At 53.4% G+C, this 57,671-nt stretch carries 49 protein-coding genes and 1 pseudogene (2 of these 50 cut by a window edge); 1 reads left to right on the top strand and 49 read right to left on the bottom strand.

The features are described from left to right. The 9 genes from ACFO1S_RS05345 to ACFO1S_RS05305 form a co-directional block, all read right to left on the bottom strand. A protein-coding gene (locus ACFO1S_RS05345; RefSeq protein ID WP_378126394.1) for a Fur family transcriptional regulator crosses the window boundary here: on the bottom strand, nt 1–101 show its 5' end (the start). Its footprint begins 307 nt before the window's first position; the window shows 101 of its 408 coding nt (coding positions 1–101); its start codon is at nt 99–101; its stop codon lies beyond the left edge, outside the window. 486 nt (nt 102–587) lie between these two features. Further along, nucleotides 588–1,559 carry a biotin--[acetyl-CoA-carboxylase] ligase gene (locus ACFO1S_RS05340; RefSeq protein ID WP_204603269.1) on the bottom strand — a complete coding sequence of 324 codons (972 nt, stop codon included), beginning with the start codon at nt 1,557–1,559 and terminating at the stop codon, nt 588–590. Further along, nucleotides 1,556–2,860: a CCA tRNA nucleotidyltransferase gene (locus tag ACFO1S_RS05335; protein WP_204603270.1), complete on the bottom strand. Its 1,305-nt coding sequence runs from the start codon at nt 2,858–2,860 to the stop codon at nt 1,556–1,558. The genes ACFO1S_RS05340 and ACFO1S_RS05335 overlap by 4 nt, the downstream gene beginning before the upstream one ends. A gap of 44 nt (nt 2,861–2,904) precedes the next feature. Continuing rightward, nucleotides 2,905–4,068, bottom strand: coding sequence for an N-acetyl-alpha-D-glucosaminyl L-malate synthase BshA (bshA, locus tag ACFO1S_RS05330; RefSeq protein WP_204603271.1), 1,164 nt, complete (start codon nt 4,066–4,068; stop codon nt 2,905–2,907). Between the two features lie 97 nt (nt 4,069–4,165). Then, nucleotides 4,166–4,876, bottom strand: coding sequence for a bacillithiol biosynthesis deacetylase BshB1 (gene bshB1, locus ACFO1S_RS05325; protein WP_204603272.1), 711 nt, complete (start codon nt 4,874–4,876; stop codon nt 4,166–4,168). Between the two features lie 7 nt (nt 4,877–4,883). Further along, complete coding sequence (locus ACFO1S_RS05320; RefSeq protein WP_204603273.1) at nt 4,884–5,306, bottom strand: methylglyoxal synthase; 423 nt, start codon at nt 5,304–5,306, stop codon at nt 4,884–4,886. Between the two features lie 70 nt (nt 5,307–5,376). Beyond that, nucleotides 5,377–6,180 (bottom strand): 4-hydroxy-tetrahydrodipicolinate reductase, encoded by an 804-nt coding sequence (gene dapB / locus ACFO1S_RS05315; protein ID WP_204603420.1) that lies wholly within the window; start codon nt 6,178–6,180, stop codon nt 5,377–5,379. A gap of 5 nt (nt 6,181–6,185) precedes the next feature. Beyond that, nucleotides 6,186–6,734, bottom strand: coding sequence for a tetratricopeptide repeat protein (locus ACFO1S_RS05310; protein ID WP_204603274.1), 549 nt, complete (start codon nt 6,732–6,734; stop codon nt 6,186–6,188). Nucleotides 6,735–6,780: 46 nt separating this feature from the next. Beyond that, nucleotides 6,781–7,149, bottom strand: a complete 369-nt coding sequence (locus ACFO1S_RS05305; RefSeq protein WP_204603275.1) for a nucleotide pyrophosphohydrolase — start codon at nt 7,147–7,149, stop codon at nt 6,781–6,783. A gap of 85 nt (nt 7,150–7,234) precedes the next feature. Between ACFO1S_RS05305 and ACFO1S_RS05300 the strand changes: the two genes are divergently transcribed. Beyond that, nucleotides 7,235–8,104, top strand: a complete 870-nt coding sequence (locus tag ACFO1S_RS05300; RefSeq protein ID WP_204603276.1) for a YitT family protein — start codon at nt 7,235–7,237, stop codon at nt 8,102–8,104. A gap of 15 nt (nt 8,105–8,119) precedes the next feature. On the opposite strand, the gene ACFO1S_RS05295 is transcribed toward ACFO1S_RS05300, so the two are convergent. From ACFO1S_RS05295 to ACFO1S_RS05100, 40 genes and pseudogenes are all read right to left on the bottom strand, one after another. Continuing rightward, nucleotides 8,120–9,061, bottom strand: a complete 942-nt coding sequence (locus ACFO1S_RS05295; RefSeq protein WP_204603277.1) for a sporulation protein YpjB — start codon at nt 9,059–9,061, stop codon at nt 8,120–8,122. 43 nt (nt 9,062–9,104) lie between these two features. Continuing rightward, nucleotides 9,105–9,758, bottom strand: a complete 654-nt coding sequence (locus tag ACFO1S_RS05290) for a DUF1405 domain-containing protein (RefSeq protein WP_204603421.1) — start codon at nt 9,756–9,758, stop codon at nt 9,105–9,107. 142 nt (nt 9,759–9,900) lie between these two features. Further along, on the bottom strand, nt 9,901–10,773 hold the full coding sequence (locus tag ACFO1S_RS05285; protein WP_204603278.1) for a c-type cytochrome: 873 nt from the start codon (nt 10,771–10,773) through the stop codon (nt 9,901–9,903). A gap of 19 nt (nt 10,774–10,792) precedes the next feature. Beyond that, nucleotides 10,793–11,464 carry a menaquinol-cytochrome c reductase cytochrome b subunit gene (gene qcrB, locus ACFO1S_RS05280; RefSeq protein WP_094042727.1) on the bottom strand — a complete coding sequence of 224 codons (672 nt, stop codon included), beginning with the start codon at nt 11,462–11,464 and terminating at the stop codon, nt 10,793–10,795. A 19-nt stretch (nt 11,465–11,483) separates the two neighbouring features. Then, nucleotides 11,484–12,017: a QcrA and Rieske domain-containing protein gene (locus tag ACFO1S_RS05275; protein ID WP_204603279.1), complete on the bottom strand. Its 534-nt coding sequence runs from the start codon at nt 12,015–12,017 to the stop codon at nt 11,484–11,486. Nucleotides 12,018–12,275: 258 nt separating this feature from the next. Then, nucleotides 12,276–12,695: a DUF2487 family protein gene (locus tag ACFO1S_RS05270; RefSeq protein WP_204603280.1), complete on the bottom strand. Its 420-nt coding sequence runs from the start codon at nt 12,693–12,695 to the stop codon at nt 12,276–12,278. A gap of 191 nt (nt 12,696–12,886) precedes the next feature. After that, entirely contained in the window at nt 12,887–13,069 is a 183-nt protein-coding gene (locus ACFO1S_RS05265; protein ID WP_204603281.1) for an IDEAL domain-containing protein, read from the bottom strand. Nucleotides 13,070–13,227: 158 nt separating this feature from the next. Further along, entirely contained in the window at nt 13,228–14,466 is a 1,239-nt protein-coding gene (locus tag ACFO1S_RS05260; protein WP_204603282.1) for a hypothetical protein, read from the bottom strand. A 127-nt stretch (nt 14,467–14,593) separates the two neighbouring features. After that, a complete protein-coding gene (locus ACFO1S_RS05255) occupies nt 14,594–15,199 on the bottom strand; it encodes a histidine phosphatase family protein (RefSeq protein ID WP_204603283.1) in 606 nt (201 codons plus the stop codon). After that, on the bottom strand, nt 15,199–15,795 hold the full coding sequence (locus tag ACFO1S_RS05250; RefSeq protein ID WP_204603284.1) for a hypothetical protein: 597 nt from the start codon (nt 15,793–15,795) through the stop codon (nt 15,199–15,201). The genes ACFO1S_RS05255 and ACFO1S_RS05250 overlap by 1 nt, the downstream gene beginning before the upstream one ends. Next, nucleotides 15,792–16,388, bottom strand: a complete 597-nt coding sequence (locus ACFO1S_RS05245; protein ID WP_204603422.1) for an RNA polymerase sigma factor — start codon at nt 16,386–16,388, stop codon at nt 15,792–15,794. The genes ACFO1S_RS05250 and ACFO1S_RS05245 overlap by 4 nt, the downstream gene beginning before the upstream one ends. A gap of 480 nt (nt 16,389–16,868) precedes the next feature. Beyond that, nucleotides 16,869–17,957 carry a prephenate dehydrogenase gene (locus ACFO1S_RS05240; protein ID WP_204603423.1) on the bottom strand — a complete coding sequence of 363 codons (1,089 nt, stop codon included), beginning with the start codon at nt 17,955–17,957 and terminating at the stop codon, nt 16,869–16,871. Nucleotides 17,958–18,018: 61 nt separating this feature from the next. Continuing rightward, nucleotides 18,019–19,116: a histidinol-phosphate transaminase gene (hisC, locus tag ACFO1S_RS05235; protein WP_204603285.1), complete on the bottom strand. Its 1,098-nt coding sequence runs from the start codon at nt 19,114–19,116 to the stop codon at nt 18,019–18,021. 149 nt (nt 19,117–19,265) lie between these two features. Beyond that, nucleotides 19,266–20,111, bottom strand: coding sequence for a tryptophan synthase subunit alpha (gene trpA / locus ACFO1S_RS05230; protein ID WP_204603286.1), 846 nt, complete (start codon nt 20,109–20,111; stop codon nt 19,266–19,268). Continuing rightward, nucleotides 20,108–21,319, bottom strand: coding sequence for a tryptophan synthase subunit beta (gene trpB, locus ACFO1S_RS05225; protein ID WP_204603287.1), 1,212 nt, complete (start codon nt 21,317–21,319; stop codon nt 20,108–20,110). Before trpB ends, trpA begins: the two co-directional genes overlap by 4 nt. Next, nucleotides 21,319–21,999 (bottom strand): phosphoribosylanthranilate isomerase, encoded by a 681-nt coding sequence (locus ACFO1S_RS05220; protein WP_204603288.1) that lies wholly within the window; start codon nt 21,997–21,999, stop codon nt 21,319–21,321. The genes trpB and ACFO1S_RS05220 overlap by 1 nt, the downstream gene beginning before the upstream one ends. Continuing rightward, entirely contained in the window at nt 21,996–22,802 is an 807-nt protein-coding gene (gene trpC, locus ACFO1S_RS05215; protein WP_204603289.1) for an indole-3-glycerol phosphate synthase TrpC, read from the bottom strand. Before trpC ends, ACFO1S_RS05220 begins: the two co-directional genes overlap by 4 nt. Beyond that, nucleotides 22,792–23,838, bottom strand: coding sequence for an anthranilate phosphoribosyltransferase (gene trpD, locus ACFO1S_RS05210; protein ID WP_378126366.1), 1,047 nt, complete (start codon nt 23,836–23,838; stop codon nt 22,792–22,794). The genes trpC and trpD overlap by 11 nt, the downstream gene beginning before the upstream one ends. Before the next feature lie 19 nt (nt 23,839–23,857). Then, entirely contained in the window at nt 23,858–25,438 is a 1,581-nt protein-coding gene (gene trpE / locus ACFO1S_RS05205; RefSeq protein WP_204603290.1) for an anthranilate synthase component I, read from the bottom strand. 341 nt (nt 25,439–25,779) lie between these two features. Then, nucleotides 25,780–26,868, bottom strand: a complete 1,089-nt coding sequence (locus ACFO1S_RS05200) for an S-layer homology domain-containing protein (RefSeq protein ID WP_204603291.1) — start codon at nt 26,866–26,868, stop codon at nt 25,780–25,782. Between the two features lie 12 nt (nt 26,869–26,880). Next, entirely contained in the window at nt 26,881–33,252 is a 6,372-nt protein-coding gene (locus ACFO1S_RS05195; RefSeq protein WP_204603292.1) for a glycine-rich protein, read from the bottom strand. Between the two features lie 26 nt (nt 33,253–33,278). Beyond that, nucleotides 33,279–34,349 (bottom strand): S-layer homology domain-containing protein, encoded by a 1,071-nt coding sequence (locus tag ACFO1S_RS05190; RefSeq protein WP_204603293.1) that lies wholly within the window; start codon nt 34,347–34,349, stop codon nt 33,279–33,281. Between the two features lie 609 nt (nt 34,350–34,958). Next, entirely contained in the window at nt 34,959–35,987 is a 1,029-nt protein-coding gene (locus ACFO1S_RS05185; protein WP_204603294.1) for an S-layer homology domain-containing protein, read from the bottom strand. Between the two features lie 122 nt (nt 35,988–36,109). Next, the gene (locus ACFO1S_RS05180; RefSeq protein ID WP_204603295.1) at nt 36,110–42,223 is read right to left on the bottom strand and encodes a glycine rich domain-containing protein; all 6,114 of its coding nucleotides are present in this window, start codon (nt 42,221–42,223) and stop codon (nt 36,110–36,112) included. Between the two features lie 98 nt (nt 42,224–42,321). Then, nucleotides 42,322–43,470: a copper amine oxidase N-terminal domain-containing protein gene (locus ACFO1S_RS05175; RefSeq protein ID WP_204603296.1), complete on the bottom strand. Its 1,149-nt coding sequence runs from the start codon at nt 43,468–43,470 to the stop codon at nt 42,322–42,324. A 41-nt stretch (nt 43,471–43,511) separates the two neighbouring features. Further along, nucleotides 43,512–43,988: a hypothetical protein gene (locus ACFO1S_RS05170; protein ID WP_378126362.1), complete on the bottom strand. Its 477-nt coding sequence runs from the start codon at nt 43,986–43,988 to the stop codon at nt 43,512–43,514. Nucleotides 43,989–44,140: 152 nt separating this feature from the next. Then, on the bottom strand, nt 44,141–45,292 hold the full coding sequence (locus ACFO1S_RS05165) for a copper amine oxidase N-terminal domain-containing protein (RefSeq protein ID WP_204603298.1): 1,152 nt from the start codon (nt 45,290–45,292) through the stop codon (nt 44,141–44,143). A gap of 41 nt (nt 45,293–45,333) precedes the next feature. Continuing rightward, the gene (locus ACFO1S_RS05160) at nt 45,334–46,788 is read right to left on the bottom strand and encodes a DUF2974 domain-containing protein (RefSeq protein WP_204603299.1); all 1,455 of its coding nucleotides are present in this window, start codon (nt 46,786–46,788) and stop codon (nt 45,334–45,336) included. Further along, nucleotides 46,757–47,566, bottom strand: coding sequence for a hypothetical protein (locus ACFO1S_RS05155; protein ID WP_204603300.1), 810 nt, complete (start codon nt 47,564–47,566; stop codon nt 46,757–46,759). Before ACFO1S_RS05155 ends, ACFO1S_RS05160 begins: the two co-directional genes overlap by 32 nt. A gap of 204 nt (nt 47,567–47,770) precedes the next feature. After that, nucleotides 47,771–49,696, bottom strand: coding sequence for a hypothetical protein (locus ACFO1S_RS05150; RefSeq protein ID WP_204603301.1), 1,926 nt, complete (start codon nt 49,694–49,696; stop codon nt 47,771–47,773). Nucleotide 49,697: 1 nt separating this feature from the next. After that, nucleotides 49,698–51,458 carry a serine/threonine-protein kinase gene (locus tag ACFO1S_RS05145; protein ID WP_204603302.1) on the bottom strand — a complete coding sequence of 587 codons (1,761 nt, stop codon included), beginning with the start codon at nt 51,456–51,458 and terminating at the stop codon, nt 49,698–49,700. Nucleotides 51,459–51,471: 13 nt separating this feature from the next. Beyond that, entirely contained in the window at nt 51,472–52,296 is an 825-nt protein-coding gene (locus ACFO1S_RS05140) for a hypothetical protein (RefSeq protein ID WP_204603303.1), read from the bottom strand. Between the two features lies 1 nt (nt 52,297). After that, entirely contained in the window at nt 52,298–52,978 is a 681-nt protein-coding gene (locus tag ACFO1S_RS05135; RefSeq protein WP_378126392.1) for a vWA domain-containing protein, read from the bottom strand. 372 nt (nt 52,979–53,350) lie between these two features. After that, a pseudogene (locus tag ACFO1S_RS05130) lies at nt 53,351–53,947 on the bottom strand (serine/threonine protein kinase); the annotation flags it as partial. Nucleotides 53,948–54,015: 68 nt separating this feature from the next. Continuing rightward, entirely contained in the window at nt 54,016–54,195 is a 180-nt protein-coding gene (locus ACFO1S_RS05125; RefSeq protein ID WP_204603305.1) for a hypothetical protein, read from the bottom strand. 90 nt (nt 54,196–54,285) lie between these two features. Beyond that, the gene (locus ACFO1S_RS05120) at nt 54,286–54,651 is read right to left on the bottom strand and encodes a hypothetical protein (RefSeq protein ID WP_204603306.1); all 366 of its coding nucleotides are present in this window, start codon (nt 54,649–54,651) and stop codon (nt 54,286–54,288) included. After that, nucleotides 54,635–55,120: a DUF5085 family protein gene (locus ACFO1S_RS05115; protein ID WP_204603307.1), complete on the bottom strand. Its 486-nt coding sequence runs from the start codon at nt 55,118–55,120 to the stop codon at nt 54,635–54,637. Before ACFO1S_RS05115 ends, ACFO1S_RS05120 begins: the two co-directional genes overlap by 17 nt. Continuing rightward, nucleotides 55,104–55,577 carry a GyrI-like domain-containing protein gene (locus ACFO1S_RS05110; RefSeq protein ID WP_204603308.1) on the bottom strand — a complete coding sequence of 158 codons (474 nt, stop codon included), beginning with the start codon at nt 55,575–55,577 and terminating at the stop codon, nt 55,104–55,106. The genes ACFO1S_RS05115 and ACFO1S_RS05110 overlap by 17 nt, the downstream gene beginning before the upstream one ends. Before the next feature lie 2 nt (nt 55,578–55,579). Further along, nucleotides 55,580–56,731, bottom strand: a complete 1,152-nt coding sequence (locus tag ACFO1S_RS05105) for a hypothetical protein (protein ID WP_204603309.1) — start codon at nt 56,729–56,731, stop codon at nt 55,580–55,582. An 11-nt stretch (nt 56,732–56,742) separates the two neighbouring features. Further along, nucleotides 56,743–57,671: the 3' portion of a hypothetical protein gene (locus ACFO1S_RS05100; RefSeq protein ID WP_204603310.1), read on the bottom strand. It continues 298 nt past the right edge of the window; the window shows 929 of its 1,227 coding nt (coding positions 299–1,227); its start codon lies beyond the right edge, outside the window; it ends in the stop codon at nt 56,743–56,745.

Here is a 57,671-nt window from a genome sequence, read left to right as displayed (position 1 = left end):
TCTTTGGGGGACAAGTATCCGTCATGTTCGACGAAAATCTGGGCCAGCTTCTTCCGCTGCTCGGTCACCCTCCAGCCGTTCCTGGACATCGTGTCAAGCATGTCTTTCACCTTGTTGTTTTCTGTCACGGTTGACCGTTCCCTTCCGCTTGATATGGACGGCATGCGGATCTGGGACGCAGATCCATCGCTCCATGAATGCTTTTCTCCGTATTTTATCAAGAAGATAAGGTTTTGTCATGGAACACGCTTTTCTTCTTGAATTCTCACTTGTCGCCGGACAAGCAAAAACGCTTTAGGCGTCCTCTGGCAGCCGAAGAAGTTTTGCGGAGACGATACAGAGATGAATAAGCGTGAAGCTTATAGAGTCTGTATCGCAAGTAAAAACGGCTTCGCCGTCCTTGGGCACGGCGGCAGACGTTTTGTATCGAGCTATCAGATGGGGATAAAGGAGGCCTAAATCTTAAACTCTCTGATAGTTTAAAAAAGCCCTGCGAAGAGGGCTTTCCCTGATGGAGCTGAGCTGCAAGCAACGGGGGCGTTAACGAGTGAAACGGTTCATTAGGAATACTTCAGCCGCCGCTACCGTTACCCTCCGATTTCGGCCGAGTAGACCGTGCGCCAGCTTCCATCCTCCAGTTCGACGCGCAGCCCGCCCATCTCGTCAAGCCCGCGAGGAATTCCTTGAATCGTCCCCTGCGCCGTTCGAAGCACCGTCAGCCGTCCCAGCGTAACCGATCGCGCCTCCCAAAGCGTACGGATCGGCTCGAAGCCCTGCTCCAGGTAGAGTCCGTACAGAAGCTCGAATTCCTCCAGAACGTCCGCGATGAGCTGAACGCGGTCCACAGGCGAGCCGGAAGCCATCTTCAGCGAGATCGCCTTGTCCAGCAGCTCCTCCGGGTAATCCTCCGGGTCCAGATTGACCGAGATGCCCATACCGACGACGATATATTTCACCCGTTCATCCTCGGCGGCGGATTCCAGCAAGATGCCGCTGATCTTTTTGCCTCCGACCAGCAGGTCATTGGGCCATTTAATGCCGATAGAAAGGCCGGGAACAACCTTCGAGACGGCGCGACTTAGCGCGACAGCGGTCAACAGCGTCAATTGCGGACTCAGCGGCAACGGCACGGGTGGACGCAGCAGCAGGCTCATCCAGACTCCCTTGCCTGGCGGCGACACCCAGGTTCGCCCCAATCGCCCGCGTCCCTGATTTTGCTGCTCCGCGATGACCAGCGTTCCCTCTGCCGCTCCTTGCTCGGCCAACCGACGCACTTCGTCTTGCGTGGAGGCGACAACCTCGCGCAGATGCAGCTGTCTGCCGAACGCGGTCGTGTGCAACCGCAGAAGCAGCTCCTGGACCGACAGACGAGATGGCTTGCCCGTCAGACGGTATCCGAGCCTTCGCACCGCCTCTACGGCATAGCCCTCCGCTTCCAGCTTGCGCACCTGCTTCCAGACGGCGGTGCGGCTGACGTTCAACGCCCGGCTGATCTCTTCCCCCGACACATATTCGCCCGCCCGCTCCTCCAGAAGACTTAGCAAGCTCGGTTTGCTCATCCGTGTCGCCCCCCTTCCGTCAATGCTTTGGCTGCGGATAACAGCGAGAATTTCTCATTTGGCAGCTCTCCCGATGCGACGCGCTCCAGCAACTCCCGCAGCGCCGCCGAGACCCAAGGCCCCGGAGGCTTCGCCAGATAGGCGGACAGCTCGTCCCCCTTCACATCCAGCTCCGCTACGGTGGCGATCTGCATGCTCTCGGACCACTGTGATTCCGCTTCGGTCTCGTATCCGCATGCTTCAAGTATCGTCAGCGCGTCGGAGGCGGCCGAACGGCCCAGCGCCAGCACCGCGCCGACCCATGCCGCTTGCCGTTCCTGCTCGGGTCTGGACGCCAGCCTCTCGAAAAATCCGGCGATGCCGGAAATTCGGGCCGTGCGCTGCCCGCTGATCCTTAAGGCGCGCATCAAGGTCGCCACATCTGCGGCGCCTATGTTCATCCCCCACAGGAGAGCACCCCAGCGCAGATCGGCGTCCGGAAGCCCCGGGAGATGCAGCAGGTTGCCAAGCGACGCTTCATCGGCGACAGGCGCACCCCACGGGTCCCATTCCCAAGCGGCGCCATTCAAGCGATATCGCTCGGCGGCTCTCATGAAAGCCTCCGGCAGCGGCTCCTTAACGAACTTGAGCAGGCCGCTCTTGAACAAGTAATGCATCGCTTGCTCCGGGCCTCTGCCGGATATCATTCGATCCCATTCGGAGCTGACTCGTTCGATTGCCACCCGTTCCAGCCTGCGGCGATGTTCCACGATCGCCTCCCACACGTCGGGAAGCAGCTCGAAGCCCAGCTCAGCCGCGAAGCGGATCGCTCTCAGCATGCGAAGCGCATCTTCCCCGAAGCGCTCGGAGGGCTCGCCTACGCATGCGACAACGCCGGCTCGCAGCGCGTCTTCTCCGCCGAAAGGATCGACGAGCCGCTCGTCGGAGCCAAGCGCCATCGCGTTAAACGTGAAGTCCCGCCGGGCGAGGTCTTCCTTGATGTCGGGCACGAAAACAACGTCGTCCGGTCTTCTTCCATCGGAGTAGGACGCTTCGCGTCGGAACGTCGTCACCTCGAACGCCTCGCCCTTCTCCATGACCGTTACAGTGCCGTGCTTCAGTCCGGTAGGAAGGGTGCGTTCAAATAGCGCCATCACTTCCTCGGGCCTGGCCGAGGTTGCGATATCGATATCGTGAAGCGGTCGGTCAAGCCGCCAGTCCCGGACGCAGCCGCCGACCAAATAAGCCTGATGCCCCGCCTTCTCCAGGGCGCGCACAATATCCAAGCCCTCCGTCCATAGCTTGCGCTCTTCCTCTTGCATCTCGAACCTTCCTTCTCCGCGCGCTCCCGCCTGCGGCGGTCCGCCTATATTTTGCAGGCGGGAACAGGCGATTCCAACGGTGTGCCGAGCACGCGGTAATAGATTTCCTCATATTGGGACGTAATCAGCTTATCGCAGAACACGTGGTGCGCCCGCTGCAAGCAAGCCTCCCTGAAGTCTGCGTACAGCTTCTCATCCAGAAGCAGCTTTAACGCGTTGGCCGCCATATCGTCCGTGTCGCCAATCGTGGACAAATATCCTGTGCGGCCATGTTGAACAAGCTCGGGGATGCCTCCGGCTATGGAGCCGATCGTCGGCACGCCGCAAGCCATCGCTTCCAGCGCGACGAGACCGAAGCTTTCCTTCTCGGAGGGCAGCAGCATCAGATCGGCAATGGAGATCACCTGCGCCACATCGTCCTGCTTGCCCAAGAAATGAACGCGGTCGGTCAAGCCCATCGCATGGATTTTCGTCTGAATTTTCGGCAGATCCGGGCCTTCTCCGACAAGCACCAATCTCGACGGCGTCTGCTCGTTGACCTTGGCGAATATATCCACCACATCCATCGTTCTCTTGACTGGACGGAAGTTGGAGATGTGCATCAGCACCTTCTCGTTCGGGGTCGCGTAATCCCTTCGCAAGTCCGAGCAATCTCGCGGGTAGTAGATACGTTTGTCTACGAAATTATAGGTGAGATCGATTGGCTCCTGAATGTCGAGGAGCTCTCTCGTTTCGCGAATAAGGTCCCGGCTCACCGCAGTGACCGCATCGCTCTTGCGAATTCCGAGACGAATAATATCCTTCAGCGTCTCGTCTTGCGCAAGTACGGTAATATCCGTGCCATGCAGCGTCGTGACGACCTTCAGATCGTCTCCGGCCATCTGCTTCGCCAGAATGGCGCAGATCGCATGCGGCACCGCATAGTGAACATGCAGCAGGTCCAGCTTCTGCAATCTTGCGACCTGGTTCATTTTACTTGCGAGCGACAGATCGTAAGGAGGGTAGCGGAAGACGTAATAGTCCGATACTTCGACCTCGTGATAGAAAATGTTGCGGTGAAATTTCCCCAGTCGGAAAGGCATGCTATGCGTGATAAAGTGAATTTCGTGCCCCTTCTCCGCCAGCAGCTTTCCAAGCTCCGTAGCAACGACTCCGGAGCCGCCCAGCGAAGGGTAGCATGTAATGCCTATTTTAAGCGGTCGATTCATGTCGCGTTCCCCCTGTCCGGTCGCCAAACGACCGATGGCTGACTCCGTCAAAGTCCATCGGTCGTCATTCCGTATTATATTCCCCCAAGTCTCGTCATTAGAAGCGATCAAGCCTGATCGGCCCTTTGGGGATGAAGCCTTCGGCAAAGCGCAGCTTGCGGGACTGCCCCAGCAGCCTGTCGCGAGCTTCTACGTTGTCGAGATACGCGCCCGTTAATGGCGTCTCCACCCAATCCGCCTCGCTTCCTTCCGGCATGAATTGCGAACGGTAAGCCTTCAAGGCGTTCATCTTGAGCGTCTGCTCCTCGCTGATGTCAATGAGAAGCTGGGGCGTATGCGCGTCGTTGATAAAGTAAAAATAAAGCTGCTCAACCGTCCATGCGGGCAGCTCCGGCAAATATTTTCTTAGCTTCGCATTAAATACCGCTTCCTCCGCCATACGACTGCAGGCGATATGATCGGGATGGCGATCCACGAAATATGGCGCGAAAACAAGACGCGGACGATACTTGCGGATGGCCGCCACCATCGCTTGAAGCTGCTCCGGCACAGCGGCGAGTCCGCGGTCCGGAAGCCCCAGATTTTCTCTTGCGGCAAGCCCGAGCAGCACGCTTGCTTCCTCGGACTCGCGCTGCCGGGTTTCCACATTGCCGTTGGAGGACATTTCCGCAAAAGTCAGATCGACAATGCCGACCGCTTGACCGGCTTTCGCATGCTTAACGATTGTCCCTCCCATCCCGATCTCGGCATCGTCGGGATGCGCGGCGAATACAAGGATATCCAATTGCTGATGATCGTTCTTGTTCATGGCGGACTCAACCTTCGATTCCCGGCTTATACTTATGTACGAGCTCGCGCCAAGCGAAATCTCCGCGCTCCAGCGCTTTGACCAGCAGCTCTCCAGTCGCCACGTTCGTGGCCACCGGTATGCCTTGCACGTCGCAAAGCCGCAGCAAAGCGATAATATCGGGCTCGTGCGGCTGCGCCATCAGCGGATCGCGGAAAAACAGAATGAGGTCCATCGTGTTCTCCGCGACCCGCGCGCCAATCTGCTGGTCCCCGCCAAGGGGGCCGGACATGAAGCGATGCACGGTTAGAGAGGTGCTATCCATAATGCGTTGCCCTGTCGTTCCCGTTCCGTACAAACGGTGATGCTTCAGTACATGCTCATAGGCAATGGCGAAGTTCACCATTTCATCTTTTTTGCGGTCGTGGGCAATTAGCGCGATATCGATCATCGACGTTACTCCTCTCCAGAGGGGGAATCTTTTCGGTCCTTATGCTGAGCCAGTTGCCGGTTCAGGCAGCTTAATCCAGAAAATGCTCGAAGCCGTATACCATTCCTGTTACGGTCATGATTTTTTTGATCGCGGTATTCACACCTGGCATATAGCCGGCCCGATCGTAAGAATCGTGACGAATTTTGAGCGTTTGCCCGAAGGCGCCGAAGATCACCTCTTGCTGCGCGAATACGCCCGGCAGCCTTACGCTATGTATGCGAAATCCGTTATAATAGCCGCCCCGCGCGCCTTCGATCACTTCCTCTTCGTTCGGGTTGCCCTGACGGATTTCCTCCCGCGACTCCGCGATCCATTCGGCCGTCTTGATCGAGGTGCCCGAAGGCGCATCCAGCTTCTGGTCGCCATGGGTTTCGATGATTTCCACGTGAGGAAAATATTTGGCCGCCATTGCGGAAAATTTCATCATCAGAATCGCGCCGATGGAGAAGTTCGGAGCGATCAATCCCCCGATGCCCTTCTCCTTGCATTGCTTGTCCAGTTCTGCGATCTGTTCAGGCGTAAAGCCCGTCGTCCCCATCACCGGACGAACCCCGTATGCAAGCGCCGTCTCGGCATTCGGCATCGCGGATTTCGGATTCGTAAAATCGACGAGAACGTCGGCTTTGCATCGGGACAGCGCCTCAGCCAGATTGGCGGACATAATGACGCCGGTGTCGGGCTTGCCGACAAGCGTACCGGCGTCAACAGGTCCTGCCGAAGTTGCCACGGCGGCGACAAGCTTTAATTCCGGATCTTCAAGCACCATTCGGACAACTTCGCGGCCCATGCGCCCGCTCGCTCCCGCAACGGCTACGTTAATGATGTGCGACAATCGAATCACCTGTTCCTTTTTGAGTAATATTGGGAATATTGTTGTTTAAGCAGACTTCTTCTTTCGGTCCGAATCTCGCTGAGCAGCCGTTTCGCTTCCTCCCAGCCGGGTTCGAGCTGAAGCGCGTCGCGCAGCGCCTCAAGCGCCTGTCGGTAGCTTCTCTCTGCGCGGTAGGCGATACCGAGCAGCAGCTTCGCCTCTGCGGCAAGCGGGTCGAGCTGGATCGCTTCCTTCAGGATCGCAACGACGGCCCCATTGTCCGGCTCGGGGAGGTGCAGCCACTGCTTCGCCAGGGCTATCCGTTCCCGAGACAGAAGCGCGCATAGGTGCAGGCGATAGGATGGCTCATCCGGGTTCAGCTCGGCCGCCTTCCGGGCATAGCTCATCGCGAGGCTCGTTTTCCCGCTTCTCGCGCAGGTGATGGACCCGCGATAATAGTAATCGGCGTTATCCGGCTCAAGGGAGATTGCCTGCCCGAACCAGCGGATCGCAGCTTCGAAGTCCCCTTGCAAGATGGCGTCGTAGGCTTGCTGAAGGCACGCATCCCCGTTCATGCCGACCATCCTCCCTTCCAGGCGGGGATAGTACAGCATATGAGGATCAGCCGTTATCTGTGTGCTTCTTGGTCCACCGATCGGCGTCGCGCGTGTTGAATTTGTGCATGACCTTGCGATGGGCTTCCGTCAGATCGATGCCCAAAGCATTCGCGAAGCAGGTGACGATAAATAAGATATCGCCAAGCTCCATCTCGATCGAATTGTCGGCTTCATCCCTTTTTTTAGGCTTCTCGCCGTAGCTGTGGTTCACTTCACGGGCCAGCTCCCCGACCTCTTCCGTCATTCTGGCCAGCATGGAAAGCGGAGAGAAGTAGCCTTCCTTGAACTGCGAAATATAGGCGTCCACCTCGCGCTGGATGTCGGCCAGCGTCTTCTCTTGCAACGTGATATCGGAAATACGGGACTCTCCCATCCTAAGCTTCCTCTCGTGAAGGTTTATACTCTATGTTAGCGCAAGACGAATTCGATGACAAATGCAAATTTGGAGGAATTCATCGATGAACCGATTCCTGTTCTGGAACTCCGTCAAAAGCTGGTCCCTGCTCCTGGCCGGCACGGCGCTGTACGCCTTCGGGCTGCAATACTTTATCATTCCCAACCTTCTTATGGAAGGAGGGGTGACAGGCATTGCCGTGCTGCTGAATTACGCGCTGGAGCTGCCCGTATCGCTGACCTCCCTGCTGATCAACCTTCCGCTGTTCCTGCTCGGATGGCGTCAGCTTGGCAGGGGAGCGATGCTGTACACGCTTGCGGGAACCGTGCTGCTGTCACTCTTTCTCTGGATTGCCGAGCAAGCGGTAGAGCGCGGATGGCTCGTTCCGTTCCGCTCCGAGCATGATTTCATTCTGGTTGTCCTCTACGCGGGCGTTACGCTGGGCGTCGGACTGGGCTTGGTATTCCGCGCGGGGGGAACGACCGGCGGCGTCGACATCATTGCGCGAATCCTGCATCGGATGCGCGGCTGGAGCATGGGCCAGATTATTCTGTCGCTGGACGTGCTCGTCCTCGGCGTATCCCTGCTATTTATCCCGAAGGAAAAGGTGCTCTATACCCTGGTCAGCGTATTTATCGCGTCTAAGATCATCGATTATATTCAGGAAGGCGCATATTCGGCGAAAGCCTTCACGATCCTGTGCACCGAGCCCGAGAAGCTGGCCGGGACGATTACGCGGGCGCTTGACCGCGGCGTTACGCTGATGCCCGCTGTAGGCGCCTACTCCGGAGAAAGCAAAACGATCGTCTACTGCGTCGTCAGCCGGTTCGAGATCGGCAAATTAAAAAGCCTCGTCCGTCAGCATGACCGGAGGGCTTTTATTGTCATAAGCGAGGTGCATGACGTGCTGGGCGAAGGCTTTCGGGATGAATGATGCCGCCCAGATCGATCAGTCTTTCTTGCGCCACCTTCGCAGCAGCCGCTGCGCCGCATCTTCCTTGGGAGGCGTCCTGTCCGCAGGGAGACTCCGTCCGGAAAACTCCTCGTATTTATAGCGCCGCCAGCCGACCCAGGTCAGAATGGTCACGATGAACGAGCCCATCATCGCCGACCAGCCCCACGAGGGAGGCGCAGCGCCAAGCGGAGGAACTACCGCGCCGGAGGCTGTCTTCTGCTCCGGAAACATCTCGTCCAGCGCTTCTCTCAGAGGAGCAAGCGTGCCGTGCAGCAGCTTCGCGGGAGGCGTATCCGCGCCATAGATGCGCCGCGCGTAACGCATGACCGAATCGGTTCTTTCGATCTTCCAGGGCTCCGAACGAAGCAGCATCGCTGTACGAACGATTCCGTAATGCTCCGACAGCTCCTCGAAGGCCTTTAAGACGGCCTTGGACGCCGGTCCTGCCGCCGAGGCAGGCTCGGGAAGCGCAGCAGCAAGCTTGGCAAAATCCTCCTGAAACACCTTTTGATAGCGATGCCAGATCGGTTTATCCGGATGGGCCAAAGCGTCCGCCGCCAATCTGAGAGAAGCGGAGAGGGTTTTCCATCTGCCGAGATCCGGCTGAACGGACGCGACAGCCCGTTTCAGCTCGGTCACATTGCGAGCCAGCGCTTGAATGCCCTCCGCCGTGGCGATCGTACTCATCGGCAAACCGCGCAGCTGATGCTCGACTTCCCCAAGCCGCTTCGCAACCGTCTCCGTATTGCTTCTATTCACGGCATCATACAGTCTTTCCGCCGAGGTCAAGAAATGTTCATACGGCTGATCTTGGGCCGGAGCCGCCACACCTGAGGTTGGCGAGCATGTCCAAACCCATAGCATGAGCAGCGCCAACGGAAATCCCGCGACGCGCCATCTTAAGCGAGCCCCCTGTTTCCTTCCCTGCGTCCACACGGACATCCCCTCCTACCCCATGGATATGAGGAGACGCGCGCGATTAGAACGACTTGTCCGTTGCAGCGGCGCGTTTGTCGAATGCGAATCTCGCAATCCCCGCCGCCAATACGCTAAGAGCGGTTAGGATCACCGTAAACAACGCGACAGCCGGTACATCATCGTTCAATGGGCCCGGCAAATACGGGTATACGCCATAGGTGTAATCCACCGTGTCGTTGAGAAACGTCCAGGCGGCAGCAGCAAGCAGAGCGATTCCCCCATACGTGAAAAAGCGGGCGTAGAGAAGTGCCATTACAGCCATGGCGGTGTGTCCGACGATCAGCATCCAATGATCCCAATAAAGGGTGTCTCCCTGCGCCTGACCCGCGAATATGACCGCTGTTGCCCAAATGCCGTACTTCACGGAGGTAACCACGCCAAGCGCTTCAATAACGCCCCGGATGCCATTGATCCACTTCCGAGGCGACGGCTTGGGAGCAAGCCACACCCAAAGCACCGCCAGTGCAAAAAACAGCGAAGCCGTAGGGCTGTCCGGCACGAACGGAATTTGCCAATGCGGGTGCTCGGCCCATGTCGCTTCCAGCTGCCCTTTGTACCAGTAGTAACCGTATATCGTTCCCGGAACATAAATGATCATCATCAGCCACAGAGTCGCGGGATGAAGCAGCACGCTGCGGGAAAGCAGCCATTTCATAATACCCCTCAATCGTTCTCCTCCCGAAATCAGCCTTTGTATCTCGCGACCAGACGAGGATCGCCTTGTCGGCAGATTGTCCTTTCTGAACGTCTTACAAAAAAACCTGACCGTTAAGGTCAGGTTCTGGACGGTGCCGGGTTTATTCAGCGCCCGCTTTTTGTTTGGAGAGCCAGGTTGCGATCTGGTCGATCTGCTCCTCCGAGAGATCTCCCTTGAACGGCGGCATCATATCGCCTTTGCCGTCCGTAATGATGGTTACCAGTTCTTCCTTGCTAAGGGTATCTCCGATTCCACGAAGGGCTGGGCCCGAAGCGCCTTCAAGCTCGGCGCCGTGGCACGCGATACATTGCGCTTGAGTCATCGTATCGGTGAATGCGGGATCGTCCGCTTCCACCATCGCTGCGATCTTTTCCTTGCCCGGAACCGGACGCGGCTTGCCGTTCTTGACGGCTTCCTCCGCCTTGATCTCGCGCTCGATATGCTCGGGAATTTGACCGTTCGCTTCCAGCTCGTGCTGGTAGTGACTCCAAGAAACATAAGTCAGGTAAGTTACGGCCGCCAGCGACACGATCATCAACGAAGATGCGATCGGACGACGATAGAAGCGGCGTTCCTTGCCTGTATCGAGGAACGGAGCAAGCAGAAGAGCGATAAACGGAATGCCGGACAATCCGAGAATGCCGAGTACGATATAATCGCCCGACGCGTATGGATATTTCAGCAATTGATACAGGAACAGGAAGTACCAGTCCGGCATCGGAATAAATGCGCTGTTCAACGGGTCAGCCGGGTAGCCCAGAGGAGCCGGCTCGGCAATGACCAAAGTCAGGAACCCGACCAGCACAACAACGCCGACCATCCATTCCTTAAGCAGGAAGTTCGGAATAAAGGCTTCGGACTTTCCCGGATACGAAGTATAGTCAGGAGGCGTTACGTTCGAGTAGTCCCGTTTGCGGATACGCGAATCTCCGACGAATACGACTTTTTCGTTTGGATCATGTTTATGTGCCATCGCTAGTCACTCCCCTCTCTTACAGCGGCCCGGAAATGCCCTGTTTTCGAATCATAAAGAAGTGTCCGGCAAGCAGTGCAAGCAGCGCGCCAGGCAAGAAGAATACGTGGATTGCGAAGAATCGGGTCAGCGTCTGCGCGCCGACGATCGTTCCGCCGTTCATAAGCTCCTTGATGTACTCCCCTAAAAAAGGCACCGATCCGGCGATTTCCAGACCAACCTTCGTCGCGTAATAAGCTTTGTTGTCCCACGGAAGCAAATAACCCGTGAAGCCAAGGCCCAGCATGACGAAGAAAATCAGCATTCCGACAACCCAGTTCATCTCGCGAGGCGCCTTGTAGGAACCCGTGAAGAATACGCGCAGAGTATGTAGGAACATCATTACGATAACAAGACTTGCGCCCCAGTGGTGCATCCCCCGCACGATCGCGCCGAACGCGACTTGGTGCTGCAGGTAATCGACGCTGTAATACGCGTTGATGATGTCCGGGACGTAATACATCGTCAGAAACATCCCCGAAAGGATCTGAATGACGGTGATGAAGAACGTCAATCCGCCGAAGCAATATACAAAAGCGGAGAAGTGATGCGCCGGGTTGACGTGCTCAGGCACCTCATGGTCGGCGATGTCTCTCCACATCGGCGTAATATCGAGACGTTCGTCGATCCAGTTGTACATGTTTTTGAACATGGGACGAAACGCCCTCCTTCTAAACGCGACTATTCGGTGCAATCGGTCCGAGATATACCCAGCCGTTTTCCGTCCTGACCTCGTACTCGTCAAGCGGCTTAGGCGCAACCTTCAGGTTTTTGCCGTCTTTCGTGTACAGCGCGCCATGACAAGGACAGTGATACTCGTTCGGCGCTTCGGAGCCGCCCCAGCTAACCATGCAGCCCAAGTGCTTGCAAACCGGTGAAAGCGCATAAATCTTGCCGTCTTCGCCTTTGGTAATCCATGCCGCCATTTTGGGATCGCTTTCGTACCAGCCGTCCACTTGATGAACTTTGAACTTGACTTCCGTAGGCTCGCCTGTCACTTTGCTCTCTTCGATGACTTTCACGAACCCGCCTTTTTCTTTCTTCTGCAATATAGGGTCGACGGCAAAGCGGATCATCGGCAAGATCGCCCCGCCAGCCATGAAAGCGCCCGCTCCGCCCAGCGTGTAAGACAAAAATTGCCGTCTTGACATCTCTTTGCGCTTGGCGGGTTTGTGCGCGTGTTCTTGCTGCTTATTGTGGTCCATTCGTTCTACCCCCTTTGCCACACCAATCTCTCGTCCAATACGGACTTTAACATTTTGTTCACAAGGACATAACTATAATAGCCCACGCGCTATATAGCGTCAAGAATAGGGGCGGGAGTTTCCCTGCGCCTGCGGGAGGTATAGAACTAAAATGTTCTCAAATTGTCACATTTCCCCGAAGGCCGCACGTGACTATTGTTTGCGCCGATGAAGCAACCTATGCGTCATGACTCGGCTTTTTGTGCGACATTCCCGCCCTTACGCCGGTCGGCTTCTCCACAAGTCGGCCAGCAATTTCGCAACCGAGCGGGCATCGGGCTCGTCCCCCTCCGCGTCGGGCCGGATCACCAGCTCCGCCTTGGCCCCCTCCAGGTCCAGCGGCTGCCCGCTTACGAGAACGACGTATCGGAACCCGTTTCTCTTCCACGACGAGATAAGAGCGTTAAGCCGCCCGATTCGATCGGGGCCTTCGGACTCGTAGTGAAAGGCCGGCATCGTTACCGTTCGTCCCCTGAAGGCTTCCTCCAACGGAGACAGCCACAATCCGGTCATCGCGATTTTATCCGCAGCTTCGCATGGCGACTCTTCCCCTGTCAAGCCCGAGAGCGGCAGCAGACAAGTGTCCAGGTAGGGCTGGAGCTCGGGCCAGGCCTCCGGATCGATCTCGCTGAATTTCATCTGCTTTCTCCTCTCCACATCGTTGTCCTGGCTGGACATTCGCTTGTCTATCGTACTCTACATTCCGTGAAAATTAAAGTCCATTTCTCATAGGCAAACGATTGCGAGGGCAAACGCAAATAACCCGGTCCTCATGACCGGGTCGTCAAATGTGCAGCGGAAACCTCGCCTTGGCCGAGCGGCGATCCGAACTAAGGCTGGATCGTTTTCAACTCGTCGGTCAAACGCCGAAATGACTCTACGTCCCCTTGCGCAAGCGCTTCATCGATTGCATGATAGATTTTCTCGGTCCGGTAATTGCGCAGCGCTTCGTCCAGGACCATTTCTGCCGCCAAACCCAGCATCGTCTCATAGGCGACTTTCATGTTGTCCATTCGTTGCACCTCCGAAATCCGGCGTTGGGGCTCCCAATAAAGCATATTCACCGTTGTGCGCCCCGTACAAGACGATAGCCCCTATGCCGATCTTTGTATCCTTGCCTATGGCGGTTTATTCCGCGCATACCTTCCTCATCGACGAACGCGGCAATGACTTATCCCGAACTGCCCTCGAAACGAATCGCATCCTCGAAGGAAAGCTTCTGACCGGCAACCAGCGTCCGCCCCTGCGGAGTAACCTCGATTACCTCAATCCCGTCTTCCGTCTCTCCCCAGCGCAGCACGCCCAGATGCATCAGCATCCGCAAAATGCGCTTGTCCAATATATCCTTCGGCTCATCGTAATAATAGGGGCGGATCAGCGGCAGTAGCACCTGGCTTAACGATGCAATGGTTACCCATTGCCCGGACAGACGCGACACCCACTGCGCCAAGGAAACCAGATTGGGAATCGCCCCTTTGTACAGGCGCAGCCAGAAGCGGTACATTTGAGCCGGGTCCGGCTTCACAAGCCCGTTGGCGATGGCCAGTCCTTCCGGCGTAAGCGTCAGACGGCCTTCCGCAAGCTCCGCAATATATCCTTCATAGTAAGCGAAGTCATATAACAGCGAGAACCTGTCGGGGTAATCCCGAAAATGTCGGCCGTAGCCGAACCGCCAGCCGGCGCGCGTGGGCGGCGCCTCCTCGACGGAGAGCCTCTCCATCGCTTGAGCGAGCTGTCTCTTGTACATAACGCCTTCCGAGGTGATCGGAATGTCCTGTTCCCTTACATATCGGAGGAAGTGAACGACGTCTCCGGCCAGCAAGCTTCTTTCATCGCGATAGGCCTGCGGCTCGTCCAGATACAGCAGCGAAGCCTGATAGCGCCTTTCCAATGCTTCGCACAATCGCGATTTGACATCCTCCGGCACTTGGAACAACGTGCGCGTCTGCTGCGAGAAGCCGTTGAACAGCCAACCGTAGTTTTTAAACCTGGAGATGGACATTCGCGCCTTCTCTTCCGGCCCGGGCGGAGGCGGGGCCTCTTCGGCCTGCTTGCCCCGGAGCCGTTTGCGGCGACCTTCCGAAGCAGCCGGCGCGACAGGGATAGTCACGGCAACGGAATGCCCGGCAGTCTGATCGGTTCTCGGCGCCTCCGGTTCAAGCGCTCTTGCCTTCAGCTCTTCCAGACTATATGCGGAACGGTTCTCGAACACCAACGAATTCAGAAACCGAAGATCGCTGCCCGAAATCTGCCCAACTCGCGATTCCATGATGTCTCTGCGCTGTACGGTGGACAAGATCGTCTGGATGAGCTCATTCTTGGAATGGCTTGAGCTTGGACAGTCGTATGCATCCGCGATTCTCTTCAATTCGGCGATATCCGCGTAGCAGAGCATCTCCGCCAGATTCATTCGGGATTCCCCCTCTCTTCTTGGAGGATTTATTTCTCAGTATGGTCGGGGGAGAAACGTCTTAAACGTGCGCAGAATGCAAAAAAATCCGGTTTGAACGCAACCGGATGATCTTTATGCTCTATGACTACGTCTTTGATTGAATCGGGGGTTCCAGCAGATGACGCGTACAATTATGAAGGGTAGCCCTCCACCGCTGCTCCTGCAACTCCATTACCGTTAACGACATGTTCCGCAGATGCGAATCATCCAGCCCTTCGCAGAGCGCCTGCAGCATACGCGCAAGGAAGCTGCCATGCGTGACGACGAGGAAGGCTTTGCCCGGATGGGCGACCTGCAGCTCATTCACAAAATCCAGGCCCCGCTCGCGCACAGATTCGTCGCTCTCTTGATCGGGAACCGCGCTTCGCCAGTTTTCTCCCCAGCGGGCCAGCCGTTCCGCCTCTGTCGTGCCTTCCGCCGAGCCGAACGACCTTTCCCTCAGCCTCGAATCCTTGTGAAGCGGAATCGCCAGCCGGCGCGCAATCATTTCTCCGGTCTGCGTTGCCCTTTGCAGGTCGCTGCAATAGACGCAGTCCCAGCGCTCCCCTTCCGACGCGAGGCGCTCCGCCAGCTGCTGCGCTTGCTGCAAGCCTTCCTCGCTTAACGGAATGTCGGTCACGCCTTGAATAATGCCCCGCTGGTTCCATTCCGTAATTCCGTGCCGCACCCACCCGATGCGCGTCGCCGCCATCAGGACCGCACCCTGGAAAACCAGTTGAGTATCAGCAGCGTCATAATCATGCCGACGATCGAGAAGGCTATCCAATACTCCGGAAGCGCAGGAGATACGTTAAGAAGGATGGGATCGCTCAGGCTGGCTACCGGCACGTCCAGATGCACGCTGTCTCCGTATTGATGGCTGGCCGCGAAGGCGTTGGCCGACTCCAGCTTGTCGGAACCGCCTGCCGACATGCCGCTGCCGAACGCCGTATAGAGAAAGCCGCATATAAACACGGCCAGCAAAGCCGCCAGAACGCTTGCTACGCGCTTGCGAAATACGAAAGAAAATGCGTACGTCCGACGTGTAGTCGGCATGTACCAGCTTTCTTCGGAATAAATGCGATTCATGACACTCTGGTTCACCCGCACGGAAGAGAACGGCCCGTCAATCCGGTCGTCGTTCAACGGCATCTCATGGAGCAGCAACGCGCTCTCTTCCCATATGCGGAATTCTTCCTCGCATTCCTTGCAGCTCTGCACATGCAAATCCACGGCGAGCTTATCGGCGGAATCCTCGGGAAGATCCCGGTATATCCCTAACCATTCCGCAGCTTCCTCGCATTTCATCGCAGCTTCATCTCCTCGTATTCCTTCATCATGGCCGGTTCGGCAAAGTACGATTCTAATTGCGTCTTCACACTGGCCCTGGCCCGGAATAACAACGACTTGACGGAACTGACCGTCTGTCCCAAGATGTTGGCGATCTCTTGATAGTCCATGCCATCGTATTCCCTGAGGATCAGCGCGGATCGCTGCTTCTCGGGGAGGCTGTTGATGGCCTCTCTTACCATGGAAACCTTCTCGTTGCGCAGCAATCGCTGCTCGGGCGCCTCTTCCGGAGGTGCGGCTGGTATGTATGTGGAGTCGTCGAGCGAGAGATGCGCGGCTTTCTGCTTGCGCAGCTCGCTGAGAACCGTATTACGTGCAATGGTGTATAGCCACGTCGAAAAGGAGGCGTCAACTTCCCTGAAGGAATGCAGACTCCGATAGGCCTTGTAGAATGTCTCGGAGCTTAAATCTTCAGCCAATATTTCGAGCTTGGCGCTTTTCAGCATATGGTAGACGAAAGAAAGGATCTTCTTCTGATATCTGCCCATAAGCGTTGAATATAATTCGACGTTTCCGTCTTTGATTTCCCGGATTAACTGGGAATCGGTCATCATCTTCGCGACCCTCCCCCCCTGCTCAGGGTGAACGTTCGCAGCCGGTATTTCACTAATTGTACCGACCAAAAACGAAAAAGTTGCGCTCTAAGGCGCATAAAATGTGAACAAACCAGTATTTTACATATTCTATATGCTATTGTAACACAGCTTCGCCTATTATGAGCTTAAAAATTTCTCAAAAATTACTGATAAATCCGTGGCCATATTCCGAATTTCGGAAAGTCGTAAATGGACAAAAAAAAACCACCCCGGAGGGTGGCTGCACATTGTGCAAGGATTGGATAGGAGTGGAGAGAAACCATACTGTACTTTTATTATATGTATTCGTTTTCATTTTGTCAATAAGCGCTTACATTTATTTTTTAAGCGCTTGCAAAGGCCGCATTTGCGCTCGCAAGCGATCGCAGCGTCATCGTTTGACTCGCTGACCAGAAGAAGGTGCGGGACGAATCCCGCACCTTCTCTCATCGCAGCTTACATATGAACGTCGTAGCCCGAGGACGTCAACAACGCCGTCGCTCTGTCCAGATCCTCGGCCTGCCGGAAGGACAGCCGCAGAATGCCCGGCACGTCCTCCCTGCTCTCGATAATCTGCAGGTTGCTCAGATTGATCTTCGCGTGGCCCAGCTCGGTGGCGATCTTGCCGATAATGCCAGGGTGATCCGGGACATCCACATAACATTCGAACAGCGACGTGATCATGCCCTTGCGGCGTTCCGGGAGCTGGCTGCGGAATAATCCCGCCGTGCGGAATTCCTCTGCGATGCCGTCGCCGTCCTCTTGTCTGAGCAGGTCCGAGAAGCGGTCCATCCGCTCCTGCCAGTCGGACACCAGCTTAAGCATGACCTCGCGATTGCTCAGCAGTATATCCCGCCATATGACCGGATCGCTGGACGCGATCCGAGTAATGTCGCGAAAGCCCCCTGCGGCAAGACGCATATACAGATCGTTCGACTCGTTGTAGCCGGCGATCTGGTTGACCAGCGCGACGGCGATCATATGCGGCAAGTGGCTTATCGCTCCCACGATATCGTCGTGCTGCACGGCGTCTGCAATAACGACGCGCGCCCGGGTGCACTTCAATAGCCCCTCCAGCTTGTTCACTTGCTCGGCTGGCGTATTCTCGGTTGGAGTCAACACATAATAAGCGTTCTCCAGCAGATGCAGGCTGGCCGCCTCGACGCCGGAGCGCTCGGAGCCGGCCATCGGATGCCCGCCGATAAAATAGGCTCCTTGCAGGCCAAGCTTATCCGCGTGACGAACGACGGAAGCCTTGGTGCTGCCTACATCGGTAATGATGCAGCCCCGCTTAAGAGGAAGGCGGGACAGCGCGTCCACATATTCCTCCAGCCTGCCGACCGGTACGCACAGGAAAATCAAATCCGCATCCAGAGCGGCTTCTTCAAGCGAAGTGGTCGCGGAATCTACAACTCCGCGCGCCACATATTTTTCGGTCGATGACCGATTGATGGAATGTCCCACGACATGGACGCCCGGCTTGCCTTTAAAGCAAAGCGCCAGAGAACCTCCGATCAGCCCGACGCCGAAGATGGCGATACGGATCGGATTCGCTTCGTCGAAATCGACGAAAGTGTTAAACTCGCTAAACTCCCCGCTCATGCCGTCACACCTTTACCGCGATTTCTTGCAGCACAGCCTTAAGCGCAGCGATGACCTTCTCGTTCTGCTCCTGGCTGCCGACCGTAATGCGAATGCTTGTCGGATACAGCTTATGCCCCGCTCTTACGATTACCCCCTTGCGCAGCAGAGCATCGAATACTTCCTGGCCGGATCTTTGTACGTCGACCATGATGAAGTTGCCGTGAGCCGGAAAAGCCTTAAGTCCCAGCTCCTCGAACGCTTGGTTGAAGAACGCAAGCCCTTTTCGGTTCTCTTCCCGGCAGAACGCGATGAAGTCCTCGTCCTGAAGGGCGGCTAACGCGGCCGCCTGTCCGAACCGGGACGTATTAAACGGCTCGCGCACCTGATTGATGCTGCGGATGACATCGGGACGTCCGATGCCGTAGCCGATGCGCAGCGAAGCCAAGCCGAAAATTTTGGAGAACGTCCTTAACAAGATAACGTTCGGGTACTTCTGCAACAAGGCCAGACCGTCGGGGTAAGACGGATCGACAAGATACTCGCAGTACGCTTCGTCCAATACGACAAGAACGTGGGCCGGCACCTTGGACAAGAACCATTCGACCTCGTCGGACGTATTGATCGTGCCCGTCGGATTGTTCGGATTGCACACCCAGACGACCTTCGTCTTGTCGGTGACCTGCTCCAGCATCGCATATAGATCGTGGGTGCCTTCCTTCAGCGGCACTTCGATAATCTTCGCATTCTCGATCTGGGCGTTATGCTTATATTGAGGGAACGTCTGATCCGCCATGATCGTCTCGTCGCCGGAAGCAAGATACGCGCGGGCGATCATCAGAATAATTTCGTCGGAGCCCGCTCCGAAAATAATCTGATCCGTATTTACGCCATGATGCTTGGCGAGTGCGTTCGTGAGCTCGACAGCGGCCCCGTCCGGATATATGCTGATATTGTCAAGCTCGCGGGCAATCGCTTCCTTCGCCTTAGGCGAGCTGCCGAACGGATTTTCGTTGGAGGCCAGCTTGAGCACCTCGGTCAAGCCGAGCTCTCTTTTCACGTCGTCGACGGGTTTTCCCGGCTGATACACAGGCAAATGAACGATATTCGGTTTCGGTTGCATCGAATTCCCTCCTAAGATACGACAAACGGAGCGTTAAGCGCCCGCGCAAGCGGGGCATCGTCGCTCCGTATTGAAATAGTTATTCTATTGTGACACACTAACGCGGCACTGTACAGATGGCTTTTCGGTTTTATCGCGATTGACCAAACTTATCTTGCGTCTTTGCGCGGCTTGAGGTCAGCGATAAAGGCCCGAACGGCCGCAATGCCGCGCTCCCGATCGGCGGCATCTTGGGAGACGAGGAGCGGAAGCGCCTCCTCTATCTGGCGCACGATGGCGCTGCCGACGATTACGCCGTCGCATTGACCGGCGAAGCGCTCGGCGTGATCGCGGGATGCAATGCCGAAGCCGACGCAGATCGGAACGGAGGAAGCTCTGCGCACCGTGTTCAGGAAGGAATCGATCCCTTCATGGAACGAGGAACGGACGCCCGTCACGCCCAGCGAGGATACGCAATAGACAAAGCCCTTCGCATTCGCGGCGATTCGCTCTATTCGCGCCTCGGAAGTCGGGGCCACAAGCGGGATGAGATGAATGCCGCGAGCCTCCGCCATCGCGCGCACTTCGCCGTCCTCCTCCAGCGGCAGATCGGGAATAATCATCCCGCTGAAGCCGTGCTCCTCCAGCAGCCCGAAGAAGCGTTCAAGGCCGAGCTGCAATACGGGATTAAAGTAGGTGAACAGGATAAAGGGCAGCTTCACGCCCTTCTCTCTAGCCTTGGAGGCGACCGCCATACAGTCCACCAGGCCGATGCGGTTTTTCAAGGCGCGCTCGGATGCGCGCTGGATGACCGGACCGTCGGCAAGCGGGTCCGAATAAGGCACGCCCAGCTCGACCATATGCGCCCCGGCTTCTTCCGCGGCCCGAAGCAATGCGACCGAAGTATCCAGATCGGGATCGCCCATTGTCATGAACGGAATAAGCGCCGTTTCTCCGTTCGCCTTCAACTGCTCGAATACGGCATCAATCGCGTTTACGCTAATCTTCGCGCTCATGACGGCTGTCCCTCCTCTTTCGCCAAGTAAGACATGATCGATTCCACGTCTTTGTCGCCGCGCCCGGACAGGCTGACAACGATGATCTCATCCTTGCCCATTGCGGGAGCGAGCTTCATCGTGTGCGCGATCGCATGCGCAGACTCCAGCGCCGGAATGATCCCTTCCAGGCGGGAGAGCGCGCTTAGCGCATCCAGCGCCTCCTGATCGGTAATCGGAAAGTACTGCGCCCGGTTGGTATCCTTCAAGTACGCATGCTCGGGGCCGATGCCCGGATAATCCAGCCCGGCGGAGATCGAATGGGCCGGGAGCACTTGACCGCCCTCGTCCTGCAGCACATAGCTCATCGAGCCCTGGAATACGCCGGGGCGGCCTTTGGTCATCGTAGCCGCATGCTCTTCCGTATCGACGCCCCGTCCGGCGGCCTCGACTCCGATCAGCCGAACGCTCTCGTCCCCGACGAAAGGATGGAACATTCCGATGGCATTGCTGCCTCCGCCTACAGCCGCAACGACGGCATCCGGCAAACGGCCTTCAGCCTCCAGAATCTGCTCTCTGGACTCCAGGCCGATAATGCGCTGGAAATCGCGCACCATCATCGGGTAAGGATGCGGGCCGGTGACAGAACCCAGTATATAATAAGTATCGTCGACATGACTGACCCAATAGCGCAGCGTTTCATTGCAGGCATCCTTCAGCGTGCGCGTGCCCGACAGCACCGGAACGACCTCCGAGCCGAGCAGCTTCATCCGAAACACGTTCAGCTGCTGGCGCTTCGTGTCTTCCTCGCCCATGAACACTTTGCACTCCAGCCCCATCAGGGCGGCTACCGTCGCGGTCGCTACGCCGTGCTGTCCCGCGCCGGTCTCGGCAATTACTTTTTTCTTGCCCATCCGCTTCGCCAGCACGGCTTGTCCGATCGTATTGTTGATTTTATGAGCTCCGGTATGGTTCAGGTCCTCGCGCTTCAAGTAAATCTTCGCGCCGCCAAGATGCTGCGTCAGCCTTTCCGCATAATAGAGCGGCGTCGGCCGTCCGGAATATTGCTTCAGCAAATAGCGAACTTCCTCCAGAAATTCGGGATCGTCCTTGTATTTTAAATACGCCTCCTCCAGCTCGATCAAGGCGTTCATTAGCGTCTCCGGAACGTATTTCCCCCCGAAAGGACCGAAGCGTCCCTGTTGATCGGGTACCTGCACTTGCGCCATCAGCTTTTCACCCTTTCTACGAATGCGGAAATTTTGCCGTTGTCCTTTACTCCATCGGTTTCTACCCCGCTGGAAATGTCTACGCCCTCCGGGCGATACGTATCAATAAGTACATGTGCGTTATCGGGCGTTAATCCCCCTGCTATGAACAAGCGCAAGCCGCTCGCCGCCGCCGCTCGCTGATAGTCGGGAATGACCTCCCAGCGGAAGGTTTGTCCGGTTCCTCCGCCAGCCGTATCCAACAGCACGGTGGACACGGCGCCGGCATAGGCGCTCAGCCGCGCGGCTCCTTCGGCGGAATCCGCCTGCTCCGGCACCGGCAAAGCGCGCCAGACCTCGACGCCAAAGCGCTCGCCGACCTGCCGGCAGAAGTCGGGCGTCTCTTGCCCGTGGAGCTGCACGACATCGAGCGGAGCGGCCTGGAGTGTCTCGGCGAGCAGCTCCAGCGTCGGATTGACGAACACGCCGACTGTTGCCGGCGGACGGCGTCCAGCCATTGCAATCCCGTTCGCGGCGGCGATCAGCTGCCCTGCCCGTTCCGGGCTCACCTGTCTGCGGCTCTTGGCGAAGACGAAGCCGATGTAATCCACGGCAAGTCCGGCCATGCCCTGCAAGGTCGACTCTTCCTTGATCCCGCATATTTTGACCCGCGAGAAAGCCGACGAGATCGTGTCGGTCATCGCGCGGCCCCTTCTTTCTCCGTCGGGCCAAGCAGATCGTTAACCGCGTCCTGAACGCTCGTCTGACGCATGAAATGCTCGCCGATCAATACGGCCTGAGCGCCCGCTTCACGCACGAACGCCACGTCGTCCTTAGTCGCAATCGCGCTCTCGCTCACTGCGACGGTCCCCTTCGGCATCAAGCCGATGAGCTGCTCCGTTGCGCGAAGATCCGTCGCGAACGTTCGCAAGTCACGGTTGTTGACTCCGATAAGAGTCGCCAGTCCGATATCCAGCACCGTCTCCAGCTCGGGACGGTTATGCACCTCGACCAGCACGTCCAACCCCAGATCGCGGGCAAGCGTGTGGAATCCCGATAATTGGACGGGCGTCAAGATGGCTGCGATCAGCAGGATCGCATCCGCCCCGATCAGGCGAGCTTCATAGATTTGACGTTCGTCTATCGTAAAATCCTTGCGCAGCAGAGGCACCCTAACGTTCTGACGAATTTCCGTCAAGTAAGCGTTGCTGCCCTGGAAATAATCCGTATCCGTCAGCACGGAGATGCAATCCGTGCCCGCCTGCTCGTATTCCCTCGCCAGGCTGACCGGATGGAAATCAGGACGAATCAATCCCTTGGACGGGCTGGCCTTCTTGACCTCCGCGATCAAACCGACCGGACGGTTGCGTCCGACAAGCGCTTGCTCGAAGCCGCGGCAGGCCGGAAGCTCAGCGATCTTTCTCTCCGCCTCGGCAAGGGGCAACGATAGATGCAGCGCCTCGACTTCCCGGCGCTTGGTAGCGACTATGCGATCAAGAAACATGACTCAACTCTCCCGTCGTAGCAATCCATTGCTGCAATTTATCTCCGGCCAAGCCGCTATCGATCGTGGCCGCCGCCTGCTGCACGCCTTCCTTCAAGGACTCGGCGCGGCCTGCGACGTAGATGCACGCCCCCGCATTCGCAAGCACGACATCGCGATAAGCGCTCTTCTCGCCGCCCAGCACTCGGCGAATGATGTGCGCATTCTCCATTGCGTTGCCTCCCTGAACGGCTCTCAGGGAAACCGTCGCCAGCCCCAGCTCCTCCGGCGTAATGTCGTAGGACACAACCTCGCCGTCCCGAAGCTCGGATACGTGAGTCGGCGCGGAGAGGCTGATCTCGTCCAGCCCGTCGTGACTGCCGACGACCATCGCCCGCTTCAGACCGAGCTTCGCCAGCACCTCCGCAACCGTATTCGTGCGAGAGCGGTCGTACAGGCCAATAAGCTGGCGGTCCGCGCGCGCTGGATTAGCCAGCGGCCCCAGCATATTAAAGATTGTGCGGACGCCCAGCTCTCTTCTCGGCACAGCCGCGTGCTTGAGAGCCGGATGATACAGCTGCGCGAACATAAAGCAGATGCTCGTCTGCTCCAGGCATTCGGCGGCTTGCTCCGCGCTCAGGTTAATATTCACGCCCAACGCCTCCAGCACGTCCGCGCTGCCGGCCTTGCCGGACATCGCCCGATTCCCGTGCTTGGCCACCCGAACGCCTGCGGCGGCGGCAATAATCGCCGACGCTGTCGAAATATTGAACTTGTGTACGCCGGAACCGCCCGTTCCGCAGGTGTCCAGCAGATCGTCATGCTCGGTGTCGACCCGGTTCGAGAACGCCCTCATCGCTTCGGCAAAGCCGAGAATCTCGTCTACCGTCTCGCCCTTCATCCGCAGGGCGATGACCGTTCCGCCGATTTGCGAAGGCGTCGCTTCGCCTCTCATAATCGACGTCATGACGCCGTAGGCTTCGTCCTTGGTCAAGTCTTCCCCGCTGATCAGCCTGTTGAGCGCCTGAGGCAAGCTGATGGACATCGTCTCGCTCATATCCCGAATCCCCTTTCTCTTAATCGTAGTCCAGATTCGTCCGACGGTCCCCCGCAAGCACGGCTGAGAATTCATTCGCGCTGCGCTTCGCGGCGCTCGCCGGAGGGAAGGTCGCTTCTGCGGCGCGAATTGCCTTCAGCATCCCCTTCGCTTTGTTGACCGTTTCTTGATATTCGTTCTCCGGTACGGAATCCCATACGATTCCCGCTCCGGCCTGCACATAAGCTTTGCCATTCTTGAAAATAATCGTTCTGATCGTGATACAGGTATTCAGGTTGCCCGAGAAGCCCAAATATCCGATAGCGCCGGCATAAGCGCCTCTGGCTTCATTCTCCAGCTCGGAGATGATCTCCATCGCTCGCAGCTTCGGAGCGCCGGATACCGTCCCCGCCGGCAGGCAGGAAAGAAAGGCGTCGTAGAAATCCTTGTCCGGTCTAAGCTCCCCCGTTACATTGGATACGATGTGCATGACATGGGAGTATCGTTCGATCTCCATATAACTGTCGCACTTGACCGAGCCGAACGTCGACACTCTGCCCAGATCGTTGCGGCCCAGGTCCACAAGCATGACATGCTCCGCCCGTTCCTTCTCATCCGCCAGCAATTCCTTTTCCAACCGAACGTCTTCCTCCGGGGTCCGGCCCCGAGGTCTCGTTCCGGCAATCGGACGGGTTTCCACCTTGCCGTCATCAACCTTGACGAGCAGCTCGGGGGAGGTTCCGACGATGACCTCGTCATCCAGCTTCAGGACATACATATACGGCGAAGGGTTCATCGTGCGCAGCACCCGATATACATGAAGCGGGTCGACTTCCGTCTCAATATGAAATCTTTGCGAAAGCACGACCTGAAAAATGTCTCCTGCGCGAATGTATTCCTTGGCCTGATTGACATTGTCCAGAAATTGCTCCTTCGTCAGATTGGAGGCGATGTCTCCAAGCTCGGGATCCTGCGGCGGCGTGCTTCTCGAAGGCTGCACCGGAAGCGGCTGCTGAATTCGCCGAATCGTATCGTCGATGCCGTTGAGCGTTTCTCTGTAAGAGGCTTCAATGTCCGCGTCGCTTGCCCCTTCGGGGATATGAACATTGCCGATAACGAGCACCTGCTGCTTGAAATGATCGAATACGATCACCCGGTCGCAGAACATGAATTGCATGTCGTCCATGTTCAGATCGTCTTCCTTATGCGGCGGCAGCTTGCGCTCGTAATATTGCAGCAGGTCGTAGCCGAAAAATCCGATCGCTCCCCCTGTAAATGGAGGAAGCTCCGGCAAAGCCGGACTGCGGTAGGACCGCAGCTTTTCCCGAAGCATCTGCAGCGGCTCCGTCGTCTTAAGCGACTCGATCTTGCCTTTCTGCTCAAGCGTCAGTCTATTGTGCTTCAGCTTCAGCACGAGGAAGGGATCGGTTCCGATGAATGAATAACGCGCCCACTTCACTCCGCCCTCAACGCTCTCAAGAAGGAACGCCCGTTTGTCCCGACTCAGGTGCTGGAACACCCGGATCGGCGTTTCCGTATCCGCCAGCAGCTTGCGCACGACAGGAATGACGTTGTAACGCCCTGCCATTGCGATAACCCCTTGCAATTCCTGCTGATCCATCCTCATCTCTCCCTCCGTAATGGCGCCTGTGTCTTCAGCAGCGTCCGACGCCCGCAGCTTACGCGAGGGGACGGATTCTATTGAAATCAAAAAACGCATCTCTGCTCACAGAGATGCGTTCATAGATAAGTTAAGGTGTGTTCGGTTCTCATCGCGCGCAACGAACAAGCGTAACTCGCACACGAAAAAAACGACAACTCCGCTCATCTGATCTCAACTCTGCTTGACTGCATTCGCGTAAGTTGCCGTCCCTGTGGCCGACCGTTCCGCGATGCTATTGATCTTTTACCTACTATAGCACTCCCGATCCATGAGCGTCAATGCCGATTCCGCCATTCTTTTCATTCCGGGATGGGTCTAACTTTAACCGGAACGGGCGGATAGCCGTACATATAAGCGGGCATATCCATCATATAACCCTTGGAAGGGGCAATCTCGAATCTCAGAACGCTGTCCTTATTGAAAATCGATACCTTCATCCAGCCGTAATCCCACTTCGAAGTACGGCCAACAATCGTCGGCTCGATCACGGCCGGATAATCGTTGGGCTTTAGCTGGCCCGAGAACGCGAATAGCGCAATCGCCTTCTCCATGCTGAATTGATCCTTGGCCTCCGCTGTTGCAGGATGCAGATGCCAACTCCGGTACATCGCCGATGCCAATGCGGTTTGGGCGGAGCCCCCGGGATGATAAGCGACTTGAATATAATCGCTCCCTATATTGTAGCGCAATTCATTATAGGCGGGATTAACCGCGAGATTGCCTCTTAGCGCAAATACATACGGGGAGCGATACAGCCTCAGCATCGTCGCGATCGATTGCTCTCTCGTAAAATGGCCGGCGTAATTAAACTTGCCCCCTGCGCCTTCCATAAGCCCGCTTGCGGCGGAAGCTTGAACCGCAGGCTTGGCCCAACTTGCGATCTTGTCGAAGTCGGCGTACCGAAGCTGCTCCTTCGGCAGGTAGCTCATTTTGTTCGCGATATGGGACGTATTCACGAGCATCGTGGCCGCTTCTTGCCTTGTAATCCGCCGGTTCGGCGCGAATTGCGACTCGGAAACCCCATTGACGCTGCCCAGAATAAACGCAAGCTTCACATGCTCCTGCCGCGCATCGGCAAATTCGATATCCAGATCGACCTTGCGAAGCACCTTCTCCGGCGTCCAATAGTCCGACAAGCCTTGGCGTTCAGCCTCTTCCTTAAGCTTGACGAATATCGTTCGAACGATAAGCTCCGAAAACTCCTCTCGGGTGATCGGATCCTGGTACTTCATTTGCAGCCGCTCGGGAACGAGACCCATGGCGATCGCCTCGTTCACCGTTGTTTTCGCCCAATCGGATGGTTTGCCGTCGGCTGCCTTTGCTGCTGCGATCCCGCACATAAGCGAGAGCGTCAGCAGAGACGCAATTATGCGGATAAGCTTCATCATTCCTGCCCTCCCTTAGTGCGTTCCGGTAACGGACAGATCGTCGCCCGAAGTCTTGTTCGCCGAATAGACGGAAACGACCGGATAAGGAATGCTTGCAAGAGAGCGCGATTTGCCCGCGATCTGTATCGTTCCGTTGCTTTTGCTGTACTGGAGCGCAAACGTATCTCCCGCCGACTTGATATCCAGAGCGAGGAGCAGAACGGAAGTATTATTCCGGAACCTCTGAATATTCGCTTCCGTTGGAGGCTCTCCGGACTTGACCGCTACCGCGGATGAAGGCAATCCGTATGCGAAATGCCAGCGCTGCCCCTGCAAGCCGAACATCAGCGTCGGAATAGCGCCGCCAGGGTTGCGATTAATCCCGTTCGTATATTCCGTGCCGATAAAGGTTCGGTTACGCTCGTCAATCCCGTTTAACAACTGAGCCGTGCCAAAAGGATGATAGCTGCCGTAAGGCTTGCCGATGCCGTATGTCGTTCCGTCGTCGACATAGGTCTGGTCTTCGACGACAGCATTCGTATTCGCAGCTTCCGTATAATTGCGGCGTCCAGCCTCCGCGTTCCAATCCAGCGAATAGTTGTACGGATATACGACAGACGAATTCCAGCCCGGCGATACGGCGTTGAACAGATTTATCGGCTTCCACGCCCCGTTGACGCTCATATAAATGTCGACGGGAGTGATCTGAAGGCTGACCGAATGATCGGACGAATTGCCGAGATCCAGGCAATAATAATACGGGATGATCTGCAGATGATCGTAATAATTTCCTATCGTCTGAATATCCGCAAGCACGTTATAGCCCAGCCGCATCGGCTGGTTCCGAAGCGCCACGACATTGTTTTTGTCCGGAGACAAAGGCAAGGCGATCGGAGATTTTCGCAAATGCGGCAACAGACCGTATGTGTCCAAATAATTTTTCGCCGCGGACAAAGGCTCTCCTCTGACATCGACGGTATCTGCGACGATATTGTTCTGCCGGTTGGCATTCACTTTCTTGACGACATTCGGAACGAGCCATTCTGTAGGGAAAAGCTCCTGCTTAAATAAATTCGAGAACCTGAAATCCCCCGTATCCTCCAGAACCAGCGCGCCGATTCGCCCGACCAGATCGATGTTCCAGCTCTTGATGGCGCTGTGCCTCGCGGCGAGATTGTCGAAGCGAACCTTGTTTCTGACGCTGTCGTGATCCGGGTAGGAGGCATTGATCGCAATCGCCCTGAATTCGACCAAAGCGCTGAGCGCCTCGCGATTGGCCAGCGGCAAATAAAACTCGAATTTCTCCTTCTGAACGTCAAGCTCGATCCACTCGCCAGGCGCATAGGTTCTACCGTTATACGTAGCGTAGAAATTAAATTTGACTTGCTTGCTCTTCGTCCACTCCGTTGTAGCCATATTATCCGTGAAGCCTTTGCCGGTAATCGCGCTCGTCGAAGGAATTCCGTAAGCGCCGTTGCCGTAGAAATCGCCGACGTTCGGAAAGAAGACGGTAAACTCGTCATCCAGGTTAATGAACTCCCCGGGAATCGTCGGGCCGTTGGGCGTTGTGACCGAGCTGCCGGGATGATTCACGACGGGCACGTATTCATAGGCCTCGTCCGGCGGCTCGCTCATGCCTGCACTGACCATCTTCTTAACCGTCATCGTAGGCGATCCGATGGCCGGTAGCGCAGGACCGGAAATTCTGACCGCACCGTTGTCCGATCTAACCCCTGTATTCATAACGCCGTCCTCGACGCCCCCAATGTATCCCGAGCCGCCTGCTCCGGAGTATCCCTGATATGCGCCGGATGCGCCGCCGTAATAGCCTCCGCCGCCTCCTCCCTGAGAGGTCGTCGAGGCGCTGCCGCCCGCGCCCAAGGTGCCGGAATTGCCATGTGAACTGGCAGAGCTCGTCACTCCGGTAAACCGGGAAGGATGGTGAGGACCGCAATAAACATCCTCGTAGCCCGTGGCGCTGTCATACCATAAGTAGACTTGATGAGCCTCGTTATACCATTGGTACTGGATGCCTCCGGCAGCAATTCCGCCAGCTGTCTGGGAGCCGCCATTCGAGGTATAATCCGTCGACCAGAAGCCATGGGTTGCTCCGTTGCCGCCATGATTTCCGCCACCCGCCCCGCCTTGCGCAAAATAAGGCTGGTTCGGCACGATCTGCGCGCCGCCTCCACCTCCGGCTGCAAGGATCCGATTGGGAAGGCCGATCCCTCCTCTCCTTACGTCCGAGGCGCCGCCTCCGCCGCCTGAATAATAGCTGCCTGCGCCTCCGCCGTTCCAACCTCCGGCAGCCGTTCCGTTATTGCCGCCGCTCCCTTGACCTCCGACGTGCACATATAGCTGTTCATTCGCCTGTAACGACACCATGCCTTTGGCATAACCGCCCAATCCGCCGCTCGTCGCACTGCCGCCGCGCGTACGACCTGTGAGCACGGAAGGATGGTTCTCGCAGTAGGTATCTCGATACCCGACATTGCCGGGGTACCAGATGTAGACATCATGAGCCTCGTTATACCACTCATACTCCATCCCGGTCGTCACGCCGCCTCCCTCGGCCCCCCAGGCTTCAATCGTGTATGATCTGCTGCTTGGAGATTTAAAGGTTTGCATCGCGCCCGTAAAAACAAAGTCTGAAGATACTGCCGCTCTTGCCGGTACATAGTTCGGATTGGCGACCGTCTGCTCTTCATATACGGGAAGCGTTGGCGTAAACACATAATCCGGCTTGAGCCGTTTTTCGTAATCGATCGTCGGCTGCTGCAGATTTCCGCCGACCAGCTTGGAGGCAGACGTCCGCTGGTCTCTCCAGGCTTCCAGCGGAATAATGATCGCATCCTCTGTCGATACCGGGTTGTGAATAACGATATCGTTTACTTTCCCGTGTTGGTTCGAGTAGGTTGTGCCGAATACCGCCCCATTGTCGCCATAGCGCTCGTCATATCCGATATCGAACGTTGTCGGCTCGTTCTTATCTCGCTCATTCACGATCAGCTTGTAGAACACATCCGAAGTCCCAGTCACATACTGTCCGTTCGGCTTCGTGTCGACGACGTCGATATTGTCCAGAACCAGCCTCAGAGGCGCGGTCGGACGAGCCGTTCTATTCTTGCCGGCCGGAAGCTTGCCCGGATCGAAGATCGTGCCCGCCTTGCCCGATCCATATGAGCTGTACTTCGCAGCAGGCGCAGCATAGTTTCCGTTATAAGAGCCGATATTAATATGATGCTTATCCCACTTCGCCGCAGACAGCGGATTGTTCGTCCACTGCTCCTCGAAGGAGGTTTTCGGAATCTCCGCCTTCTGCTGAGCCTGAATCTTCGGAGAGGTTTTATCGAAATACATGACCGCCTGATCGCCGCTAGATGTCTGCAAGATGAGAAAATCGGAAACGGCGGTTACCTCCATTAAGGTCTTTCTTCTTTCATTGAACTTCACGTACTCTGTCGTCAGCTTGTCTTTGGCGGTCGAATTGGCTGTATGGGCATTCTCCGTATCGCTGTAAGAGCTATTCGTGTAGGTCGTTCCTGTCGCCCAGCTCGCCGATTGTCCCGGGCCGCTGATCCAGCCGTTATTGCCGAGACCGTTGTCCTTGTTCGTGCGCGGACCTTCGTACCAGGTCACCGTATCATGCTGATCGGGCTCCAGGGAATACCGAAGCCTATTCTGCCTGCTCGCCTCGTTCTCCAGTCTCGTTTCGTCGGCGATATTCATGAAGATCGTCGGATCTCCTTGCTTGATGGTCGCCGTCAGCTCATCGTTCTCCTCATCATCGGTCAGGATGGCCATCCCGTTTATTTTGGAGCGATCAATCTTCCAGACTTTGGCCTTCGTAATCTTCGTATAATCATAAGTAACCGTTTGCTTCCATGTGTCTTGTACGGAGGGCAGATCGTAGATGGAAGAAGGACCGTCAATGATTCTGGCCGGCAATTTGCCCGTAACCGTAATGCTGAAAGCTCCGTTCTGGCCGTTCTGACCGGAGGAGGCTACGTAGGGCTGGGTTACGCAAGGAGATGGCGGATCGCCGCAAGAGCCCATAACTTGCGGCTGTCCAGGGTTCGCCCATCCGGCAGGATGCGTATTGCTGTCCGACGTGATGCTTGCCCCCCAGCTGTTGAAGGGTCGCGTGATTCCGTCGCTTGCCGCCGTGTGCTTGATCGTGAAGCCGTTAACCGCCGAGGCCCACGCTTCCGCCTGTGCCTTCGCCGCCTTGTATGGTCCGTCATCCCATTTATTGTTGACGTTGACCGAATGATCCGACCAAGTAACGGAGCCGGTATATGGCGTCACTCCGGTCCAGGTGGCCGTCACCGTGCCGCCCTGATGCCCATTTACGGTCAGACTGGAGGATGAAGCGCCGCTCGGAGAAGGAACGGTATAATCCTTTGCCTGATCGCCGATCTTGAATTCGCTTGGCACGCCGCCGGAGTAGTAGGATCGGTACGTTCTCGTAGAGGTTGCTTCGGGAACGTACTCTACAACGACATCCACGATAAATTCAGAGCCGCCCGTGGCGAAATAAAGATGTCTTGTCGTCGGCGTTCCGGCCATCGCTTCGAACTCTTCGGCTCCCGGCCTTCCTTGTTTAAGCTCTGACCAGAACTCGGGAGAGGAGGAATACGTGCCGATTTGCTTGATTTTCACCGGTATGCTTGGACCTGTGATACGTAAAGATAATGGTTTTCCCTCCGTACATACGATCGTAAATTCCTCGCCGCTCGGACTGATCCCGCGAATGGATACAGAGGTTTTGTACTTAAACTCTACGGTTGTATCTTCGGGAATCTCATAGCTTGTCAAGTCATCGTTATAGAGCAGATCGTCTTTGCCTGATAAGTATCTGAGGATCTGATCCTGCGTAATCGTCTGGTAATCTGCGGAGATATTCCCGACAGCAGGTTTTGGCCCCTTCTGCGTAATCCATATCGGCTCACCCGGCGCTTCGCTTCTGGTCAGCTCCACCTTCATTCTGAGATTCGCGGCGCCTTTCAGCAGGTTTTTCCAATCCGCCAATTTGACCGAATCGGTCTCCTTCATGCTGATCTGCACATCGACGTATTTGCCGACAACCTTGCCTTCAAGCTTCCCTTCAACGTCTGCTTTGTTCGGCAGCGAGAGCTGCTGGGCGCAAGTACATTTTATTTCCCCGTCCGGTTTGTTGAATGTTCCCCCTGCTATCATAAAACCGTAGTAGGTTCCGCCGCTGAACTGCAGCACTTCCATAATGCCCTTGTCGACGGAGCCGCGTGACCCCCATGAAGGCTTATTATTGTAGGTATTGAACGTCCAACCGACAACGCCGTTGTACCCGTATTTGAAAGCATCTCCCTTCGGGGACAAGCTCGTGGTTCGTTTACGATTCGGCTGCTCTGCAATCGCCTTGGTTGCCGAAGCCGCGATCATCTCTTTCGTTTTGCCTGCCGAGCTGCCTGCTGCGAAACTCGCCAAGCGCAGATCTGCGCTTGGCGTTGCTCCGTGAGCCCATAAAACAAAATCGATACTCGGGATATACAAATATTTGGTGCTGTGTTTCGGTGCATAAAATCTGGAAACCGTATCGATTGCAATCAGAACCGGTTTCGTATCCAGCTCTCTCATCGCGATAAAACGGTCGATTTCCCCGGCAACATAGTCCTTTTCATCATTGCCTGGCATTAGTATCCATAGTGTAATTAGAAGATCAAGATAGTGGAGGCGAGCTTCGTGTTTGAGATTAGGTTCTTTATCATTCAGACTATCAAATGTGTAGTCTTTGATCTGCTCGTCAATTCGATTCGAATCACCAAGAATCCAATTCCATACCGAAGCGGCTTTATTGGCGCAATTCGAGTTGCACCCTGAACTCCAATCCACTACATTTTTCCATTTCCCCTTACCTAAAGCCTTCTCTATTTTGTTTTCTGTTTTGCTGTAAGGTGCATATTGATTCAGCCTGTCAAAAAATAAAGGGGTCCCTCTTTTGTCCGTACCCAGGTGCCTCAGCTTTCTTGAGTAATAAGCCGCTTCGTATTCAACAGGAATCAAATTTCCGTCGCTGGCGGAATACCAAGATATTTGTGAATTCGTGCTGTAGTTAGGAGTTGGCGAAAAGATAATCGAATGCTCCATCTTCGGAAAATGATTATTGAAATGAGCCCTTAGCTTGTCTTCTATCTCATTACTAGTCATCTCTTCATCAAGCTTATTGTTGGTATTCAGCGTTTCCTTGGCCAGCCCCACCCTGAAAGCGGGAGTTAGATTAACCCCGCCGTTTTCACCCGTAACCCCTCCGGTCGGAATCGGACTTCCCGTACCGAGTACCGCTCCCTTCACTTCGGTGGCAAACGGCGGGGCCACAGCCATAAGCATGAAGACGACACACAACGCATAGGCTAAACTTCTTCTCACTCTCATATTGCACCTCCGTCTGAGGTCTACTTAATGACCTTCCACGTTACCCTGACCTCTGGAAAGCCATAAGTATAGCCGCCGATATAGTTGGAGTACCCCGGAATATCTTTGAACCTGAACTCCAACAGATAGTCCGGACCAAAAGTCTTCATCGTCAAGTAGCCATAGTCGATATGTACCGGTTCGTTCCGCATTGTGGGTTCGGCTACAATATCGATATTCGTATACATCCCTTTGAACGTAAATAGCGTCGCGGCTTGTACTCTATCATAATAATCAAGCTCCTTTGTCTGCGAGTCTGAATTCCACATATCCCACAAGTGAGGATTAAACAAATTCCCCCCGGTGAGCACTGGATCGAAATGCACCCTAACGTAGTCCTTGCCGACCGTGTAAGTATATTCATCCCAATACGAACTCACCGTGATATTTCCTCTTAACGCAGGAAACTTTATTCTTCTCAATTCATAGATGCGCAGCATTGTCGCAATTGACTGCTCGCGCGTATATGAGCCGGCGTAATCGAATTTCCCCCCTACTCCGGACATAAATTCATTGGAGGTTACAACATAAATTGCCGGTTTAGCCCAGTCTGCGATCTTGTCATAATCGGACAACTTAAGAAATTTGGGCTCTACGTACACAAAGCCGACTTGCGTATGTACCGTATTAGCAATAATTACGGCCGCTTCCTGTCTCGAAATCCGATCATTTGGCTTGAAATGAGTGTCCGTTTTGCCATTAATAGCCCCTAACGCATAGGCGATTTTGATGTAGTTCTCAGGAGCGTCGACAAATTCCGCGTCTACGGTGACCTTCTCTAAAAAATCTTCTACGGTCCATGGCAAATAAGAAGTCGCGTTTTTCTTATAGTTAGCAAACATCGTCTGTACAAGCAGTTCGGCAAACTCGCCGCGCGTAATCGGCTGCTGGTAATTCGACTGCAGACGCTCGGGAACCAACCCCAGCTTGATCGCCTCGGCCACTTGCGCTTTTGCCCATTTCGATGGTTCGTTCGTTGTGGCGGCCGATACTGGAACGACCGGCAATAGCAATCCTATTACCATTACTAGAACGATTAGTTTTTTCATCATTCTGCACCTCGCAATAAATTATTTGAGTCATCCTTCCTCACCTTCTGCATCGCACATGAAGCTTTCAATACAATCATCCTGAAACTAGTTAAATGTCTATATATAAATTGAAATGGAAACGAAAGGACGATTCCTCTTTAATTATACACTTAGTAATATATGCCACAAATAGATTTTGTCTGGAATGCTCATAATTTGCCTCAGAATGCCAGAATTAGCTGAATTTGCGCACATTCTTGCATTTCATGTCCTGAAAAAAGCCTGAAATGACTTTAAGAAAAAGTCACTCCAGGCTTTTCTCCACCAGCCTTCTGAGCATCCCTGCATCGACAGTCATGACTTCCGGAAGCGTCCGGCCCGAAGAAGCCGGAAAAGAAGCTTTTAACGCTGCTCGCGAACGAATTAAACCAATCGCTGAACCGTTCCCAATGCTCCACAAACCATGTTTTCACATCCGATAACGCATTGCTTACGATGGCTTTGATCCGCTCCACCGGTTCGCTGTGCCAGGGTCCTGGGTCGAGGCGAAGCCGCCTGACTCAGCCGAGCCCGCTGACGAAATCTCTTCGTGAATGATGCATTGATATCCATATTGGGGATGTCAGGCTATTACCAGCTAATCTCTAGACTATATACTTCCTTATGATCCGGAACACTATGGTTATGTCCCATATACGGTCTGAAGGTAACCGTATAGTTGCCGTCTTTCAGTGTTTCTTGTTTAGATGCATTCTTAATTCTCTTGATGGTTCCAGCAGATAAACTACCTGACAAGCCTTCTACAAAGCTTAAGAAGGTCTGATCGTCTGAGTTCCCAGGCTCAATAAATTTCAAACCTTTGTCACCGACAGTAATTCCACCACCGATGCTCTTAACTGGAATCTTAAGTTTATTCCTAATCTTCACGGTGTCTGTATGACCGATATTGACATCTAACAATCGGCGTACTGTAAGGATTGCTTGCTCTCTAGTGTACTTGCCTCGAGGACTAAAGCCATTCCCCGTACCTGCAAAAATCTTGGCATTACTGCAAATATTCACTGCATCTATTGCCCATTTACTTATCGTTGCCTTGTCTTTAAATCCAATATCCTTGGTAGATAGCCCACGCACAGAAAATGTGTTTAGCAAGTTAGCCATCATCGCCGCACCTTCTTCACGGGTGATATTATTCCTGGGCTTGAATTCTTCAGCAGATATGCCATTTACAATTCCAACAGCATATACCGTATTGACCATGGGCGTGTCAACATCCTTAAACTTTGTATAACGAGGAATATTCAACACGTAACCTTCACCTTTATGTTTTGCTGCAAAGTAACTGAGTACTCTATAAATCAGAGAAGCATACTCTTCTCGAGTAATAAAATCCTTATAGTCTCCCTGCAGGTTTTCTGGAACGAAGTCATTTTCAATCATCCACTTTACATCAATCTCTGCCCATGAAGAAATGACCTGACTCATTTCTTGAACCGGAGCTATCTCTCCCGGAAGAGGAGTATCCGGTGTTCCGCTTCCGGCAGTTGGACTATCTTTCGTCGGATACTGACCTCTCTGGGCAGCGTATGCTTGTGCACCAACCACCGATAGAACAAGCACCAGTACGACAAAAATAGAGAGTACTTTTCTTTGTCTCATACGCAGTATTCTTCCCCTCATTTAATTTACTGGCACAGCGCGAGACTCAGACTTCTCGCACAGCAGTAAGTAAACTTAGTAAAAAAAATCAGAGGGGGCTATACAACTCCCCCTCTTTCTTCTTAGTGCGTTCCGGTAATGGTTAAATCATCCGCAGACGATTTGTGTGCAGAGTACACTGCAATAACCGGATAAGGTATGCCGGTAAGAGACCACGACGTTCCGGCAAGGTTCAGAGTTCCATTACCGTTAGGAGCCTTGTACTGCAGAGTGTAAGTGTCGCCTATAGCCTTGATATCAGCCGCCATGACAATGACTCCCGTGTTCGTTCTAAGAGCATTGATGTTAGCTTGGGTTGCAGGTTGATCATGCTTAACCGCTACTGCTGAAGAAGGTAACACGTAAGAGTAATGCCATCTTTGGGCTTGCATCGCATATTCGAGCATAGACAGCTTGGTTCCGGGATTCCTATTAATTCCATATGTCTGGTCTTGACCGATGTAGGTTCTGTTTCTCCCTGTCAGGGCCATGAATTGGGAAGAACCGTACAGGTAGCTGCCATAGGGCTCTGCACCTTTACCGGAAGCCGTGTCTCCCCCGGATTGCGCGAATAGCGCCGCGATCGTGGAGGTCAATTCGGCTTCGTCATCCTTAACATTCCGTCTTCCAGCTTGATTCTCCCAGTCCAACCTTACTGGATTCGCGTACACGGAAGCAGGGTTCCACCCAGGAACAGCGGCCCCAAACTTATTGATGACCTTATACTCCCCATTAACGTCCATATAGATATCTACCTGTGTGATCGCCCCGGACTGCAGATTCAAATGATAGAAGTACGGAATAATTTGCAGGTTGCTGTAATAATTACCCATGGTTTGAATGTCGGATAGCACGTCGTATCCGATTCGCAGCGGTTGATTCTTCAGAGCATCGATATTGTTCTTCTCTGATGACAGAGGAAAGGGTATCGGATTTTGTTGAATATGCGCTAACAATCCCCAAGTGTTTAGATAATTAGTGCCAGCCGTAACCGTCCTATCCCGAATGTCCACTGTATCTCCTACGATCTTATTCTGAATATTTGGATCTACCCGTTTAACTACGTTAGGTATTAGCCACTGAACAGGAGAAAGCGGTTGTTTGAATAGGTTAGAGAATCTGAAGTCTCCAGTATCCTCTATTATCATGTTACCTATTCTACCTACTACATCGACTTGGTACCTCTTCACGGTACTATGCTTCGCAGCATCCGGTCTAGGAACGTTGTACCTTACTTTGTTAGTAGGCGTATCCCCGTCCTCGATCGCTCCATTGATAGCTATACTCTTCCACTCCACCATTGCGCTAATCTTTTCTCGGTTAGCCAACGGTACATAGAAATCGTACAGCATCCCAGGACTCGTTACTGGTAGCTGAATCCATTCGTTCGATTTGTACATCGTGTTGTTGTATATCACGTTGAAGTCAAATTTTACGTACTTAGCTTTTGTCCACTCCGTAGTGTCCATATTATCGATAAAGCCTTTACCTCTGATTTCGGTTGTCTGTGCCCATCCCCATTGACCGTTACCGAAGAAGTCTCCAGTATTCGGATAATAGAGTTGAAAACCGTAATCAAGAAGAACAAAGTTGCCCGGAGTATATCCCTCAGCAGGAGCGTTAGGATTCACGGTAACTGGTACCAAGATGTATGCATCCGAAGGAGGAGACGTATCAGATCCGCCTGCTGTGGTTGTGATCATTCTGGTAGGTTGTCCTACAGCAGGATTAACGCTGCCTGGCGAGGAAATAACTATCTTTCCATGACCAGTGTTAGCTCCTGAAGTAGTACTTCCATTAAGCACTCCTCCAGTGTAACTAGAGCCGCCTCCACCTGAGTTACCGCCACCGCCTTCACTGCCACCTCCGCCTCCGCCGAAGTAACCGCCGCCTCCGCCACCTGCACCATATCCGCCTGTGACGTTACCGCCTTGCCCTAAGGAACCAGCAGTAGAGTAACCTCCGCCAGAGTAACCTCCAGCTGTCTGAGTTCCCCCGCCGCCAGGCGACAGATAGTTAGACCCGGTTCCAGCGCTGCCCGTCAATCCACCGCCGTTCCCTCCAACGTCCTCAGTGCAGCCATTGCCGCCACCACCTCCGGCAACAATTACACGGTTGGTTAGAAATGTGCCGTCAATACGAATGTCTGAAGCACCGCCTCCGCCAGCGCTATCTGAACTACTATTGTACCCGCTCCCTCCGCCGTTCCATCCTCCGGCAGCTCCGTAGTCTGTTCCCTGACCACCGACATAGATATTAATGACAGTTCCTTCCGTAAGGTCTATTTCCCCCTTAGCATAACCGCCTTTGCTTCTAGTTGTTGAGTGTTGCGAAATACCGCCGGAAGCTCCCCACACTTCAAATGTATATCTACCAGTAGAGGGCGCGGTAAATGTTTGGACATTGCCCGTATAGTTAAAAGTCTTCGCTACGGGAGGATTATTCGAAGGTGGTACATAATCTGGGTTAGGTACTTCTTGTGTCACCTCTACTGAATCTACAGCTACAAACTCCTGCTGACTCATGTTCTTCAAGATCAGGTTATCTACAAATAGATGATCCCGTGGACTTGAGGCAGCGTCTTTGTTAGCCCCCTTGATCATGTGTATACGAACATAGGCAGCGTTGGACGGCGATGTGAATGTAAATGTCTTGTGCGCTACAGTTCCAGTATTCGTTGCTTTGTCGCTAGAGCCGATACCGCCGCTGATAAACGTTTGACTGGAATCGTAGAAGTCTAAGGAGAAATAGCCTTCGCACCTATGGCAACTTAGGTCTCCCTCGAACTTGTACTGAATGTTAGGCTTAATCGGAATATCCTTCCAATAACCCCCTGTTGTGTTGGAACTCCCCACAGAGTTAACTTCGAAGGTGTTGGCTCCAGAGATGACCCAAGAATCGCTTGTTCTGCTGGTAAAGGCTATGTTGGAAGCATCTCCAGTAGCGACCCACGTATTCCATCCTGCCACAGTCTTATCCACGTTGACGATTTCCGCACCAGGATTCGGTATAATGTTCTGCCGATAGTTCGGATCTAGAACCTTCTCGTACTCCGCTACACCTTCTTGTCTGTTTCCTCCGCCCGGGGTCGTGCGCTGGTCCAGACGGTTTGGTAACGACACAACCATCGCATGCTGTACGGATACAGGATCATGAATGACTACATCGTTTACCTTAGAATGTACGGGTGAGTAAGCCGACGTGAAGGTTAAACCTGTTCCGCCATACTTAGTGTCGTTCTGCACCGGATAAGCTGTCGGCTTGTTGTTCGGATTGTCATTTATGACGTTCTTAAAGAACACAGTTGACGTTCCTGTTCTATATTCTCCATTAGGAAGAGTATCCGGTATGTCTAGATTTGCAGCCATAAGTCGCATAAACGGAGCAGGTCTGCTCGTTCTAACCCTACCTGCTGGCATACTGTCAAATACAGTAGACACTGTACCCGTCGAACCTCCAGAATACTTCACAGAAGGAGTTGAGAAGTTACCGTTATACGAGCCGATTTTGATCGTATTTTTCTTATCCCACTTAGCTGCCGTCAGTGGATTGTTCGTCCACATTGTGTCAAAGCTAGTAACTGGAACATCCAACTGCTCAGTGACTTTCGCCGTATTGGACTTCTTATCGAAGTACATAACTGACTGATCTCCAGAAGAAGTCTGCAAGATCAAGAAATCGGAGATAGCTGTAACGTTACCCGTAATTGCACGGCGTTCGTCAAACTTCTTCTGCTCGTTTACTGAACCGCTATCCTTCGAGTTAGTCAAGCAGTTATCGGAATTACCTTCATTCCAATAAACGCTATCGTGTTGATCGGTCTCTACGGAATAACGCAGGCGCCCATCCTTACTCGTATTCGTAGCAGCCCTGTTATAAAAGTAAGTTGGGTCTCCTTGGGTAATAGAAGCAGTTACCTCTTCAGTCTGAACGAGAGTAGCCATTCCATCCACTTTGGATTTCTCAATCTTCCAGACGACTGCTTTATTGATCTTCATATAATCAAATGTGACAGTCTGAGTCCAAGTGTCTACATAATGACCTACTACGTGAGAGTCATAACCTAATTGGTCCCATCCGTACTCCGTTCCGTAAATAGGTTGAGGATTCTCGCCTGTCGTATAGCCTTTGATGTATTGTTGGGATTTAGGCTGCACTATCTCTGTGTATGGGGCACTACAAGCGTCAACCTTCTGTCTAGCAGTCGGCTTAGGCGGTTGTACATCCTTAGTGAATCCACCAATGATAGGATTCATCGCCCATCCATTTACTACAGCATTGAACTCCGATTTATAAGTACGAGCCTGTGTTACCTTTGGAACATACTCGACTTGAACATCAACGATAAACTCAGATCCGCCAGATGCAAAATACAAATTTCTTGTTGTAGGTGTACCGGACATAGCATCAAATGTTTCGTTAGAGCTTGTTCCAGAAAGTTGGGGAGAACCTTCTTTGATTTCTGAAAAGTACTTGGGTACGCTAAAGAAATTTGCTACTTCCGGAGGTTCCTTATCCGGTCGGAACCACGTCATAGTCGTAGACGATGTTGGACGATTACATGGCTTCGTCACAACTGCGCCCGATGCATCTGTTGCAGATATAAATACATCTGCATTGTACCTGAAGCTAACTTTACCGCCCGGAGGTATTGGATAGTTAGTCAGATCATCGTAGTATAGAACTTTGCTAATCGCTCCACCTTTAAGATACGCTAGCAACTCTTCTTTGCTTACTGAGCCTCCTTTAGCCAGATCAACCTTCGCACCACCAGGATCAGTATCCGGAGGTATCTTACTATTGGTTGACCACTTAGGCTTGTCTCCAGTATTAGCCAACCCCGTCAAAACGTCTGTTTGGTCTGTTCGAAAGACCCTGATGTTTATCTTGAAATCCTTCTTACCGACTACCCACTTTTCCCAATCATCGAGACTCTTCTGATCGGTTTGCTGCAGGTCAACTTGCATGGTTACTTTCTGACCGATCGTCGTATTGTCTGCAGGTACTTCTCCTTCGACCTTTTCCTTATTAGGAATAGTTGCGCTAGTAAAGCACTTACAGTCAGGGCTCGTTGTATAAACTCCTCTTACATATTCTCCTCCAATTGGTACTGGGGGATTTCTCTCAGTCTGCGTAGATGCGAATCTTACGAATTCATTCGCATCAGTTTCCTTTGAACAATCCATCTTTTTAGGATCGGAAATCCTAGTCACATACGAACAAACAAGAAAGTAATTTTTTCCATCCTTGCCTGTTACGGAATCCGGTACAACAATACCTTTACCATCTTTGGTTTTTGCCTTCTCATACTTCCAAGCCGGCCACATTCCCTCCGAATAATCGTCCACTTCCTTAGGACCGTAAGTACTTAAAATTTCCGTAGCGTCTTTGATTGAAGTTCCGCTTTCGTTGAAGTATTGCATTATGATTGGATATGAACCTTTAAATTCAACAGGTACGTCATAATAATTCCTGAAATAAGACTTATTTGCCCAACCTCTTGCATTTCGGATCTTATTCAGCGTTTCGTACTCAGGGGTTAAAAGAGTGCTACTTCCTTCTTTGACCAAAAAGATGGTGCTCATATAAACAGTCATTCCATCAGATAACTTCTCAAACAACTTGTTCTCCGTCAGCTTATCTTCGAACTTCTGTCGATCAGCCTCGAACTTTGCAACAAGAACAGCATCGGCAGCGGAAGCTCCATACTCGGCTTGTTGACACTTTCCTTCTTTCTGCAATCGCTTAGCATTCGCATCACGCTGCAATGGACTCTTCTCTCTATCTTCTTCGAACTCACTGTACTGGCTTAAGTATTCACATTCTCCAATATCTTCTACTTTCCACATACTCGTATCATATTGAGCAGGAGTGGTGTTCTTGTAAAGATCGATACGGAGATAATTTGAATCTTTCGTTGGGGTACACTCCGCCGTATCAGAATTTCTGCTAGTACAGGTCGTATCTGTTCTTATAACGAAAGCTTTCGTCCCATAACGCGTGTTTGAAGAAGCCTTCTTGTTAGGAGTAACGTAGATCAACTGACCATCTAGGAATCGCGCACCGGTTTTATAGCGTTTGTTATCGGTTGAAACAGGAGTACTACTACCCGCGGCATCTGCGTGCTGGCTAGGGTACAGAGGGAACCCACTAACGAGTACGAACAGTACCAATAAAATCATTCTAAGTCTTTTCAAATACATGCCTCCTTGATACTTAAAGCTCCGACTCACAACAAATCCCTCTTCTTCTGAAAGACAGGTGAGAGCTGGATTAGCCTCTCACCTGTCTGCAATCACTTCACACTGATGTTGTAGTAGTAGTTCTCCTTAATAAACATATTTTCAAACTCTGCAAGGCCATGATCTTCTCCCCAAGTAGCATTCGCTACTACTGAATGCATCCTCACGTTAGAGTAGCCATCGTACCAGACTCCAGTCTTCAACTTAGTAGCATCCGACAAGTTCGTTACATCCCAGTTGTCAAGAAACGTTTGGTTAGGATCTTTAGAGGAAATGATCATGAACTTGAAGTGAGTGGGAATCCAGACAGTAGCGTCCAGACCTTGTACAGCAGATAGCTCAGGATCAGCGTAACCTTTAGTGACTATCTTGTTGTCCTTTACCCATTTAACGTACTTCTTGATGGTTTCTTCATACTGGGATTTAACGTAGTCATTCTTTGTAATCGTACCAGATGCGCTATTCATGAAGGCCCTAGTAAAAGCTGCTTCGTTTATCGTACGATAATCCACATTCAATTGAACTTCGTAGTAACTACGGATCTTAGCTCCAAGAACATTCGCTGTACTTATGTAAGATGCGTTCCTTTTCTCTATGAAAGAACGACTCGTCGTCTTTTTCGAGTAGAGCTTATAAAAGCCGACCGATTCAAGGTCCGTCAAACGGAACCAATTAGCATCTTGAGTCTTGCTGTACTCCCGCCCCCAAGGATCGAGTTTAACTTCGCCAGTATCTACTTTTGCTTGGTACTTAGCGTCGGTCACTTTGACGGAATGTGCGCTGGCATCCCACTCCACCTTCGAATCGAGCACCTCACTCACAAAACGAAGCGGAACCATCGTTCGACCCTCATACATCTCGGCGGCTGTATCCAACTCCTCCGCTGCTCCGTCTACCGTTACGGTGTTGGAGCCGATCGGCATACGGATGGTTTTGCCTTCATACTGGATAATTGCCGTTTGCGTACTGTTCTCCCAGGTGACATCCGCGCCCAGCATCTCGCTCACGAAACGAACCGGCACCATCGTTCGACCATCCGTGTTCACATAGGGTTCCGTGTCCGGGAATCTGACCTTCTGTCCGTTCACGATGATCGGAAGAATCTGCAGATCCTTCCCCGGTACTGCGTTCACCTGGCTTGTTCCTACGCCGACCATAATTACGGCTGCAGCAACAGCTGCGGCGATGGTTTTCTTGATCATCCTTCATCGTCTCCTTTTTTAATGGCCTCATAGTGACCTGATTAGGAATATGCGCGCTGAACGGTCATCCGCTCGCAATCGTCTATACGATCAGCCGTCTGCACCAAGTAATCGGCACATCGCTTCAACTCATAATCGTAGCCTACTCCCAGCCCAAGCCAGTAATAGGAGAGCTTATCCTCCAGATCGGCCATCCCCGCCAATCGATCCAATCTTCGATCTACTGAATCGATCTTCGCCTGTACGGCTTGCAAACGACTCGTCAGCCTTCTGAGCATCCCCGTATCGACAGTCATGACTACCGGAAGCGTCAGTCTCGAAGCTCCGCCGAAGAAGCCGGAAAAGAAGCTTTTAACGCTGCTCGCGAACGAATCGAACCAATCGCTGAACCGTTCCCAATGCTCCACAAACCATGTTTTCGCATCCGATAACGCATTTCTTACAACGGTTTTAATCCGCTCCATCGGTTCGCTGTTCCATGCCGCCTTCCATAGCACCTTCATGGAATCGGTGACCAAGTGGTAGCTCCCATGCCCATTTCCTTCCGCATGCCGAAATCAGCCTCATTGGTAAACAGCTTGGGAAGATTTCGAGTTGCCATGATGAGCACGGTTATGCCCGCATTTACAAGCTGTCGACTTAGCTAGCTTAGCCTCTCACCCTTCTGCAATTACTTCACACTCATGTTATAGAAGTAGATATCCTTAACGAACATATTTTCAAAATTCGCAATACCATGATCTTCTCCCCATGTAGCTTCTGCTACTACAGAATTCATTCTCACATCGGAGTACCCATCATACCAAACGCCTGTTTTCAGCTTGACTGCATCCGACAGAGAAGATACATCCCAGCTATCTAAGAAAGCTTGATTGGAATCTTTAGCCGAGATAATAATGAACTTAAAATGAGTAGGAATCCAAACAGATGTCCCTATCCCATGAACAGCAGACAATTCAGGATCTGCATAGCCTTTTGTTATTACCTTGTTATCTTTTACCCACTTGACGTACCTTTTGATAGTTTCCTCGAACTGACCTTCCAAGTAGCTATTTTTGGTAATTCTACCGGAAGCACTGTTCATGAAAGCTTTAGTGAAAGCTTTCTCATCGATAGTTCTATAGTCCACATTTAGTTGAACCGCATAGTAGTTACGAATCTTGGATGCAAGAACATTGCCTGTGCTTACATAAGTATTACTACGATCCTCGATGAAAGTCCGACTTGTTGTTGCCGTCTTCGAATAAAAATCATAGAATCCAACAGTCTCAAGATCAGCCAGACGGAACCATTTGTCATCTTGAGTCTTGCTGTACTCCCGCCCCCAAGGATCGAGTTTAACTTCGCCAGTATCTACTTTTGCTTGGTACTTAGCATCAGTCACTTTGACGGAATGTGCGCCGGCATCCCACTCCACCTTCGAATCGAGCACTTCGCTTACGAAACGAAGTGGAACCATCGTTCGACCCTCGTACATCTCGGCGGCTGTGTCCAACTCCTCCGCCGCTCCGTCTACCGTTACGGTGTTGGAGCCGATCGGCATGCGGATGGTTTTGCCTTCATACTGGATAATCGCCGTTTGCGTGCTGTTCTCCCATGTGACATCCGCGCCCAGCATCTCGCTCACGAAGCGAACCGGCACCATCGTTCGACCGTCCGTGTTCACGTAAGGCTCCGTGTCCGGAAATCTGACCTTCTGTCCGTTCACGATGATCGGAAGAATTTGCAGATCCTTCCCCGGTACTGCGTTCACCTGGATTGTTCCTACGCCGACCATAATTACGGCTGCAGCAACAGCTGCGGCGATGGTTTTCTTGATCATCCTTCATCGTCTCCTTTTTTCATGGCCTCATCGCGAACTTATCAAGAATAGGCGCGCTGAACGATCATTCGCTCGCAATCGTCTATACGGTCAGCCGTTTGCACCAAGTAATCGGCGCATCGCTTCAACTCATAATCGTAGCCTACTCTAAGTCCAAGCCAATAATAGGAGAGCTTATCCTCCAGATCGGCCATACCCGCCAATCGATCCAATCTTCGATCTACTGAATCGATCTTCACCTGCACGGCTTGCAAGCGACTCGCCAGCCTTCTGAGCATCCCCGTATCGACAGTCATGACTTCCGGAAGCGTCGGGCTCGAAGCTCCCCCGAAGAAACCAGAAAAGAAGCTCTTAACGCTGCTCGCGAACGAATCGAACCAATCGCTGAACCGTTCCCAATGCTCCACAAACCATGTTTTCGCATCCGATAACGCATTTCTTACAACGGTTTTGATCCGCTCCATCGGTTCGCTGTTCCATGCCGCCTTCCATAGCACCTTCATGGAATCGATGACGAAGTGGTAGCTCGCCATGCCCATATCCTTCCACATACCGAAATCAGCCTGATTGGTAAACAGCTTGTAAAGATTTCGAGAGGACACAATCAGTACAGTTACACCTGCATTGACAAGCTGTCGACTTAGGATGTCCGGGTCCTGGGTCGAGGCGAAGCCTCCCGCCTCGTTGAACTCAATTGTGGTCAAGCCGTGCGGATCCATGAACACATTCCATCCGGACTCTCCGATGCGCTCATGGAATTGCTCTTTCAAGTTCACCACGGTATCGACATAATCCACATAGCCGAGCCCGCTGACGAAATCTCCTTCGTGAATGATGAATTGATAGCTTTCTCCCCGGAGCGCTGCCTTCTGCTCTTCCGTCAGGTCGAACCAATAAATGGGCTGCCCATTCACGCTGTAGGCGTTAATATCCAAATCCAGATGATTCACGAAGACTTCGCTCGCCAGATTATTGCCTTTGGAGTGTCCATACAGCGAGTAGGAGATGCCGTCTAGCGGTCGTCCCCCTTCATCTTGGGAATACTTCTCGAAAAACTCGTTTGCCTGGCGAACCTGCATCGAGGCACCCGTAATCCCGGACTCCGCATTATCGGTCCAGTCTACCCACGATTCCATCTCGCTTCCCCGATACAGAAATCCGCGGTCTCCGCTGGCGTCCTCCAACGCATAGCCGACAAACCCGGTTCGGGTTTGGTGGGTGACATCTCCGTGTTGATTGTGGTTCTCGTACCCGATAATTCGTATATCCTCAAGCCCGCCGTGCTTTCGGATCAGCTCCGGATAGCTTTTCAGGAGGGCGTCGATTCTTTCGATTTGATCTTTATCTTCTGTTCGAACGGCTTTGGCGCTATTTAACGCTTGTAGAATCGTTAAATTTCTTTCCTGATAATCAACGGCGCTAACCAAGTCCACATAGGATAGCTGCAATAGGAAATACTTTTCTTCATCGGTCAGCTCTTTGCTCTGAATCGACATTACTTTGTCCTCCCTTGCTTATCTTTTGATTTATCCTATTAAAATAAGTAGGGTCTGACAGCAGGATTTCCCTGTCGAAATAAACATCCTGAATATATCCATCGCGGACATACTTCCAATTAAAATTGATCGTATGAGCAATTCTGGCGAGCTCTAGAGCATCCTCATAGTTCTCCTTTTTTATGTATCCGATGGACACCATAAAATCCCGGTCGGTCAACTTCTTTAGTTCTTCATATACATTCTCCCAAAGTGCCGTGTCGTCTTCCGGAATGCGATCTCCCTCCACCGGAACCCCTACATATAAGAAAATTAGGCCCTCCCTGTTCTTCTCCGATACGAACTCATCGACCGGAGTACGCAAAATCGCCGCATCTTGCGGTCGTTCCGAGAAGCCTAGCGCAAACCTGACGATCAAATCCCGATCATCAAGCTGCTCAATCTCATGTTTGTATTTTTCCGTATAGTGATAGCTGAAATAGCATAGCGGATAATCGTCATTGAAACCCTCCGAGCTCGTTCCCTTAAATACATAAAAGGGAATGTCCGGCTGTCCGGTCGGATGTACCATCATCTTGGCCCCGCCGTACATTTTCGGAAACAAGGTGCTTCCTTTCTCGAAGAGCTCCTTCTCGTAGGTTCCGCCATACTTCTCTTCTAAATAATCCATCATCTTTCCCGTCATTTGTTTCTCGCTATTGAACATGCAACCGGTCACCCCTAACAGGATTATCATCAGCCCACACAATCTAGCCGCCGACTTCAAGCGAACATGCATCAGAATGCCCCCCGCACACTACGACAAGTATCGATCCTCAATCTATAAATTGGATATTTATCCTTATGGCACTTCAAATGACAAATCCAATCCAAATCTCACCCCATTATACACTTAGAAATATATGCAACCTATAGAATTTGTCAGGAATGTGCATATTTTGTCATGCAGCTTGCAGATACTCCCCGACCGATTGCCCGTCAATCATCGGAACGCTTCCTCGAACACTTCGACGACTTCCCGGCTGTCGAACGGATGCTTGCGGCTGAGCGAGCAGATCCGAATATGCTGCATGCGAGGGAGGATGATAAGCTTCGTCAGCAGCGGATCGGCCCCTAGCTCAGACAGCATCTGAATCGGTTCAATCGGAGGATCGATCAGCACGACCTTTCGCGCGATGTTGTCTTCCCGGAAGGACTCCAGCGTCTCCTTAGTCACCGCGATGCTCCGCGGCGAGCAATCGGTAATGAAATGAACGGAGAGCGCCGAAGCGGCAAGCCTCTCCAGCAACTCCAGCTGCGACGAATCGATCAGAACGTTCAAGTAAGCGTAATAATTCAGCCGCGTCTTCAGCTCCGCCACAACTTCCTCTACCCGCTCCGGCTCCAACGAGCCCTCCACGCACAGCAGCGGCCGCTCCAACCGATGGGCCAGCAGCTCGTCCAAAGAGACGGATTCCACCCCGTACTGACCAAGCTTAGAGCTGCCCGTCAGATCGAGCAGCAGCGCATTATGCCTTCGCGCCAGAGCGCCAGACCAGGTAAGGGCGGTCGCCGTTCTTCCGGTATCGGGTGCCCCTACGAAAATGCGCAGGGAATGCTTGATCAGGTTGTCAACGACGACGATCTCCTCCAGCCGCTGCGCTCTCAGCAGCTTAATCAGCCGCTGCTGGTAGTCGATGATCGTCGCGTCTTCTTCGCATAGACGGAATACGAGAGTGAGCAGCTTCTTGACTTTATCTTCAATAATCGATAGCGTTACGCGATTGCGCTGCAGATCGCCAAGCAATCGGCTCGTTACGGTTGCGATGTTCTGCGGAACGAACATCGCCCGGATCGGCTTCATGACTTCATTAAAATAATCGTTGTTGTACGGGTGCTCTTCATCCATCTGGGCGACAAGATCGGTGATGCTCCGATCCATCGCCATATAGATCTCGATAATATCCTTGGACAGCTCCATGAGATCAGCCTGCATCCCGAGACGCTTCTCGATAAGCTCATCCAGTCGGGCCTGATCCTCATACAGCAGCTTGACGCTGGAGACAACGCCCAGCGCCTCGCGAATTCTTTCGATTCGCGCATCGACTGTCGCTTCCGCCGATCTGACGACCGCATCCATAACCGCGCCGAATTTGTCGGCAAGCATCTGATTGCCGAGACCGCTGTACGAGGCGCGCTCCATCCCAATCTGCTTCACCAGAGCAAAACGCTCCTCCACGGTGAGCGATACGTCCTTGAACACATGGGCGATCTGCATGTCCAAAGCTTCAAGCACCTTAATCAGCTCGGCATACTGCGTGTTCTGGTGAAGCAGATCGGACAGGACTTCATCCTTGGAGAGCGCCTGCTTGAAAAAGTGGAAGTCTGCAAACTGTCCCATCTCCAGCAATCTTTGCTCCAGCGACTTGGGCAGCTCCCGTTCCTCTTCCATCGGCGCGACGAACGTCTCCTCTTCCGCAATGGCTGCCGCAGTCTCCACCGCTACGAGCGGGGGTTCGCGCAGCTCCAGCGCTTCTCTCTCCCTTGCCTTGGCATCCGCAGACTCCAGAATACGTCCGTCCGAGCCGATCGCGGCAAGCTCGATCACCGAGGCAACGGCTTGCAGCACGGATTCGGGCGTCACCCTGCCCAGCTCGAGCTTTGCGGCATCGCCGCTCATCAGATCGCGTTCCTTCTCTTTCTGATAGAGATAGATGACACGAACCGCAGGATGCTTCGTCCTCATCGCTTCGTTCAGCGCCGCACCAGATGCGCCGCGCACATCCTTGGGTCCCAGAACGACGGCATCCATATTCGTAGCTTCCGGAGCGTGCGGCATGGTTTCAATGATTTTGCTTACGTTGGTTTGGAACGCTTTATCGATTAACGCCTTCTTGACGAACGGTCCTAACGAAGCTCCGAAAATCATTTCAGATTCCCCCCGTAATCAGTTCCTTGTAATCGTTGAAAAAGCGAATGTTTAGTTGGGCATTCCGGTTATGGTTGTACAGAAACGGATAATAATACCCTTCCACCACCTTCAGCTGCTCCACAAAATGCGAGTCGAAATGGTAGGTTTCGATCAAATAATCGTGCAGATGCTCCATATACACGGCGGAAGCATCGAAAGTAAGGCGTGACGGGTCGGTGCGGGCATTGGCCGTCAGAGCGGCCGACTTGCGGATTTGATCGAAATCCTGGGAAAGCTGCCTCATCATGTCTTCCTTCTTCTGATCCAGCGGCTTGCTCAGCTTGTCGATCTGCTTCGATAATTCCTTTATCGTCTCTTTCTTGTCCGCCACATCCGCCTCCAGGCTTTCGATCTTTGCGTTCAATTCCTCGGTCGTGACAGACGGCTTCCCCGCTTTGGAATTGAAATCAAAATCCTTCAGGTAGTCGTAAGCGAAATAACCCCCCGCGCCGAGCCCGCCGACAAGGATGACCGTCATCGCGATCCTTCTCATCCGGGATTGTCTGCGCCGGCTTCGTTCGTGCTTATCCGTTTGCTTGGCGGCTTGCTTGGCGGCCAGTCCCTCAAAGGCAATGGCCACTTCCTCGGCCAGACTGGCGTTCGGATCCCGTTGAAGAATCGAGCGATACACATCCATCGCTTCTACATACTTGCCCTTTGCTTCATATTGTCTCGCGCGTTTTAATTGTCCTTGATGAGCTTCATCCGCCGAGCCTTCTTTCGTCGCGGATTCACTCTCCCGTACCGCCGCGGCGGCAGCGGAAGCTCCCGCTTGAGGCATCCTCGTCCCGGACTCCAGCTTCGCCAGCTCGATAAGCCATTCTCCGAAAGTTGGACATTGGCTCAGATCGCCGCTTTCCCATACTCGAATGAACAGCGAGGCTACCGATTCGCCCCATGCTGATCTCACGTATTCGATCAGTCCGGCGTAACGCTCTCCATCCTTCTGCATATCCTCCGGCGCAAAATAGCTCTCTCCCCACGCCAGCTCGAAGAAGGAATCGGAGCTGGCGGTAAGCATCTCCATAAGGAGCACCGAGCCGGCGAACCGATCCGATTGCGCTCCCCACATCTGCGTGAGCGGATGACGCTGCGAGGCGTAACCGGGCGATCCGAGAGGCAAATGCTCGGGACGCTCCAGATGGGTGGCGTACATCTGCTCCAGATCGATCAGTTGAACGTAATCGACGGGCCGGACGCTGGCGGCCTTCTCGCCGAACATCGGCAGCATGACATTGGGCGCGGAGAGATCGCCGTGCGACAGCCCGCGTTGCTCCATCGCCGCAAGTGTCTGCGCAAGCGCATAAGCGGCGGAATGGCTCTGCCTTCTTGTCAGCTTCTGCTTGTTAAGCAGCATATCCATCCAGGTCGGCCCTTCGATCCAGGCCATGACCACCGCATATAGAAGATCCGGCTCCTCTCGAAGCAGCTCCGTATTGCTCTGAGGCGCCACTATAGCGCGATCGCAAGCGAGCAAGCCTTCCACGCCGATGAATTTGGCTATTTGCTGTGTATGGTAGACCAAGGAAGGATTAACGAATTTGCTGCGAAACACCTTCAGCGCTTTTTTCCTCCGCCGATCCTCGGTATGCAGCAAATATACCGTCCCCTGCCGGCCCTCCTGGCCGTAAGGGATGGAGGGCGCGTTCGGGTGCGCGCCTATCGTAAATCTCTGCCCGTTGATGACGAGCTGCGTACCGACTTCCGGTTGAAATCCCATTTCGACCTGCTCCTTAGCTTGAAGTGAAATCCCATGTCACCTGAAGAAAGCTGATGTCGTCGCTGGAAGGATGCTCGGTCTCGCTCGCCAGCAGCTCGGACAGCAGTTCGCCGGTTACGCGCGGATAACGATCCAGAGCTTGAAATCCGTCCGAGTAGAGCAGCAGCTCGCCCTTCCGCTGCTTCTGCAACAGCTCGGTGCAATACCAGAAGGGCATGCCTCCGACAGGGCCGGCAGCGCTGTTCCACTGCCCGCGGACAGAGAGGAGATCTCCTGGCAGCTCAGCCGTAGTCTCATTGCGATCGCGCCAAATCCGGCACCGGATATCCCCCTGCCAGACCAGAAGCAGTCGGCCGTTCGGATGCTGCGTTCCCGGATAATCGATTCTCCCGCCGCAATACATCGTGGCGCTTCCTTGCTCCTTCTTCAGGCTCAGCGCCTCGCGAAGCAGCCCTTGTATGCTTGGGGAGATCGCTTGCTCCTGTAAGCATTGATTTGCTTCCTTCGTCAGTTCCTTCATGAATTGATTTAACAGCCGCTGTCCGTCCCCAAGAGGGAGTGCGGCTGTTTCCCCGAACAAAAGCAGCCAGTCCAGAAGCCGATCTCCAACGAATCTGGCGGCAAAACCGCCCTCGTAGGACTGGCTGACGCCATCGCAAAGCACAAACGACAGGCTTGACTCCCGCTCCGCAAGCGTTAAATAATCCTGCCCCGGCTCACTCCATCTTCGGCAATCGCTCGAACGGGAATAACCGTAACGATAATGCCGAGACGGACGGGTAATCTGCTGAACGTCCGTCTCGGCGGACTGCGGCAGTCGAATATTCGTATTTCTCATACTAGTAAACGGGAGTCGCAGCCGACATTTGGAAGCCCAGCGACACCAGATCGGGATTGGTTCCCGGAAACATCAGCAAGGAGCCCATCGCCAGATGATAATTCGCTTCCCTTATCATGCCTCTGTAGCTTTCCGGCATGACCGACGACATTTTTTTCAATTTGTACCCGTAGCCGTCCTTGAACTCGGTGTTCTCCCGTACTCCGGGCCATCGCTTCGGCTGTTCGATCTCCTTCTCCAGCACCTCGTCGGAAATAAAGATATTTTCAATCAGCACGTTGCCGTCCTTCACAGACATATTCATAATGCGGCGCGCGATCGGCTCGGGGTCTTCTCCGGTATACACGCCGTCTGTCATATGGCACACCAGCGGGGCCGGTCCGTCTTGAAGGGAAGGCAGCTCAGCCTTAAGCAGCTGCTCCGCATATAGGAACGCTTTCGCCGTATCCGTGAACCGGTAAGTGTTCAATACCGGGAGCATGCCGCTGTTCATTAACTCGTCGATTTGCTTAATGCCGCCCAGTAGGTCGTGCACTTCATCGCTGTATGCGATGATCGCAACCCGATACCGGGAAGAGATTCGACTGCCCTTCGTGGAACGAAACACCATCTGCCGAAGAGCGACGTTCAGGGATTCCGTGACCACATCGATTCTTTTGCGTCCGCCAAGCGCAAGGCTCATTGAGCCGCTCACGTCCAGCAAGTAGATGATCAGCGCGGGGTGGCTCTGCGTCGCCTTTGCCGTATACGCTACGGAAGCGCCGATCGCCAGGCCGCCGTCCAGCCTTGCAGTCAACTCGTGCGGCGGCGGAGCCGCTTGTCGGGACGCCAAATGAAGATTTACGGTCCGGTGAGCCGTTGCCTCGACAGCGGCATTCGCGGTGACTTCCGCGGCAGCCGTCGGCTGAGCGTGAAGCGCTATGGAAGCTAGCCGCTCCCTCACCTCCCGAATCTGTTGAAACCGTCTGTCGGGATCCGGGTCGAGCAGCCGCTGAACAATATCGCCTAGCGAACTCGGCAGATGAGCCAAGGCCGTGGCGACGGAGCCGCCGTGCTGATACACGTACTTGCCCCCGGTCAACAAGTAATACATGACCGAGCCGACCGCGTAAATATCCGTTCTCTGATCGGTTTGCTTCTTCTCGAATTGCTCCGGTGCCGCGAATGCGACCGTTCCCATCTGCACGGTATCTGTGAATTTCTTCTGATCGTAGCTTCTGGCAATGCCAAAATCGATCAACTGAACGTTGTCGTGTTCGTCGATCATCATATTGGAAGGCTTCAGATCGCGAAAAATAATCGGCTGGGGCTGCCCATGCAAATACGTCAGAATCTCGCAAAGCTGCATCATATATTTCAGCGTTGCGGCTATCGGGAACGCACAGCCCGCCTCCTCGAATTTTTGCTGGAGAGTCGCCCCCCGAACATAATCCATAATCAGGTAACAGCGCCCGTCCGCATTCGGCTCGAAGTAATCGGTTATTTTCGGAATAAAAGGATGGGACAGGCCGGTTAGAATCTGGGCTTCCTCCAGAAAAACCTCGTTATTCGACTGTATAATCTCCTTAACGACAAGCAGCTTGCCCCCCAGCTTCGTATCCTTCGCCCTGTACACGCAGCCCATGCCTCCTTGAGCGAGCAGCGCTTCCACCTCATACCGATTTCCAATTCTAGCTCCCGACTGCAGCAACGACCATCACCGAACCTTCTAAGTGGGATTTACAATTGATTTCTAATTCTCTTATACTTGTCCGACAGCTTTACGAGCTTGGACGCGCAATGCTCCATCCCGACCCCCTTGATCGGCTGCAGCTCCTGCGAGACCTGCTCCAGCTCTCTAATAATCGCGTATAATTCGTTCATAATCTCGTTGCGTTCCATATTCGCACGGGGATTCATCCTGGTCTCCTCCTTTCCAAACGAATCGAATCTCAACGCTCTTGCGCGCTTTCTATTCTTGCAAGCGACGGCGATTTTTCCCGTGCGCTGTTATTCTCGCTTTCTCGCAAGCCTTCTCATGACCTCAAGGATATTTACATTCCACCAGAGAAAAATCGGAGCGATTGCCGCAATCGCAATGGCGATTCCCGTAACGAGGTTGAAGGACGTGGTTCCGGACGCAGCGGTAACCCCCTTGATGACCAGCGCAGCGCTGTATATGGACAGAATCCCGTTGATGTACCACATTCCGCCATAGGATACCGGATATCGGCTCATCCACTTCAAGTTCAGGAGTAACAGGATTACGAGCAGGCTTAGCCCAAAGGCATGTACTCCATCCTTAAACATTCCTGCCAATACAAGCGTATTCAAGGTAAGCAGCGTGTATTGAAGAAGCTTAACTCGAACGATCATGCTCTGATTCCTCCGGTTCCGGCTTCCTCCGCTCGGCATAGCCGATTTTGATATACACGTAAGCCAGTGAGCGATCCCCTGACAGAATATGAAAGATAGGCGTCGTCTGGATCAATTGCTGGTGCTCGATGAAATCGAGGAGCATGCGATAAGACACTTCGGTTAAGGCTTCAAAATGGGTAAAAATACAATGAGATAGCATAGACTCGATGCTGAAATAGCTATGAAAGCTGAATTGCTCCGTCAATAGGAGCTCGTCTTCCTCGATCGGCATAAAAAACTCGCCGTTAATCCATTCCTCCGTCGGCACATTGTTGATCGAATAAAACAACGGTCCCTTGACCGTCGCCTTCTGCCGATCGATCTCTTGAAGAAAATCCGCGATGACCTCCTTCATCTCCCGATAATGAAAGCGATACTTCCTGGAAACCACATTCGTATACCGAATCGCATCATTTGAATTGATCATCGAGCTTGGGCTCCTCTTGCAGAATGGGGGCAAAAATATCGATGACGCCATCTCCGTATACGTCCAGATAGATGTTGTAGAACGGCTCCTGAAGCAGGATGCCGTTGGCTTCGGCGCAAGCGCGCATTAATCCGTAGCTGTCCTCAAGGTCGTCCTCCAGATCCGCATGCCTCAGCAGGAGACCATCGGGGATATGCCATACCGCATCGAAGCTGTATTTGTCGTTCTCCGGCATGACAACCGGTTCATTGACTGGCAAGCAGAATGTAAAATCGGCCTCGTTCGCCTCTGTATTGAGATTAGTCACCTGATAGATAGTCGGACCTGTCGCATAGAGGTTGTTCTTGATCACGGCGTTTCTCAAGGCTCTCGCGGCTTGCAGCCATTCGCCCCCCTTGCATCTGGTCGTCACGCGAAGCACATTGTTGAACCTAAGCGAGCTGCGCTTGATTTTCACGATTAAGCCCCTCTTTTCCTCTCGCGATTTCGGGAAGCCCATCTGCCGATTCCATATCCGATTCGTATGGCCGTAACTGCAATCAGCGCCGCGAACAAGCCCATATAAATAAAGCCGTCCGCATACGCTGCGGGAGCCGCGGCAAATTCCGAGCGATTGCCCCCGTTCAGCAAGGTCACAAGCAGGAGCGAAACGCCCAGCGTCAGCCCCAGCTCCAGCCACACCACGATCATCATCCAGAATGGAGCTCTCCTCTCCAGCTTCCATCCCGCCCGGGACTTCATGACCTGAAGCGGCTTGCTCCACCACCAGAAGAATGTCGCCCCTATGGAAAGGCCCGTTGCTTCCCGCGTTTTATCCTCGTCCACGCGGTCAAGTCGACGTACCTTCCGCACGGATGCGTTTAGCTTCGCCCTCGCTTCTCTTGAAGGCCTTTCCAGGGCAAAGCCGCTGAACTTCAATTTGGCATAGGCGAGCAAGAAAAATTCCGGCCAAGCAATCGCCAGAGCATACTGCAGTATCGAGAAAATCACCAGCAACGGGACAGGTCCCCAATTGCGATAGGCGTCCCCCCCGTATTCCCCTCTCCCCAGGATGAAAGAGATGAATAATATGGCTAGGAGAATGAGGGAAATGACCCATGCCGTTCTGCGGCTTACTGGATATAGATAGCTTCCGTCCTGGGTAAGCTTGCCCATCCTCGCCATGACCATTGCCCTTAAGGTGGTGATGACCAGCAGAATCAGCCCACCGACGATGACATATTTGCCTAAGGTCAATAGATTCTCGGAAGAGTTTCTGTCGTCCAAGGACAGGAAGTACATCTTGTAGCCGTCAATAGATAGCTTCAAAGTTACCAGACAAAGAATGACGGACTGCAGCTTCTGAAAACGATAGATTTGACCGGGAAAGGCAAAAAAGACCAGCGCCAGAAATTGCAGCAGCAGCAGCCCCAGATCGATCTTCTGAATCAAAGGCCAATAAGCGCCCGTAATGGTCGTGCTGTAATCCAGCGCGAACGCCGTCACTGCGCTCATGACTCCGCTGAACACAAATGCGCCGATAAATCCGACGAAGATTCTTTCCGGGGATAGCCGATAATACGAAACCTCCCGCAACTCCCTGAAATTGCCCTCGTTGACACCGCGAAGCATAGCTTCTCCTCCTACCAGAACACGCTGGACAGTTTGTTACCGATGTAATTCAGCTCATTCCTTGCCCGATTCCCAATGTCATTGGCGACGTTTTCGACCCCGTCCCATACTTCGCCGGCGGCGTCCACCGTCCAGTCGACCGCCGCATTAGCGGCATCTTTCGTGTGATCCACCAAGCTCTTGGGCGGCGGGCCCCCGAATTCATAATTCATCGCCATGTCTACCCCGAAGCCTACGCCCGCCCCGACTACCGTCCCGAGCGGCGGAGCGATCAGAGAGCCGACTGCCGCGCCGGTAGCGACCGCAGCGGCCGAAGTGCCGACATCGACAACGGTGTCCACGACAAAAGTCTTCATTGCCTCTCCCGAATACTCCAGCTCCCCGGTTCTCGGGTTATAGAAGTTATCGGTAAAATTTCCTGCAACCGTTAGAATGTCACCAGCAATTCCCATTCCTTTCATCGCTTTGTCCAGCTTGGTCGCGCCCGCCCACCCCGTGTAGTCGTTCCAAACCTTCGCATCGTCAAGCCAAGCATCCGTAAACGTCGATCCAAATACAGTCCACTTGGACTTGCCGAGATTGTTCACGTAATCATTTAGACCCTCGATGTTGGTATTGCCGAACAGGTCTGAATATCTCGTATTGAACCGATCGGTCGTATAATCATACAGACTTACCCCTCTATTGTTGAGCCGTTTCGTAAGCGCCTTGTTCCAGTCCGACACCGTTCCCAGCCGATCCGTCAGCAGGCTCTTCAGCTCGTTATAGGTCCAGTCGCCTTTGATCACCTTGACCATCATCTTGCCGTTTTCTTTATAAAACTGAATTTTCATTCCCTTATATTCACTATAAATCTTGAACAAATCCGCACCCAATCCAGCATATTTAAGACTCTCGTCCAGCGGATCCGCGAAGTAAGCTTGCCACCACGGAGTTTCCT

It is taken from the genome of Cohnella boryungensis, from assembly GCF_042651945.1.
Taxonomy (GTDB): Bacteria; Bacillota; Bacilli; order Paenibacillales; family Paenibacillaceae; genus Cohnella; species Cohnella boryungensis.
The sequence above is the reverse complement of the archived record's forward strand: the minus strand, read 5'-3'. Positions and strand labels throughout refer to the sequence as shown.

Excerpts from the sequence above, each read along its gene's own strand:
- ACFO1S_RS05340 (WP_204603269.1), bottom strand. The coding sequence starts at position 1,559 with ATGAGCAAACCGAGCTTGCTAAGTCTTCTGGAGGAGCGGGCGGGCGAA.
- ACFO1S_RS05335 (WP_204603270.1), bottom strand. The coding sequence starts at position 2,860 with ATGCAAGAGGAAGAGCGCAAGCTATGGACGGAGGGCTTGGATATTGTG.
- bshA (WP_204603271.1), bottom strand. The coding sequence starts at position 4,068 with ATGAATCGACCGCTTAAAATAGGCATTACATGCTACCCTTCGCTGGGC.
- bshB1 (WP_204603272.1), bottom strand. The coding sequence starts at position 4,876 with ATGAACAAGAACGATCATCAGCAATTGGATATCCTTGTATTCGCCGCG.
- ACFO1S_RS05320 (WP_204603273.1), bottom strand. The coding sequence starts at position 5,306 with ATGATCGATATCGCGCTAATTGCCCACGACCGCAAAAAAGATGAAATG.
- ACFO1S_RS05310 (WP_204603274.1), bottom strand. The coding sequence starts at position 6,734 with ATGAACGGGGATGCGTGCCTTCAGCAAGCCTACGACGCCATCTTGCAA.
- ACFO1S_RS05305 (WP_204603275.1), bottom strand. The coding sequence starts at position 7,149 with ATGGGAGAGTCCCGTATTTCCGATATCACGTTGCAAGAGAAGACGCTG.
- ACFO1S_RS05300 (WP_204603276.1), top strand. The coding sequence starts at position 7,235 with ATGAACCGATTCCTGTTCTGGAACTCCGTCAAAAGCTGGTCCCTGCTC.
- ACFO1S_RS05290 (WP_204603421.1), bottom strand. The coding sequence starts at position 9,758 with ATGAAATGGCTGCTTTCCCGCAGCGTGCTGCTTCATCCCGCGACTCTG.
- ACFO1S_RS05285 (WP_204603278.1), bottom strand. The coding sequence starts at position 10,773 with ATGGCACATAAACATGATCCAAACGAAAAAGTCGTATTCGTCGGAGAT.
- qcrB (WP_094042727.1), bottom strand. The coding sequence starts at position 11,464 with ATGTTCAAAAACATGTACAACTGGATCGACGAACGTCTCGATATTACG.
- ACFO1S_RS05275 (WP_204603279.1), bottom strand. The coding sequence starts at position 12,017 with ATGGACCACAATAAGCAGCAAGAACACGCGCACAAACCCGCCAAGCGC.
- ACFO1S_RS05270 (WP_204603280.1), bottom strand. The coding sequence starts at position 12,695 with ATGAAATTCAGCGAGATCGATCCGGAGGCCTGGCCCGAGCTCCAGCCC.
- ACFO1S_RS05265 (WP_204603281.1), bottom strand. The coding sequence starts at position 13,069 with ATGGACAACATGAAAGTCGCCTATGAGACGATGCTGGGTTTGGCGGCA.
- ACFO1S_RS05260 (WP_204603282.1), bottom strand. The coding sequence starts at position 14,466 with ATGAATCTGGCGGAGATGCTCTGCTACGCGGATATCGCCGAATTGAAG.
- ACFO1S_RS05255 (WP_204603283.1), bottom strand. The coding sequence starts at position 15,199 with ATGGCGGCGACGCGCATCGGGTGGGTGCGGCACGGAATTACGGAATGG.
- ACFO1S_RS05250 (WP_204603284.1), bottom strand. The coding sequence starts at position 15,795 with ATGAAATGCGAGGAAGCTGCGGAATGGTTAGGGATATACCGGGATCTT.
- ACFO1S_RS05245 (WP_204603422.1), bottom strand. The coding sequence starts at position 16,388 with ATGACCGATTCCCAGTTAATCCGGGAAATCAAAGACGGAAACGTCGAA.
- hisC (WP_204603285.1), bottom strand. The coding sequence starts at position 19,116 with ATGCAACCGAAACCGAATATCGTTCATTTGCCTGTGTATCAGCCGGGA.
- trpA (WP_204603286.1), bottom strand. The coding sequence starts at position 20,111 with ATGAGCGCGAAGATTAGCGTAAACGCGATTGATGCCGTATTCGAGCAG.
- trpB (WP_204603287.1), bottom strand. The coding sequence starts at position 21,319 with ATGGCGCAAGTGCAGGTACCCGATCAACAGGGACGCTTCGGTCCTTTC.
- ACFO1S_RS05220 (WP_204603288.1), bottom strand. The coding sequence starts at position 21,999 with ATGACCGACACGATCTCGTCGGCTTTCTCGCGGGTCAAAATATGCGGG.
- trpC (WP_204603289.1), bottom strand. The coding sequence starts at position 22,802 with ATGTTTCTTGATCGCATAGTCGCTACCAAGCGCCGGGAAGTCGAGGCG.
- trpD (WP_378126366.1), bottom strand. The coding sequence starts at position 23,838 with ATGAGCGAGACGATGTCCATCAGCTTGCCTCAGGCGCTCAACAGGCTG.
- trpE (WP_204603290.1), bottom strand. The coding sequence starts at position 25,438 with ATGGATCAGCAGGAATTGCAAGGGGTTATCGCAATGGCAGGGCGTTAC.
- ACFO1S_RS05200 (WP_204603291.1), bottom strand. The coding sequence starts at position 26,868 with ATGATGAAGCTTATCCGCATAATTGCGTCTCTGCTGACGCTCTCGCTT.
- ACFO1S_RS05190 (WP_204603293.1), bottom strand. The coding sequence starts at position 34,349 with ATGATGAAAAAACTAATCGTTCTAGTAATGGTAATAGGATTGCTATTG.
- ACFO1S_RS05185 (WP_204603294.1), bottom strand. The coding sequence starts at position 35,987 with ATGAGACAAAGAAAAGTACTCTCTATTTTTGTCGTACTGGTGCTTGTT.
- ACFO1S_RS05175 (WP_204603296.1), bottom strand. The coding sequence starts at position 43,470 with ATGATCAAGAAAACCATCGCCGCAGCTGTTGCTGCAGCCGTAATTATG.
- ACFO1S_RS05165 (WP_204603298.1), bottom strand. The coding sequence starts at position 45,292 with ATGATCAAGAAAACCATCGCCGCAGCTGTTGCTGCAGCCGTAATTATG.
- ACFO1S_RS05160 (WP_204603299.1), bottom strand. The coding sequence starts at position 46,788 with ATGTCGATTCAGAGCAAAGAGCTGACCGATGAAGAAAAGTATTTCCTA.
- ACFO1S_RS05155 (WP_204603300.1), bottom strand. The coding sequence starts at position 47,566 with ATGCATGTTCGCTTGAAGTCGGCGGCTAGATTGTGTGGGCTGATGATA.
- ACFO1S_RS05150 (WP_204603301.1), bottom strand. The coding sequence starts at position 49,696 with ATGATTTTCGGAGCTTCGTTAGGACCGTTCGTCAAGAAGGCGTTAATC.
- ACFO1S_RS05145 (WP_204603302.1), bottom strand. The coding sequence starts at position 51,458 with ATGGGATTTCAACCGGAAGTCGGTACGCAGCTCGTCATCAACGGGCAG.
- ACFO1S_RS05140 (WP_204603303.1), bottom strand. The coding sequence starts at position 52,296 with ATGAGAAATACGAATATTCGACTGCCGCAGTCCGCCGAGACGGACGTT.
- ACFO1S_RS05135 (WP_378126392.1), bottom strand. The coding sequence starts at position 52,978 with ATGAGCCTTGCGCTTGGCGGACGCAAAAGAATCGATGTGGTCACGGAA.
- ACFO1S_RS05125 (WP_204603305.1), bottom strand. The coding sequence starts at position 54,195 with ATGAATCCCCGTGCGAATATGGAACGCAACGAGATTATGAACGAATTA.
- ACFO1S_RS05120 (WP_204603306.1), bottom strand. The coding sequence starts at position 54,651 with ATGATCGTTCGAGTTAAGCTTCTTCAATACACGCTGCTTACCTTGAAT.
- ACFO1S_RS05115 (WP_204603307.1), bottom strand. The coding sequence starts at position 55,120 with ATGATCAATTCAAATGATGCGATTCGGTATACGAATGTGGTTTCCAGG.
- ACFO1S_RS05105 (WP_204603309.1), bottom strand. The coding sequence starts at position 56,731 with ATGCTTCGCGGTGTCAACGAGGGCAATTTCAGGGAGTTGCGGGAGGTT.